A 57,671-nucleotide genomic window follows, 5' to 3' on the forward strand; every position below is an offset into this window, starting at 1 on the left:
ATTTGAATTGTTTTAGTGATTACGTTACTACTTGTTTTATTTGGTTCATCAGGCTGGTTACCTCCAACAGCAATTTCTACCTTTCCATTATATTGCTGATAGTTTCCTTCAGCAGTAACATACGAAAGATCTTCCGGCGAAAGTGTAAATGTTATTGTTTTGCTTTCTCCCGATTTTAGGCTGATTCGCTCAAATCCTTTTAAGGTTTTTAAAGGTGCTTTTATTGATAAGTCTTTATTCACAACATACAACTGTACAACTTCCTCACCGGAAACTTTACCGGTATTGGTTATTTTGACGGAAACAGGAACATTTTGACCTTTCACTACTGATGGTGCTATTTTTAAATTATCATATTTAAATGTAGTGTACGAAAGTCCATATCCAAATCCATAAAGAGGCGTTCCTTTAAAATAGCGATACGTCCTGTTATCCATTTTATAATCAACAAAAGGAGATAAATCCGTATCACTTTTATAAAAGGTAACAGGCAATCTTCCGGCAGGGTTATAATCACCAAAAAGAACATCAGCGACAGCGGCCCCGGCAGCCTGACCACCATACCAGGCATTTGCTATTGCCGGAATATTTTCTGCCTCCCACGGAATAGCTATGGCGCTGCCTGTCATCATTACAAAAACAATAGGCTTTCTGGTTGTTTTTAAAGCTTTCATTAGTTCAGTTTGAATTTCAGGGAGTAAAATTGAAGTACGGTCGCCACCTTTGAAACCGGGAAAGTTAACTTTCATTTCCTCACCTTCCAGCTGAGGGGATATTCCGCCAACGAAAACAAAAGCATCAGCATCTTTCATGCGATTAACCAGTGCATTAAAATCAGTTCTTTCATAATTTCCTGTATGTAAGGCTACATTGGCTTTTCCGTCTCCCTGCCAATATTCAATTACCAAATTATAAACGGCATCTTTTTTTGTTTTTAACTGATAGGTTTGACTTCCCCAACGATTTTTATTCCAGGCATTCAAAACTTCTTTTCCATCAACTAAAAAACGGTAACCATCATCTGCAGTAAGTTCAAATGTGAGAGAACCATCCTGTGAAGCTGTAAAATTTGTAGTATAGCGTGCCGAAAAGTTATTGGCTTTGATGTTTTTTGTAACCACTTCGCCTTCCTGCCATAAATTATTGATTTCAGATTCGGTTTGGGTAGTTTCTGGTGCCCCGGAAAGTTCTTTGTTGTTATAATATTCTGCTTTGAAACCTTGTTTCCCTTCAAAAGAGTATTGTTTTTTGACGTCAGAATAGACCAATAAAGTATCATTTGTAAAGTTTACGGCTTTCTCATAAACAACTTCTGTATTGGAGCCGGCTTTTTCTTTAATGCCCTGTAATACTGTGGTTAGTTTAGAAGGAGTACCATTGTAATTTCCTAAAATAGCGATATCATTATCTGCATTAGGCCCCAATACAACAATCTTTTTCAGCTTTTTACTTAAGGGTAAAGTTTTATTTTCATTTCGAAGTAAAACTATTGATTGCCTTGCCATTTTTAGGGCATGTGCCTTATGCTCATCATTTTCTAAAACAGAAGCAGGAGTCTGAGCATACTTTACCATTTCAACAGGATCAAACATCCCTAATCTGAACCGAATCATAAAAAGGCGTTTTACGGAAATGTCAATTTGTTTCTCGCTAATTTTTCCATCTTTAACAGCTTTTACCAAAGCTTTGTAGGCGTCAGTTCCGCAATCAATGTCAGTTCCGTGAAATACAGCATCAGCAGAAGCAGATTCCGCATCAGGATGTGTTTTATGATTTTTAAAGAAATCATCAATCGCCCAACAATCAGACGTTACATAACCATCAAACTTCCATTGATTTCTCAAAATATCAGTCATCAGGATATCACTGGCACAACAAGGCTGGGTTCTAAAAGCATTATAAGCGCACATAACGCCTGCAACTTTCGATTGGGTGACTAATTTTTGAAAAGCGGGAAGATAAGTATCCCAAAGTTCGTAAGGAGTTACATCTACATCAAATGTATGCCGCAGAGGTTCAGGCCCGCTATGAACGGCGTAATGTTTGGCACAGGCAGCTGCTTTAAGATACTTGGGATCATCTCCCTGTAAACCTTTTACAAATGAATCTCCTAAAACGCCGGTTAAATAAGGATCTTCACCATAAGTTTCCTGTCCGCGTCCCCAACGTGGATCACGAAAAATATTGATATTAGGTGTCCAATAGGTAAGGCCGAGATAACGTTCGTTTGTACGTCCTGATTCAACTGCCATATTATAAATGGCTCTCCCTTCAAGTGCTGAGTAATCTGCCATTTTAAAAAGTGAATTTTTATCAAAAGTTGCAGCCATTGCTATTGCCTGCGGATATACAGTTACTTTAAACGGAGTCCTTGCAACGCCGTGAAGCGTTTCATTCCACCAGTCATAAGCAGGAATGTCAAGCCTTGGAATAGCAGGGGATGAATTAAGCATTTGTGATACTTTTTCCTCAAGCGTCAGCCGGCTTACAAGATCATCAACTCTTTTTTCGAAACTTAAATCAGGATGCTGAAAAATAAATTCCTTCTGGTTTTTTTGTGCAGTCGAATGTATTGCTAAAAGTATAAATAGGAAAGTCTGAAAAACTAAGCGTATTGATTTCATATATTTTGACTTGTTTTATAAATGAGATTAGAATTTTTAAATTTAAAAATAAAAAACAACCGATTGCGAAAAAATGAATATTTTTTTTGCCTGAATAGTTTTTATCAAATCAACGATAACCTTTTTGAAGATTATCTTGTTGGAAAAATAGTTATATTTACTTCCTTATTATTTATTGATGGAAGAGAATAAACATGTAACAATATATGATATTGCCGAAAGATTAAATCTGGCGACTTCAACAATTTCGAGAGCTTTAAAAGATCATCATACCATTAGTGATAAAACGATCAAAAAGGTAAAAAAGACTGCCGAAGAAATGGGTTTTGTGCCAAATACTTTAGCGGCAGGCCTGAGAGGGAACAAAACCAAAACTATTGGTGTTTTGATACCAACGGTTACACAGCCCTTTTTATCATCTTTAATTAGCGGTATTGAAATAACGGCTCAGAAATCAGGCTATACCGTAATTATTATGCAATCGCATGATTCTTATGATGAAGAAGTTAATATGGCCAAATCATTGTATAGTAATCGCGTAAGCGGTGTAATTTGTTCGCTGGCAATGGAAACCAGGGATACCTCACATTTTCTGCAATTTTATAATAATAATATCCCTCTTGTTTTCGTTGACAGGGTTCCTAAGGATTTTAATACTTTCAGAGTAATCATCGACAATTATTCCGCAGGTTATAAAGCTACAAAACATCTTATTGAGCAGGGATGTAAGCGTATTGCTCATTTAACAGCGGGATCTGAATTTGGTAATTTATATAATGAAAGAAAAAGAGGTTATATCGAAGCGCTGAGAGATCATAATTTGCCTTTGGATGAAGAACTGATAGTAAATTTAAAATCGGTTACTTATGAAGAAGGGGTAAAGGCAAGTAATAAATTGTTTGATCTGAACCCAATTCCGGATGGTATTTTTGCTTCCGGAGATATTATTGCTGTCAGTGCTGTCCAAACGGCTAAAAAAAGAGGAATAAAAGTACCGGATGATGTTGCTGTTATTGGTTTTAATAATGACCCTATTTCTCAAATCATTGATCCTAATTTGTCTACGATAACCCATCCTGCAGAAAAAATGGGCAAGGCAGCTTCCGAAATTATTATTAAAAACCTAAAATCTTCTAAAAGAGATGAGGTAAAAGAAATTACTTTCTTAAATACTGAGGTTTTGGTACGTGAATCTTCGAACAGGAATAAATTATAAGCTTATTAATATTAACTTGTTGGTGGGTTAAATCTAACACATAGAAATATAGATTTATGTGTTGAAAAAAAGAATACAAAAAGAAATACTTCTTTCACATAGATAGCTTTGTGTATTTTAAATAAGTGAAATGCCTATTTTAAGTTTACAAAATCTATGTTTCCAGCCCGCACTGAGCGGAGTCGAAGTGTGTTAAAAATAATGACACATAATTGGTACAGTTAATTTTATTTCAATTTAGAATCAAATTGACTGATTTTGAAGTTTTTTGATTTAATTATTTTGCCCCCATCCGTAATTATTATACAGCTATAATCAGAGTATATATTAATTAAATCCATTCCGGCTTTTCTTCCCATAACCATTAAAGAAGTACTGAATCCATTGGCAATTTCAGCTTTTGGACCAAAAACGGTTACGCTGCAAAGCCCTGTTGCCGGGTATCCTGTTGCCGGATTGATAATGTGCGAATATCGTTTACCATTAAATTCAACAAATTTCTCATAACTGCCGGATGTTGTTACGGCACCTTCATTTAATGGAACTACAGCAAAAACTTCATCAGGACTAAAAGGATTTGTAATACCAATATTCCAGTCGGTACCATCAATTTGTTTTCCCCAGGTTGTCATATCTCCGGAAGCGTTGACTATTCCTGACTTTATTCCTTTAGCCTGCATGATACCCCGGCATCTGTCAGTTGCATATCCTTCTCCCAAAGCTCCAAAGCCAATTTTCATTCCTTTTAGTTTTAAGAAAATAGTAGACTGAACACTGTCTAAAATGATGTTTTTATAACCAACTTTCTCTACCGATTTTTTTATGGCTGCCGCCGAAGGCATCTCGGTCATGGAACCATCAAATTTCCAAATTTTATCCATTGCGGCAAAACTGATGTCGAAAGCTCCATTGGTTAGTTGTGATAATTTTATTGCTCTTTGAGTTAATTCAAAAACTTCACGATCAACTTTTATGGGTTTTATTCCGGCATTTTGATTCAATTCAGAAATCTGTGAATCCGGTTTCCAGTCTGAAATAAGATTTTCGATTCGGCTGATTTCTGCAATAACTTCGTTAATATTTTGTTCAGCAGTCAGGGAATCATTGGCGACGATGCTAATATCAAAACGCCCTCCCATTAGTAAAGTAGTTCTTTTGCGCAAAACCTGTGAGTGTCCTGAAATACTCAGGAAAAATATAAAAAGGAACAAAATTTTATAAGGAGACAGCTTCATTGGTATAAATTATTAATAGCAATCAGTTAATAATTGCCCGTTTTTCTTATAATCATAAAGATTTTTAATGCTGTTGACAAGACACAAATCGTTCAAAATTACTTCTACATCTTTTTGCATGGCAAGCGAACCGCAAATCATAATAACACCTCCCTGTTGTAATAAATCGACGAAAAAAACTGCATTCTGTTTTATCAAATCCATCACGTACATATGTTCCGCTTCGCGCGAAAGAGCCAGATGAAAACTTGTGAGTTTTTGTTTCTGAATCATTTCACCTGAAAACTTTTTATAACCGGAAACGGTTTCGGTTTCCATTCTAAAACCGCTGTACAAATGAGTTTCTGTTTTTTTATTATTTTGTTCAATCATTCCAAGAAAAGGAGCAATTCCGGTTCCGTTTGAAATTAGAGCCACTTTTGAAGCTTTGGCAGGAAAGTGAAAAGCCTTATTATTAATGATTCGGGCTTTAATGGTATTTCCTGCTTCAAGATTATTTAAAAATCCTGAGCCTAATCCATTGGGATGGAGTTTTACAACCAATTGTATGTTTCCCGAATGTTTTCCGATAGAGTAGAGGCGTTCCCGGGAATCGTTTGCGGGATAAATAGCCAGTAAATCGCCAGAAGCAAATTTCGTTCTCGCACTGGCTCGCAATGTTACTATAAAAGTATGTTCCGTTTCAGAAAGTGCAGTTTTATCTAAAACCATTAGTTTTTGTAAACCTTTAGGAACATGATTGTATAAAGATGGAGTAGTGGCTAATGGAATTCCGGTTTCAGCACTCCATAATTTTACCCAGTTTACAAATTCAACAGCCGATTTATCATTAACCGTTTGTAAATCTAAAAAGCGTTCTGCCCAGTTTTTATTTCCTAAAAGCTGATCAATTTCAATTGCAAATCCACAAAAAGAGGGATATGATTTTGAACCAAAACCTACTATCGAAAACTTGATTTTCTGTTGTTGCGTCTGATTTTGCAAAAGCACTTTAAATTTATTTCCGTTTGAAGGAGCATCCCCCAAACCGTGTGTCGATGAAAATACAATTATATGTTCTGCTTTCGGATAAACAGAAAAACGGTTTAATTCTGTTATAAAAGCTTTGTGTCCCTGATCAATTAATTGTTTAAGAATGGCATTGGCAAATCTAAAAGAGCTTCCGTTTTCAGAGCCTACTAAGAGAATTATACTGCTTTCATTGGCATTGAATTTATTTTTTATACGACTGGATCGTCGTTTTAAAGTCATAGCAAATCCTGAATAAATAAAGAAAAGGATATTGATACAAGCTAAAGCTAAAATTATAGCCCAGACTGGATGTATTCGTCCGGTATGAAGGTCAAGACTCAATGCAGCTAACTGAACGGTGAGGGGAGAACGTTTTTCTGAAATTACAATACCGCTAACCTGATTTACTTCGACTTCACGGTCTTTTAATTCGATAATGTAATATTCTTCAGGGTCATCCGTAAACGGGAATTCTATTTTTTTTACGTCAGAGAGAAGCGTATTTTTAAAGATTGAAGTTTTTTTATCTTCTGCAGAAAGTTCTGTTTTTACGGGCTTAGCTTTTTCCTCACCCATAAAAAAGTTAAATCTTTCGAGTGATAAATAAGTTCCTGTAAGCGCGATAATCAAAATCGGAATTAAGGCTAACCGTCCCAAAACAACATGGTAATACTGGGCAAAATATTCCTTGATTACTTTAGAGAAAAAGTTGCGGATTCCTCTTTGTCTTTTTAAAACAAGTACGAAGCCCGAAATCGAAATCAGAAGTAATAAAAATGAAATTATGCCAACAAAAAACCTTCCGGCTTCATGAAGAAACAAAGAGCGATGAAAACCCGTGATCCAATTAATAAACCCGCTTTTTTTGGAAGGGGTTCCTAAAGTTTTACCGGTTTTTGGATCAATATAAGCGTTGATATCATTTCCGTCCTCATCAATTGCCTGAAGTGTTATAAACTGATTATAATCGATACTCAATTCTGTGATTTCCGGATATGCTTTTTTTAATATTGGCAATGTTTCCCCTAAAGTTATTTTGTCAAAATTTGCTGCTTTGTACGGCAATGTTTTTTCCTGTGCGGCATCGATCGCCAGAATAATTCCGGTTACCGAAGCCAAAAGCAAAAATATTGAAGAGAACAGGGCCAAAGCCAGGTGTGCATAACGCCAGAAAGAAAGAGTCATTGAGTGTATTCTAGAAATGTAATTGTACTATATTTTATTCAGTCTTACATATCGAATGTAACCTTTGCCTTCTGTCTTTTCAGCGATTCCCTGAGTCGTAAGTGGAATTTCTAAATCATTGGCATAATATTTTTGATCTTCAACAGCAGTTTCAAATCGTAATTTATATCCTTTATTAATTTTCGAATCTTCAATTTCAATAGTAGTAATGCTGCGATCACCTCCGGTAACTGAAGCTCCGGTTTTGGCACTGATATTACTTGGTTTTTTAGAGTGAAAGGCATTCCATTCTTTCAGGCTGCTGTACCATTTTTTGTCATCTCCCATTACATAAAGCGTTTTTTCATATTCCCCTTTAGCATTCAGTAATGACACAACAATATAAGCGCCTTCCCCCATATAGTTGGACATTTGCAGCATACATTTATATTTGCTTGTTTGTGCAGTGGCCTGAAAAGATAAAAAGCAGATTAATAGTGTAGTCAGGCTTATTTTAAATATTGATTTCATGTGTAAATTCTATTTGTTTGTAATATGCTGATTTGTTAAGAATGGTGATTCTAGTGTAATATTATTTTAAAAAATCTAATGATACGTTGTTTTTAGCAAAAGACTCATTTTCTTTTGCCAAAGTATAAGCACTCTCATCAAACTCGGTGATAATTTCTTTTTTGGCACCAACAGATAAAAGATATTTCAGGATCGTATCATCTTTAGAAATCATAGCAGCTTTGTGTAAAGCGGTTAAACCATCTTTATTCTTAGCGTTGATATCGATGTTTAAATCGGCAATTTTTTTGAGTAAGGCTAAATCATTTTTGATAATACTTAAATGGTATAAGGTATTCCCGTCTTTTTGAGGAGCAGCTAAGTTTAATCCTTTTTCCTGCAATAATTTTATTTTAGCAGCAAAAGGATCTTGTTTTGCGTTAGCTCCTTCCGGACCACGTTCCATTTGTGGACGATATGATTGTATCAAATAAAAACCCGGATTGTTTCCTTCCTTGTCCAGAACTTTTACATCCGCACCTTTGTTTAAAAGAATTTCAAGAGCATTTGGGGTTCCGGATTTCACAGCAGCTGTCAATGCCGATTCTCCTTTCAGGTTTTGTGCATTGATGTTTTTTACAATTGGCAGTAATTGTTCCAGTGCAGCAGATGTTTCTCTGGAAGACGCTGCGATCATCAAAGGAGTATTTTCTTCATTATCTGCTTTGTTGACATCTGCACCTTTGGCTATAAAGTAATTGATAATTTCAGTTTGATTGGGTTTATTTACCAGAAAATGCAGGACAGTTTGTCCTTCTTTATTGGCTGCTGTCGGTTTCATTTTCAACTCTTCTGTCAGGTATTTATAAGTTCCGAGAGTATTTGTTTCCCTGCGTGATCCCTGGGCTGCAATTACAAGTGCATTATCAGTATATTTTACTCCTTTTTCTAATAGTGTTTTTAAAAGAGTAATATTACCGGTTCTGGCAGCATAATTAAAAGCCGTATTTCCATTATTATCTACATCTTTAAGCGATAATCCTTTTGTGATAAAATAATTGGATAAAGTAAGGTTTTTGTCATACGGTATTGCCATAAGCAATAGGTTTGCACCGTCTTTGTATTTTTTCTTAGGATCTATACCGGCCTTAAAAAAGGCTTCATAAATTTCCGTATTGCTTTGACCGCTGCCGGCAGCTGCTGTAATAGGGAATGCCCCGTGGCTGTCTTCTAAATTAATATCAGAACCTTTGGCTATAAGGTATTTTATGATTTCTACATTTCCTTTTCCTGCTGCCCAGTGAAGATAAATTCGGTTATCGTGAGTTGGTTTATTTACTTCATTACCCGGTTGCTCTAATAAAAATTTAATTGTTTCTGTGGGAGCATCATTATTAATAGCCAAAACGACCACATCAAAAGCATTTGCAGTAGAGGCAGACGGACTGTTGCCTTTAGCTATTTCTGCTTTAACGGTATTCACATCAGGAGTAGTTTTCCAAAAGGATTGTTCTAATAATGTATTTTTTTGCTGGGCATTTGCGAATAAGGAAGCCATTAAGGCAAAGGAAACAAAAAGGTTATTTTTCATAAATTTCATATAAATGTTTTGCCTGGTAGGGATAATGCGCTTGTTAGATGCTTTTGTCCTCAAAAGGTTTAATTTAGCTGTACTTTTTATTTAATTATTTAGAATAAATAAAAATAACGCAAATATAAAAATAAATGTTAGAATACCAATGCTTATTTAGGTTTTAAGGTTTGTAAAACTTATAATTTCTAAGTTAACTTTTAGATGAATTGTTGGCACATATCTTTTAGTACTTAATAATGTTGTTCTTTTAGACAGATACTTTGATAGTAATTATTATTAACCTGAATTTAATTATGTATCGGTTTTTTATTAAATATCTGGCTTTTCTTCCAAAGTCTTTTCTGTAGGCATTGGAGAGCACAAGGAGCGAATATCTCCAAGATTCCAAAATCTTGAGGAATTCAATCGTTTTTATAAATAAGAGTTTTTTTACTATGGATAAGCTAATTTACTGTTGCTACCGGATACCAAATAAACTCGCGCGGGTTTTTTTTCAAGTTTACCAATTCTTTGTTCTAAAGTTGCAACATGTGCCGGATTTAATATTTCAGGACAATTATGAAGTCCAATTGTAACTGTTACTTTAGCTTTAGGATATTTAGCAACTTTTGATGTAACAGTTCCTATTGATTGTTCGATTGCATCATGAATATTTGAGGTATCAACATTTTGTGCATCACCAACACCTTCTTCAGAGAAATAATCTGGTTTTTTTCCTGCATCAACATCTTTGTGATTTTCACCACCGGGAGTCAGCGCATATCTGCTGTTTAGAAATATTGTTTTAGCATCGAAAATTTCCTGAGTTGTATACCATATTTTTGGAGGCATTGTGGATAGATCCCTCTCTTCTCCTTTCTTACCGACTTGTTTGCTTTTCCATGCGGATTCCATTCTTTCACGGAGTTTTACTCTAGTAGCTTCAGAGTTTGATGAATGGATATTTTTTAAATTTTCAATTAATTCATTAATTGCTTCATTCCAGATTTTCAAATTCAGATTTCCATCTTTAGCAGCTCTGGTAACTTCACCATTGTTTAATAATTCAGCTTTTTTTTTATCGATTTCAGGCAACCATGATTTTATAAAATCTTGATTTTGCTTATTTTCTCTTTGCCTATTCACTTCATATCTTGCTTGTCTAATTGTTCTTCTTTCAAACAATCTTTTATTTTGATCTTTTTGCTTTTGATTCCAATTTGCTTTTTTGTTTCTTCTTTTTTGTTGAATGATTTTATCTGATTTTATATCTGAAAAATATGCATTATTTTTTTTGTTTTGTAAAATAGAAGCGGGACGGTTATCTTGTAGTTCTATTGCTTTATTTTGAATGACTGTATTATTCAAACTAGCCGGAATATATTTCGCCTTATTGTTATCTGATTTGTAATAGGAGTGTTCCATTTTTTAAAATTTAGTTATATGGTATAGACAGAAAAAGCTTTAATGCAGTTTTTTAGAATTTACGGTTACATTATACATTATAACCAGAACTATAGTGTACAGGAGAATGAATGTCTCTAAGAGGTGGAGAGAAATCAACTTCATCAATATCAGCATTATAACCTTTTTGATCAATTTTAGTTTCAAATCTTTTAAGAGTTTGTGGGCCTCTTTTTCTTCTTCGTTTTGCTTTATTTCGTTTCTTGGTATCTTTTGTACTATCAGAATCACTTGAATCGTCGCTACTTACCTCGGTAGTATTTGGATAATCTATCGAGTAATATATTTTAGCATTAGGAAACCATTCTCCAACACGTTCTGAGCAATTATGTACATCTGATCCGCATGGCTCCAGTTCTGTAAATAACCAATTGACCCTATATTCTGTGAAATTAGCTTCTAAACAGTCATATAAGTTTTTTTCTGAATGAGTACCAGAGGAGATTTCTGTATGTAGTTCTTTCGGACCCCATTTTTTTCCTTTCTTAACCTGATATTCAACCGTTGCAATATTTCTTCCGCCAACTCTAGTATTTCCACGTAATTTCCGAGCTTCTTTTGCATATTTACTTTTGAAATATGACACCATTTTTTTTTGCATTTGAATTACTACCAATTGGGATATTTCGGAAGTATTCTTTAATTTTTTCTGTAAATGGATAGATTTTTTTTCTATGTTTTTTGGTAATTGAAAAGCCTTCGCTCCCATAACATCAGCTTCTTTTTCCAACCCCTTATCATCATTCACATTAATGTTACCTTTCATTTGCAAAGTAGGTTTTACCCGTCCTTGTTTTTGTTGTACAACATGCCAGGCTTCATGCGGCAAATGTTTTTCTTGTCCCGAAGCAATATGAATATCAGATCCCTGAGCATAAGCATGAGCATTAAGTTGTGCAGGTTTATCAGAGTTATAATGAACCTTTACATCATCCATAGAATGACCGGAAAGATTTTCTATTCCCGATTTTAGATTATTGGGCAAGCCAGTATTGTTTGCTTTCCTCTGTAAGAGAGAAGCAGGGCGATTATCTTAAAGTTCTCTTGCCTTATTCTGAACGGTTTTCTTGTTCAAAGTATTGGCAATAGATTGCTTTTTGGCTTTTTCATAACTATTTTCCATATTGTATTAAAATATTAGGAACGCGTTATTAAATCTGTGAATTGGAGCTTTTTTCTTCTAGTGTTTTGTCTGTATTAGTTTTCTTCATTAAAGAGTCGAGCTTCTCAGCTAGAGATTCCAACTCTGTCATATATTTTTTTGCTCTCTCATATTCTATTTTAAGGGATTCGAGTTTCTGATTCAATGACAATACAAGTTTGGCCGTTGGCATTCCTGATATAAAACCTAGGAAGCCAAGTGGCATATTAAGGGCATCTTCTACTTTCTTTATGCTTTGAGGAATTCCTGTTTGTATTTGATTATGAGCATGAATACCTTCAGATTCTGCCATTGTCAGAAGTTGCTTAGCGGCTAACTTAGTATCTGGAGCATCGTGATTACTTTGCAAAAATTCACTGATAATTTCTATAAGACTTGGTAGATCTTTGGCTTTTTTGAAACCAGTATATTGAACAGGTAATGGAATAATTAAATGCTCTGTCCCACTATATGGATCTTTTATTTTCTGTACTCTATTCCACGCTTGTGCAGCTTCCATAAACCGTGGTGATGGAACACCCATGCTCTTCAAATTTATAGCTCCAGGGTGCAGTTGTGCCGATTTCCCTACCTCTGCTTCATATCCCCATTCTATTGAACCCAGATAAGTCTTTTGCATTGGACCATCCAGAATGATCGCCGCAGTTTCTGCAAGAAATTTTGAGGCTCCTTTTTTTAGGTGGGTTGGGGTATCTTCCAGTATTGCAGGTATTATCGTATTATTTTTTCTATAACCTGTTTGAGTTTTGTTTCCTTTATACCCATGAGACGGTAAGGTATCTTTTGGGTTGGGTGTATCGGAAAGTTTTTCTGGCAATGCTTCATGACCTGAATGATAGTTTGCGAATCCATATGCTACTGGACTAGTCGTTTGCAGAAATTTCTTTTTCCCATAACCGAGCACTCCTCCTGTTACTCCAAACGGAAGTTGATCTACTCTCCAGCCTTTGTTATCCCCTTCAAGAACCTGGCCTTTCATTAGCCCAAAGTCGCTGTCTTTTGTAGCATGCTCACCTTTATCTGTATAAAGGTCTCTTTTTACTGTTTGGACAAGACCTATTCGTCCCTCAACTTTTTCATTGGGTTCAAATTTCAACTCGATATGTGCCCCTGAGACAGGTGCCGTAGTTGGAATGGTTTGGTACGGATCAGCAATAAATTTTCCATAATCTGTAGTTTGCTCGCTTTTTAATTGTCTTACAGAGCTACTTCCATTATTATTTCCTCTCTTAAGCGTATTGGGTTGCTTAATTTCTTTTTTCAATTGGACTGCCTTCGCACCCATAACATCTGCTTCCTTTTCCAAACCAGTATCATCATTCACATTCACTTTGCCTTTCATTTGCACAGTAGGTTTTACCCGTCCTTGCTTTTGCTGTACAACATGCCACGCTTCGTGCGGCAAATGTTTTTCCTGTCCTGATGCAATATGAATCTCAGTTCCCTGAGCATACGCATGGGCGTTAAGCTGCGCAGGCTTATCAGAATTATAATGCACTTTTACATCATCCATGGCATGACCCGAAAGATTTTCAATTCCTGATTTTAAGTTATCGGGTAAACCGGTGTTATTTTTTTTCCTTTGAATAGAAGCAAAACCAGATTCCTGATTTATAGTTTTTTCAGAAAGTTTTTGCTGTATGGCAGAACTCTTACGATTATCTTTTAACTGCACAGCACTACTTTCCCGATTTGAATTCGCGGCAGTTACTTCTGTTTTATTTTGGGATATTTTATTGTGATGTTCTGTCATTTTCTATTTTTTAGATTAAAAAACACATGGTTTTAGTATTTTAACTCGACTGAATAAAGTTTGCAAAAACATTCACATCTCCGTTAAAAACATCATAATCATTAAGCTGCCCGTTAAGTTTGTAATTTTGTGTTTGTTGCCAGATTGTCCAGTTTTTCCAGACATTAGGTATTTTTAAGGTGCTGTTATAATTGGCAATCCATAAACTATAACCTGCAAAAGCAGGATCAGTTAAATAAGCATTTGCTGTATTATTATCGGTATAAATAAGCGGTTTTCGACCTGTTTTTTGTTCTAATAAAGTAAGGAATTGCAACAAATTGGGCTGAATACTGGCTTTATTAACACCAGCATCGATACTGCTTTCTTCAAAGTCAACAATAGGAGGAAAGTCTGATGCTAAAAACTGGCCCATAACGCCCAAATAATTGGCAACCTGTTTTGAAGGATTATCATTGCAATGATAAAAATGATACGCACCACGAACATATCCTCTTGCCTGAATTGCCGGCCAGTTGGTTTTAAAACTCGAGTCAGTATATGTTATTCCTTCCGTGGCTTTACAGATTATAAAAGATAGTTTATTAACCTGCTTGTTTAGAAAATTGATTTCATTACCCTGATATCTCGAAATATCAATACCAAATACTGTAAAATTGTCGGTTGCTGTTGTAGCCATTTTGATTTTGTTTAGTTAAATTATTTTTATTTGCTTATTTTTAAATTGATCTATAATTTTTTAGTCTTCTGGTAACATCACAACCACAGGTCCAATCGCACCCGAATAATCGATGGCTGAACAAAAGGGATGATTATGAATCAACAGTTTTAAATCTTCGAGTTTCCTGTCAAAATAGGGTAGTGTTACTTTTTTTCCTGTTATGAGTTGTACTAAATGTTCGTTTTTTAATGGATATAATTTTAATAATGGTTTTTTGATTTTATGAAATATACTTTCATCTTCAAAAATAAAATCAGCTTCATAAGTGTTATTTTGTATTTCTTTTTTATGCATTCGAAGTAAAAGGCTAATATGGCTTTCTATTTTATTTAGTATAATATCAAATGTTTTTTCATTTGTTTTTGCTATCAGATAAATGGTTTTGGCGGTGATTAAATATCCATTGATTATAAATTCCTTGTCTTTTGTACAATGATTTAAAGTCATTGCAATTATGGTATTTACATAATTTAAATCAAAATGTTTTTTCCAATTTTCTATCCTAAGTTCCACCTTATGATTGTATAATCGTTTTTTGGAAAGCAAGGATATGGGCTTCTCATCAATCTTTTTCATATCAATTCATTTGTGTAACATTCAGAGTTCGATTCTCCTTCTTAAATTCACGTCTTATACCTTCCAGTAAATCCAGATAACCTACAATAGTTTCATTTTTCTGAATTGCTTTCAAGGCACAATATCTCAGCACATTAATAATAGCTCCGCCGGCGATTTCGTACTGTTCTGCAATGTTTTCTATATCAATGGCAGGATCGAGCTGGCATTTTCCGGAGAAAGCATTTTCCCATAATTGCAGTCTTTCTTCTGCGGTTGGCATCGTAAAATGAATCATCGACTGAAATCTTCTCGAAAAAGCCTCATCCATATTTTCTTTTAAATTAGATGCCAGAATGACGACTCCCGGAAAATCTTCAATTCGTTGTAATAAATATCCCGTTTGCTGGTTTGCGTGTCTGTCATTTGATGATGATGCGCTGGTTCTTTTACCAAAAAGTGCATCGGCTTCATCAAAAAATAAAATCCAATCCTTATGCTGTGCAACATCAAATATTTTGGAAAGGTTTTTTTCTGTTTCACCAATATATTTTGACACAATCATCGAAAGGTCAACCCGATAAACTTCTCTATCTGTACTTTTTCCCAACAAAGTTGCAGTAAGTGTTTTTCCTGTTCCCGGCGGACCGTAAAAAAGTGTTCGGTATCCTGGTTTTATTTTATTTTCTAATCCCCATTCGTTCATTAAAGCAGATCCGTATTTTAGCCACGCATCAATTTCCATAACCTGGCCCATAACATGTTCTTCAAGAACCAGATCGGACCAGTTCATGTTGGTCGAAATTTGCTGTGCCGGAAACGAAACACTATGTTCTAAACGCGGTAACGTTCCTGTTAGAAAATAAGACAGCCATCTTTCATTAATCGAAATAGTATGATTTAAAACCGGCATATTAGACTCTGTTGCATCCAAAAACAAAACCTGTTCTTTCGATAAAATATTGGAAGGATGCAATACATGGAGCATTTCAAGTCGTAATTCAGGATTTACAGCCGTAATCAAAAAAGAAAAAGTTTGTCCCGTTGGTAAAAAACCACTGTGATTTTTATTTATTACACCTCCAAACTCCGTAAAGCCACGATCGTACATTGCATTTTTGCTAAAGAAAATATCCAGTACTTCGGGTTTTATCTGTGGCGCCATAATCAAAGCCAAACAAAGCCTTTCATAGAGATTTAAATCCCAATCTTTTAGCTTTTGATGATACGCACTTTCTTCTAAATCTATTTCAGAATCTAAGTCTAAATCATTTTCCGGTAACGGAATATCCTGCCAGCGATTTTCATGTCCTTCCTGAAGCAAATAACTGCAAATAACCTGATCGATTACCTTTTGCAGCCAGTCCATTTCCTGATTTAAAGCCGTTATGTTTGGGTTAGTTTCCATAATTTTCAAACAGTTTTTCGATATCATCCAAATTGGCATCTGCCCATTTAAAATAAAGCAAAGCCGTATTTGGGTTTAACTCACCGGATTGCAGCATATCCAGAAAATGTCCCTGCGCATTTTGAAATATCATTTGCGGATTATAATCCGAATTCGAATGAAAATTCGAATCAAAAAAATGATCAGCCCATTCGCCCGGATTATTGTTTTTACTGACAAAATCACTTATGAAATAAGATAACTTTTCGTCTTGTACAGCCAGTTTTTTAGCCTTAAAATAAGAGGGCTTTCTTTTAGTTTCCCGATGATAATAATCGATGTCTTTAGACTGAATTGTTTTTGTACTCTCATGTCCAAAAATGTCAACCAATCCGAAATTCTCTGCATCACTTACCAATTCAAGTTCCGCAGCTGCTTCGCCCGAAATAGCTAAGGTTGTGTTTGCCGCCGTACCGCTTTCTATAACCACATAAAGTTCTCTGAATGTGAATAATGTCTGCGTTAATTTGATGATTAATTGCTGCTGAATTTCGTTCCAGTTTTTAATTTTTACCGCTTCAGGTTCTTCGGCTTTAAAAATAAAACTGCCTTTATTAGCAAAAGCAAGTATTTGTTTGCTGAATTCAAATTCGCCATTAATTGCCCCATGACCGTGTCCTCTGCCCGAATAAGGTTTTGAAATCCCGTCGCTAAAACTCCAGTTTGATGCATTTTGTGCCAAAACATCGCTTACATGTATTTCATGTTCGTTAACAATCCTATTGCGAAATAAGTTTCCCAGCAGAATAATTTCCCCATTTTTTATCTGAAAATAATCACCTGGAAACATAGACTGATTTAAAGGTTTGGTGGGAATAAAACCGCCTGTTTTTAAGTAAAATTGCCTGTAAAAATTTTTATAACTACGATTCATAAACTTAAAAATTAGTGGATGTTTAAACTTTAGATTTCTAATGTTAGATTTTAGATTGTTGAAAATGAGATTTTTCAATTTATTCAACACCTGCAAGGCTGGGAAAAAAACCTTGCAGATAATGAAATATAAAACTGCTGTTCAATAATGTAATACAGATTACGAAGCCAAAGCAGCAGCATTTGCAGCCGCCAAAGCAGCTTGCAATGATTTAAGTTCAATCTGAGCCTTATTTAAATTAACAGTTGCCAGATTCAATTGTCTTGTCGTTTCGTCATTTGCTTTATTTGCTTCCTGATATGACGCTTTTGCTTCAATATCAGCCTTGTAAATTAAGGCTTGCGCCGAATGATTATCATCTAAAATCAAAGGTTCCTGCGGATTGTTTTTCCCCGTCAGGGTTAAATAAAGATTTAAAGCCTGTTTTTGTTCCAAAGCTGTTACAGCTTCAGATTCTAAACACAAGGATTGGGCGGCAAAAATGGATTTTAAAGCGATTAAAGTAAGCGCAATTGCATTGTTTGCATCTGTTCCGGAAGCGTTTATTTTAGTAATCAAATCATCAGAAATTAAAGGATTTAATGATTTGGTACGAATAACAAGGTTTGATAATTTATTGATTATTTCTACCGAATAAATCAGCTTGTTGATCAAAACTGTTACTTCTTTGGCAACTTCTTCTGTGTTTTCGTTTGCCAAAGTCATTTTCGAAAAAGCAATTTCAGAGTTTGAACTCAAATCTAAAGCGTTTTGCACAACCTGATCGATAAGTTGTTTGTTGCTTAACGATTGTGTTTTGCTACTTTCTGCATCAAGTAAATAACCCTGATACTTTAATGATTTTTGGCTTAGCGATGAAACAACGGTTGTTTGCTGCTGAACAACAGCCTGCGCATCTGCAACCATAGAAGTTAACAAATCGATATCTGATTTTTTCTTTTCTGTAATTCCGTATCTCTTTGGACCTGAATTTAATAATGTAGTTTCCATATTCTGCGATTTAGCTGGTTAGCATTATTTGTTATTAGTTATTGAAAAAGTAAAATGGTCTTCGTTTTCCCAATCTGATAAGTTGCTGATATACTGTTTTTTGTTAGTTTCAGCACCTCTGTAAATAGAGAGAATAACCGGGATATAAGGTTTAGAATCGATTAATGCATTACCAAAATTATCAGTAGTTGTTGGGTCAATTTTTACCTCATAAACCAACGGATCTTTTGTTTTAAGGGCAGTAGAATAATTACCTGAAGGAATATTTTCGGCCAGTTTTAAGTTGAAGAAAAAGGCATGCTTGTTTTTGATTTCAGGCAGTTTTTTCGTCAATATACTTTCTAAAGCCATATTCAGTTGATCCAGCTTGTTTTTTACGATACTTAGTCGCGAATTAGTTTCAACGATTACAGCATTATAATTACTTTCGATATTCCTGAATCTTGAAGTTTCGGCAGCAATTTTATCTTTATCTTTTACAGAATCAAGTTTAGCTATTTCGTCATTAAAAGCTTTTTTCAACTCGGCAGTTTTCTCATTTATAGAAACCAATTCTCTGTCATATTGATTCATTTCATTTTTCAGAGTCTCCTGTTCTTTTGTGACTACCGAAATCTCTATGCTTTCCTCCAGATTCTCAAGTTGATTATTGGTAAACGTATTTTCGTTATGAGAAAGAAATATACATCTGTATTCTGTAATGTCCGCATCATCTTTATCTACCGGAAAAGTAATCGCAAATGGTTTTAAAGTTGGCAAATCAGGATTTATATGATCTCTTCTTTCCGGATATTCCTGAACCGTAATATTTTTAACTGCTTTTAATGTTTTTTGTAAACTAAAAGTTTCAGATGGTGCTGATAAATAATCGTCATACGTATTGATTCCTTTTTTATATTCATCTGTAAATACGGTAAAAAGAAAGATTACATATTTTTCTCCCAAAATGATCATTTCATTGTCAGAATCCATTAAATCTAAAAGACCAATCGTGGCAAAACCTTCTCTTTTTAATTTATCAGATGCATCAGTTGCGTCTTCAACCGCTTTCGTATCAGTGGCTAGTTTCGTTTCGGCATTCGTTACTTCTGTTTTTGAGTTGGCAACATTTGAAGTCGCAATTTTTAAACTGTCTGCAGCTACTTTGACAGCATCAGTTACTTTAGTATCATTAAGTTTTGCGCTTTCAAGTTGCTGTTCTAATGCGTTTTGAAGTCTTACAGCATCAGCCGCCGCAGTTGCCAACGTCTGATTTTTAGGCTCTTTTTTGGCTTCTTCTCCCGCTTTTGTCGCTTTTTCCTTCGCCTCGACAAGCTCTTTTGTTAATTTTGTAATTTCAGCTTTAAGGCTGGCAACAGTATCATCTGCATCGGTTTTTCCTTTAGTAGCCAATGCCAGATCAGCATTTGCCAAACGCAGATTTTCTTTAGCCAGAGCCAGTTTTTCTTTTGATAATTTTTCGCTGATAACAGCTTCAAAATACGTGTTGTAGTTAGAAGTTATACTGTTGATTCCAGACAAATTAGCTTGTGAAGTACTGTTGGCCAGCGGAATAATTTGCACATGCTGAAGTACATTGCCCATTAACTCCTCAGCAGCAGAAGTCGAAAAGATTGATTTTTTACTGTCCTTTACCAGAAAAAGATTGTAGCTTTTTACCGGATTCTGTAATCCAAGTTCAGGCGTATTGGTACCTTTTTCATCTGTACTAAACGGAGCTCTGTAATAATCAAAAGCAACCTCATAAGAGCTGGCCGATTTTTTAGGAAGTCTCACTCTCAAATTATAATTAAGTCTTTTGTTGTTAAGGTTATAAGCCACTTTTGCAGCCTCAAGCTCTACTTTATTCGATTCAATAATACCTTGTGCCGCTTTTGTATTGACGCTTGCAGCAGCTTTTGCATCATTTTCTGTAGCAACAACTGCCGACATATTGGTAAAATCAGTTCCTGCAATTTTCAATAAATTATCGATCGAAGTATCAGTCGCTTTTGCTTTGTCTTCAACAGTAGACGAGGCTACTTCGGCAATACATGCAGAAGCTTCCATGGCATGTTGCGAAGCCACTTCGGCAAGATAAGCCGTTCTGTTCATCAAATTATAAGCCTCAACACTTTGCTGATAAATTTGAGTGCCATAATCGGCGGCATTAATAATACTAAAAATACTTCCCATATCGCTTGCCAGTCTTACGATAGCATTTGTAGCAATTTGGATATTTGATGCACTAACCGCTAGATTTGATACCGATTGCGAGGTATAACTATTTTGCTGTGCAGACGACATCACAATATTGGTAGAAATATTTTTAGTTTTTACGGCCTGTTCCTTAACCTTCTGTGATTTGTTGTATTTTTTTGTTGCAGAAGCAAGTTTGTCGTTGGCAATAATCTCTGCGCCTTCGGCATAATAAAGTGTAAACATGGAAGCATTCAATTGGGAATCCAATTTTTTCTTGTTCGTTTCCTGACTTTCTAATGAAGCCAATACACTGGAATGTAAATTTTCACTGTAGCTGTTCATAACTGTTTTTTTATTGATTAATTTTTATTTTAAAGGATCGCATTTATATTTTTGAGATTGTTAATAAGGCCAATTAACATGCAATGGCTTAGTCATCCAGGGATATTTTATAATAGAAAAAGCAAAGGGGGATTTGTTTATCAACACATCATAAGCTTTTTTATCTACCGTAAGTTCCCATCTGTCGTTTAATTCCAGCAGGATTCCGTCACGAACAAGCCAGTTACCCCTGAAGCCATTTACAGAACAATCACCAATTGCCTGCCAATAGGAGATGGCTGCTGTTATCAAACCATCTATTAATACTTTATTTTCTTCAGAAATTTCAATTTCATCAGGTACTGTATCCATTAGAGGTAAACCACACAACACTTTATTCAACGGTAAAAAATTTTCTTCTGTTTTATTTAAGCCCGTCACTACATATTGTAAATATTGCACGGCATTAATTTGACTTTCGTTATTGACAAATTCGTTATTGGCCACTAATTTAAGCCGCTCAAACAACATAACGACATAGCTGTTTAAGAGAATAATTCCGGCATTTCTAACTGTAATCCCTTGTTTTACTTGAGTTTTTGGCATTTGATTGATTTTAATTGTTTCAATTTTTGAAATTATGTCAACATTTTTCAGGGTTTGTGCGGTTAGTTTTTCAGCATTTATTACTTCTCTGAAACTAAGCTGTAAAGACAATGGAAATTGATAGATATGTTTTTCAACATCCGTAAGAAAATTTTTCTTTGCAATTCCTTTTTTGGTAATGACTTCCCAAATCAGTTCGTTCCAAATTTTATCAATTGAAATCAGTCTCCAATTATCGTTGATAACAGCTTTTAATAATTTTCTCAACACAAAGCTTTGTATTTCTTTTGAGGCAATTCCTCTGAAGGTAACATTGCCCAGCGTATGATAGAATTTTTCAAGAATTTTCAGGTAAGATTCCCTGTTTTTGTCTAACTCGCTAATGGCGGTGCATAAATTATTAAAATTTAGAGTTCGGCTCAGCCAATCCATTTGAGCTTCAGGGATAAACTCTTTCCTTATTATTTTCAAGAATGCTTTGGGATGCTTTTCTATAATTTCATTGATGAGGTCTTTAATCTCAAATGTATCTGAAACAAAAATATCAACAGGAATTTGCTTTTGGCAAACAATGATTGAAAAACAGTCATGTTTTTCTTTTTCGGATAGTTTTTGCCGTGTAAATAAAATGCTGGTTTGGGTTGTTTTTAAATTAATATTTGATATTGTTTTATCTAAAATCAAATCATCATTCTGCTCGCTGTCTATCTTTGGGGTTTCGATAAAAGATGGAGTGATTATAGCATTCTGAGCTATTTTATCAAAGGGTATTATTCCGTTAATGAACCGATTTTGTTTATTATTAGTACTGTTGTCCAAATAAACTGTAAAAGCTTTTTCGAGTAATTTCTGAAAGATAATTTCATTTCCTTTGTAATTTGAGTATCTTAAAATAGTTACCCAAAACAACTCATCCAGTTCCTCAATATGTTCATTTTCTGAAATTGAAACGGATTGTTTGGCTACTACCGCAATACTTTTTTTGATCCATTCATTTTTTAGCCGCATTCCATTCTTTAAAAAATAATGAATAATATTTTCACTCTGCTTTTTGTCCTGTTTTCTCAACAGAATAAATGTGGCATCATAAAATTTAGTTATCAATAAATTGGATAACTCGGATTGGGCATTTTGGGATGTACTTTGAATTAATAATGCGAGTTCTAAAACATCCATAGAATTATTGTTTCTTAATTGATTTAAAAATGTCTTTTTGATTTCAATTGCAAAAGATTTTATTTTTTTTGACTGCATTAATTTTATTATAAACTGAAAGTAATCTTTACGTTTAGTGTTAGTTACTTTTTTTGATAATTGCACAATAACAGTTTCAAAAAATAACGATATAGTATGTTCAGGATGCAGCAATATTTCCTGCATTCCTAATAATAGTAAGTCATCAGTAAGAAGTTCTTCAGGAAAATCGTAGTTTTCCTTTGCATTCAGGATTTCATAAACCATTTGTATGGTTTTCACCAGTTTTGTTTTTTTATAATTGGCTTTTTTTACAAGTAATTGCAGTAATTCACGGTTAAGAATGAATGGCAGCATTTTTTTTAATAACTCTTTATTGCCATATGAAAGCATAACTTCAAAAGCCATTTCGGGATGCAGCGAAATATTTTTGATGAGTGACGTCTGCAAGCTTTTAAAAAAATCACTTTTGGCAGGACTTTTTTGTAATTCTGCTTCTAATTTTGATAATAGGCTTTTGAAATGTATTTCAGGATAATTCGAACTATTGGTATCTATTTCGTCATGGTAAATGGAGTTTAAAGTGTTGTAAATTATTGCAGAGTTATTATTTTTTACAGATGCAGGGATTTCTGCACCAATAAAGGACCCTAATAATTGTTCATACGGCAGATTATTTTTTTTGCTTAATTCTTTTATGCAATACAATAGAAATGCAGTATGGCTGGCATTTTTATATTTTATTAAAAAAGCAATTCCGATTTTCCATAAAATTTTGCTGTTTGTCTTCAACTTAAGGCTCTTGCTTAACTTATTCAGATAAATTATGATGTCCTTGTTTAATGAAGATGAGGTAGTATTCAATGCAGAAAACAATATTTTAACTGATGTTTCATTTAAATCCTGTATTAATGAAATCAGGGAACTTTCAGCAGTATTTAAAACTCTATTAATTACAGCGTTGAATTTGATTGTATCCTGATTGTTCAGGACAACAATCAGCTCATTCAGATTATTCTTATCTGTTTTAGATTCTCTTTTATTTTTTAATAATTGTTCAAATATATTCCAGTAATCTATGCTCTTTTCAGATTGTTTATAATCTGTTTTTTGCTCTTCGTATTCCTGGGTAAGGATTTTTAGAGAAAGTATAAAATTGTTATTTTGAGTTGTTTTGTCAGATAGTTTTACAATTGTATTTTCAATTAATAAAATAAGATCAGAGTAGGCAATATTGTAATGGTTCGCCATTTGCAGTATGCTGCTTTTTAAGAAAGCAAGTTTATTGAAAAGGGTGCCGCGTTCTAATAACAAAAAGTTAAGTATAAAAAAATAAAGATTTTTTTTGAAACTGGCCGTACTAGTCTGAATAATTGTTTCTTTAACCTGTAAATTGGTCATAATTGAACTAAATTCGATTATTATATTACTATTATTAGGTTCAAGAGCAGCTATTATTGTGGTTATGTTCTTTTCGTCAAACTGCCAGGAAATTCGTTTTCTTACCTGCTCATGAGTTAATCCTGTTTTTTTAATAACAGCAATAATTTCAGGCAAGTTATTCTGAAGCAGTTCAGACATTAGATGATTAACGGATCCTTCCTTATTTTGATAATTCCAGGGAAGATACCCTTCCATCAAGAAAACAGTAAGATTTTCCAGGATTGATTTCTCTTTGTTGTAAACAGAAATCAGGTTTTGTTTTTGATAGATAATCAGTTCAGCTATTTTCTCTCTCAGCTTACTTCGTATTTTTGTACTCAGATCAAATTCAAGATCATTATAATCACAGGGACCAAGATCAAGTTCCAGAGATTGAATTCTCCAGCTTTGTTCCGGAGGGCAAAGTTCATTAAATACACTTGCAATTTCTCTTGGTAAAGAAGTTCTGCTCCAGGTACTCAAACGTTCCTGAAGTCTGTATCCTTCTTCTTTTTGATCAAAAGTAGTATTCCACGTTAAGTTTGATATAATATGGCTATTAATCTCTTCCATTTTTTGTTTCTAAAATTGAAGTTAAACTACTGATAAGATTCATTGCTGATTGAGCAGGATTTATTGATACTGCTTTCTCTGAATTGTTTGTTGACAGACTTTCATGGTCTGTTTTAATTGGTAATAATTCGTCTTTGTATCTCAGGCTTTCATACCAATAGATATAATCCGGAATGAATGTTTCTAATTCCCGGCTCTTTAAAAAAAGACATTCATAGCTCACATTGACCGGAAGATTAATTTTAAGAAACTGTTTTAATCGTTTTTTAAATTCAGGTGTTTGAAATAGCGGAATAAAATCCGGAAATACCAATAAGACATTTTTCCTGAAAACTTTTGAATCAAGAACTGCTTTTTCATTTCCTGTTGAACCTGTTATTCGAAAAAAATAATTTGAGACAGCCGTTTTATTATAATCGTTTTGGTTTTCTATTGTGACATTGTTTATTGTAAAAGAATATTTTGCATCAGAAAATAATAAATAACCTTGTTGAAGCTGAAGATCCAATGTAGGTTCATCAGTGGTGTTTAAAATATGATTAATTCTTGTAACTTTTTGAAAATCAATATTTTCAATAATATAAGAAGTATGGTTTACCTGATTTTGTTTTATGATTTCAATGTCAAATTTTAATTGCTTTAAAAAAAGTACCGTTTCAATAAATAGACTTCCATTTCTTTTTTCTGTAAACCATAATGCTTGCTGAATTATTTTACAAGTATTTCTATCTAATTGATTATCAGTAATATTTTTTTGATTATCTAATTGAACTGATATAAAATTTGAATATATATTTCTTAATCCGAACAGTAAATTCAGTTTTAACTCAATTCCCGAAAAATTATTAAAATCCTGTTGATATAATTTTTCCTTTTTATTGATTTGCTCTGCTCTGAATATAAAATCGGCAGTGTTTTCATTTATAGAGTGAAAATGTTTTTCTTTAATCTTCGGAAGACTTACATCAGGATTTCCGTTAATACTATCCGCTATTTTTGATGCACTTAGATAATCATATCCCTTTTGTCTGTTATATGATAATAGCCCAAGATTTTGCAGGTACAAACTTTTTAAGATTATCTGGTCTTTTTTGTTGTCACCGGTATAAACAGTGTCATCAATAATCGAATTAATAACTTTAGGTGATTCTCCGTGTCTGGCAAGCAGGTGATCCAGTAATTTGTTTCTTCTGTCCAAATTGATATTCTCCTCTTCCATAAGTTTCATCAAACCGAATATATATGGGTTATAAGGATCCTGCTGATATTCGAGCCAGCTTTTTTCTTTTAACTCAACTGGAGATTCATTACTATCACTGTAATCAAAAGTAGTACTGTCTTTTAATAAAGGCTGAATATATGGAATAGTATATAGCGATTGATAAAAATAACTTGGAGAAAACATTTTATAGGGAACAGGATATTCCAAATGTTTTTGTTGATATTTATCTTTTACGGCATAAAAAGTATCTTCATCAGAAGGTGCTCCGCAAAGCGAATTCTTAAAAGAAAATAATTTAGAAATATTGGCTAATTGCGAAAACTGATTGGCCAGTATTTGATCAAATAAGGTTAAATATCCTTTTAATTGGCGTGATTGCGCAATTTGAACAGGTTTTGAATGGTCTTCAATAGTATCAGATCCAATGCCATATTGTTGCGGAAACGTATTTTGAATGGAGTAATAGGTATTAATATCCCTAAAATTACTTTTCGGTAATTTTAATTTTTTTGTGTTATTTATAACCGCCGTTGTTTCTTCAAAATTATCTTTGGTTATCTGTAGTGGTCCAAAAGTATCAAAAGGCAAATCTTTTCCATTGCAGCTCAAGATCAGTTTTTTATTTTTATAAGAATCGGATATATCAATTGACAGTATTTGATTTACTGTTGATTCAAGCGTAGTTACGATTTTTTCTTCCTGATAAAGTTGTAGGCCTGATATTGAGACAACACCTTTTACGGATTCGATTACCGGAACTAAATCAATGGCTCGTATAGTGTCTTTTTTAGCAATTAAAGATTTGGTTATGATCCACCCATTTTTTAAATAAGGACCGTCATATATTTCAGCAGCATTGTAGCCGTTTTCTTTTAGGCTCTCATAACCCGCTTGTGTTATTTTTGAAAAAATGTAAGAGCGGATTTGATCTTGAAGTTCCAGTAAAACAGTATACTGATCAGCATCTTTTTGAAGTTCTAATTTTCCCCCAATCCAGCAATTTTCTGGCTGGAGGACAATAGGTTCATTAAATAGTTCTCCTATATTTCGGCTTTTATTGAGTAGGTAAAATGCAGATTTGCAGATGTTTGTATGTTTGTTGACGTCGGTAACTGAAGGACTTATATAAAGATAAACCTGATATACTTTATTAAAAGGAAAAATGTTCCGGGTATAAGAAAGTATAACCGCATTGTCAATATTTTCTATGCCATCAATTAGGTATTTTTTATAATCATTAATAGTATATGGGGCAGTAGTAAGGATTTCATAAGGCAAATAAAACTGATTGTCAATTTCAATATCTCCATTAGAATCCGTTAAAATATCCGGAATACTAAAATCCGTGCAATAACCCAATTCGGTAAGGGCATAACAAAACTGATCTAAAATTGTCATTCCGGGATCACTTGGATTAAAATTTGTCCATTCACTTCCAATATGGTTTTGGATATAACCAATCGCTTTCTCTTTCAGGAATTTAAAATCCTGATGCAGAGGAAGCTGTTTTTTTGATATGTGATTGATAGTATCCATAAATAAATTTAAAAAGTAATGTTGTGATCAGGTGCAGAAACTAAAAGTGTCGTTGGGCCATAAGCTTTAAGGAGTGTTTTGTTTTGTTTGCAGACAGTTTGCAATCCTGTTACGGAATTAATAAAATAACTGGAAAATGACACGTTTTCAACTGTAGAAACCCCTTCAATATTTTTAATGAAAGCACTGACTTTTGCATTGCTCAATGATTTGTCAATTTCTATCTGAGGAATATCGCCTGTAATCCAGGGAGACAGATATATTTTTAATGCACGGTTAACATTTTTCTGAATAAGTGTTTGCTGATACCCGCTTTCAATTTCTATTTGAGCAGTAATACTGACATATTCCATATTAAAATTCAAAACATTCAGGTTGACAAACGGAGAAGAATTCTTTTTTAAAAATTGTTCGATCCCCCTTTCAAAACAATTCGTTATCAAAGGAGCAAAGGCATTTGCAGCATTATCATCAGTTATTTTTTTAACGATATAGATATTACAGCTGTTATCAGATTTTTTATTTACCACTTTCAGATAATATACATCAGTAAAGTTTGCCGTTATTAAAGTATAATAATCGGCAGGGGTAATGGCTCTGTTTTTTGTTTTTATGGTATTGCTGATTCTTTGATTTTTATCAGTTTTGTTCTCTGCAGCTTTACCTCCAAACGAAGAAAAAGGCTGAGACAATGTTGCTATCTCCGGAACTGCAGTTTGCGGTTTGGTTATAACAGCACTGTTTATTTGCGGAATTTGTGTATCTGATAAAAAAGAAGTACCGGCTCGTTGTGCACTAAACCCGTTTGTTTGCAAAAAAGTAACTTCGGAATAAGATTCAATATTACCGGTAACAACTATTGAAAGCCAATTGTTTTTTCCGGGCATGAACATTTCATTGTTGTTACAATCATCCGGAATAGGCAGTTCTATTATACCCGAAGATTTAAATTGATTTGTCTCATCAGACAGGGTTTGTATTTCATTCCACCCTGAATTACTTAAATAGAAGTATTTAACGCTGTCTCCGGAAGTAATAGTCGTTGAATTTCTGATGAGTTCAAAATATAAATTTAAAGTGCTGTTGCAGATTAATTGATTAAGTTCAATAAATAAAGCTCCTGTATACTCAAAGGAGGGATAAAGAGGAAAGCCATTTTTAAGGTCTGTTTGAGACGAACCAACAATAGCTGTATTTACTGTTGTTGTATTAGGTTCGTTGGTATTATCAAATATCTGGTAATTATTAAATGGTGTATATATAAAATACTGCAAAGGATATTCTCCGGAAGTGCCATCAAGTTTATAAGTTACACTAGCCGTATAATTTGCTGAAATTGTTTTGATTTTTGGTGCAAATGGTAAGTTGGCAGATGCTACAAATTTGGAAACCGTACCACCTTTTGATGCATTAAAAAGATTACCATTTTGCAAGGCAATATTGGCAACAACATTCGGATATATTTCTGAACCAAAGCCGTATTCAGGTCCGGATAAAACCATTTGTATGAATCCTGAAGAACTGGCGTCAGTAAATTTTAGAGATTCATTCTGAATATTTGGATCTGGCTGAAAAGTTACAGAAGTCTTTTCCTGAGTGTTTAAAACAGCAGGAGTCTCAGGTTTATAATAGGTATAAAAACTGCTGTAATCACTGATAAATGGCACTTTCGGATCTCCGTTTTCAGGATTAAATAAATAAATAGGATTAGGACTATTGTCTATTGGAATAAACATTGGGTTAGTCACCGGATTTTCGATTTTAGTCATTTTGAAACCACTCCATGATTTTCCCTGTAGTATATTAAAATCGGCCATAAAGGCAGCATTATTAAACGGTTCGGTAACTACTGCGACTACTTGTTTTGCTTCAAAAAGCTTTGCCAAAGATCCTTTAGGTTTTGAAGGACCTGCTGAGTCCGGATTAGCCAAATAATTATTATATGTCTGATAATACGTCTGAAAATCTGAGGGGATTTTATCCCAGTCAATTTCTATAAGAAAACTGTCAAGAGGTTTACTCAATATCTCATTATTTCCAATCATAAAACTGGAATTTACCAACGGAATTGGTCCAAAAGGCGGGAAGGGATTCTTGGTATTTAATTCCCCGAAATCATTATATAATTGAAAAGATTTTACTTCGGATACTTTTACTTCTATAGTAATCGAAATTATTTTTGGAGTTATAGCAGGGTTTGAAACAGATTCAAATAAGATTTTAAGTATTGGCCAATCCGCCTTTAATCCGTCGGGATTAATAAGGAAAGGTTCAATTGCAGCTTCCGAAGCTTTAAGATCTATTTCTATGAGAACAATGTTGGTTGATGGAGCTATGCCTAATTTAAAATTTGCAGGATCTAATTCGAGTTTCAGCCAGTCTTTTTGTGTACTCAAAAAATAAGCTGCACCCTGTAATACTGTTAAGTCAATTGCTGAACTGAATTCCAGACTTAAAGTGATGTTTCGTTGTCCTTCTCTTAACAATAACATTGGGGACGCAAAAGCGATTCCTGTAGATAATGGGTTTATAGCTGGATCTGATATTCCAAAAGTTGGCCAGCTTATCACATTTCCATCTGAATCTCTTTGTACCTTTGTCGGATTACTTATTGATTGTAAATTATAAGACGGAACATCTGGTTTATTCTGATAACAAAGCGTATGTACACTCGTAATAATTGCCGGATTTAGATTTACGTTTTTTTGTGAAGCAAATAAAACCGGATTCTTTTGAGCATCAACTCCTGCATTAAATAAAGTACCGGATGGTAAATTAAAAACTAAATTATTTTTTGCAAGGGCTGCAAATAAGTATACATTATCTGCAACAGCAGGTAATTGGGTTTGTTTTAAAATATCAGTATAATAAAAATCAAGATGTTTTTGCGAAATACCATTTAACTGATCCTGTTGAACTTTTAAGATATTTACAAAAGAACGTAAAAGGGTAGTATCCGGAAACTTACTTTTCTTATGGCTTAATTTTTTAAATTCATTGGATGAATGATGTATAATTGTTTTTAAAAAATCAAATAATCGATCTCCGATTTTCGTCAAAATATCCAAACAGAAAGTACCCATTTTTTCTGTTGCATTCAGAATATTTTGCTCAGACTCAAATCCAAAAACTTCCCAAAATGGACTTTTATCCTTGTTTATGCTCCAAATATTGGTATCAAAAGAAATAAATTTGTACGGTATAGATGTAATTGATATTCCTTTAAGGGACAAATTGGACAAGTATTGTCTGAACGATTGAATTGCCCAAAAATCTATACTCAGTTTTGTTTTTACTTCGTTTAAAATATAATTTTTTAGGTCGTACACTTCATTTGTACTTTGCATGTACTTTGTCCAGCGTTCTATAATTTTATAAATAGAAGTAATGTGATCAAATAATCTATTCAAAGCGAAGGAACTCAAATTGGGATCACTCGCTGCTGTTTTTTGAATCTCAGTACAGATGTTTTTGTAAAGAGAGTGCAGGTTTTTGTAATTTGTTTTGGATATGGATGCCATTAAAAAAACTGGATCTTTTAGTAAAAAGGGATTCCAGTTTCCTTCAATTGTATTGGTATCATTATAAAAATTGATCAGCTTGCCAAATTCCGAAAGAAAGTACAACCAGTCTTGCTCTGTCCTTCCATCAATTAGATATGGATTAGGAACGAGTGACTCATTGAGTGATTTTATGGCGCTATTTTGATCAATTAAAATCATTATTTTAAAGCTAAATTGGTTCCTTCTTTCAAATGGAAAGGAAAAACATAATTGTGTCTGGTATTTGTCTGAGCATATATATAAATAATTAATACTTCTATAAAACCATTTATTAAATCAGTTTCTGCAACCCGCACTTCCTGTACCAGAATCCTGGGTTCATATCGCAATAAGGAAAACTGAATAGTTTCTATAATTTCTCCTTTTAAGGTATTGTCAATTTTTCTAAACATAAATTGTTGCAATCCCGAGCCAAAATTGGATTCCAGAGTGCGTTCTCCTTTACGGGTGTTCAGAATGATGTTAATAGATTCGTTGATATTTGTTTCATTGGCAGATATATTTACCTGATGATTGCCCACAGAAAAAGACACGGGAAATGCCCATCCTGAACCCAAAAAAACATTTTTATCTTCTGATTTATCCACCTATCATAACATTAAATGCTCCCAGGAGAATTGTTCCTCCGTGAGCGGTTTGATCTCCAATTCTTGCGGCGGGTACACCGCCTATCATTACTGTTGCCGATCCTTTTATTATGGAATCCGGCGGTCCTACACATACCAGCATATCGCCAACTCTGGCTGCCGGTAATCCTGCTATTAATACTGTTGGTTCTCCGGGCCCGGTAATTGGCCCTCCAACATGAGGTATCGGTGGTACTCCCGGAGTTATCATCGGACATTCGTGAAAGTCTGTAAGTCTTGCTGCTGGTGGCATATTTTATTTATTTAATTTATCATTACCATTGCGCCTTTCAGCGTTAATTCCATCCCTCCGGATACTTGTGCCATTTGTCCGCCCTGAGCGGAATATTGCATATCTGCGGATTCTTTTATATTCATTCCTTTAATGGCAACATCGCCACCGCTGGATTGAATTGTAACTCCTTGTGTCCCGCTGATAGAAACCTTTTCCTGAGCTGAAATCGTAATATTTTTTTGACTTGACATATCAATTCCGCTATCAGACATTACAATGGTATTTTGGTTTTGGTCCTGAATTGTAATTTTCTTCTCTTTATCGCTTATGATTACGGTATTTTTATTAGGAGTGGCAATAGTCCAAACTATATTTTCATCATCAAATTGAACTGAAATTCCCGATTTGGAAACAATACCTTTTATTGAATTTTTTTCATTGGGTGCTAAACCCGTAAATGGTTTTATTTTAGTACCGCTGTACAAGCTCCCCAAAATCACCGGATAACGAGGATCTTCATTTAAAAAACCAAGAATAACTTCATCTCCAACTTCGGGTAAAAAAAATGCTCCGGCACCACTGGTAGAATAAAAATTAGAAAGTCTTGCCCAAATTCCCGCTCCATTGGCATCAAACAAAGGGACATTTACTAAAATTCGAAATTGGGAATCCGGATCTTCATACATTTGTTTGACTGTTCCGTTAAACAAACCTCGCGCTCCGGGAATAAGCCCGGAAGCAGGCGGTGACATAATATCAGGTTCTTCGGTAAACCAAAGGGGCGAAAGCCCAAGTAAAACTTCAGAAATCCAGTTCCCTTGCGATAAGTCATGAACAACACCGGCAATAAGATAATCACCGTTGAATCGATCGCCAAGACCATTAAAAGTCATGTATTTTCCGGGGTCAATTAAATTTGTGCCTTGAAATTTAGCCTCTCCTGTTATTTTTGAATATTCACTTTTAATGATTTGAGCTTTTGACCAGGTATTTAAATCAGCTGTTTCTAAAGGGGCAGAGGTCTGCAATTGAAAAGCAGAGAGACCTATAACCTCAGATAGTTTTTTTGAAGATAGATTTCCCGATCCTGTTACATTTGGTGTTGCCTGACTATTTATGATTGCCTGATTTTTATAATCCCAGGTATTTGAAGTGACATTCCCTAATTGATTAGTTGCATTTAGTTTGGCATTAAATTCAAGTAAATTGTCTCCATACGTTACAGTGAGTACTGATGCCGTATTAGTGTCGGGAGTATTCACAGAAACTTTCCCGTTTATTGTAGTTACAATTAGTCCGTTAGTTTCAGCAAGAGCCAGAATATAATCCCAATCAGTTACATAATATTGTACCTGTTCAGGCCAGATTGTAGTGGTAGCGGTTACATCAGCAGTCAATCCTGAGTAGGTTCCGATAATTGATGAAATAATATCACTGTCTTTTTGATTAGAAAAAGTAAGGCTTTTTCTGCCTACGATCATCTTTACTGCTTCATCACGGCATTCAATTTCCAAAGTTGATCCTACTAAACTGTCAATACGAATTGACTGGCTCATGATCAACCCTTGAAAAATTACTTCATTTTTAGAATCATAACCTGCTTCAATACTAATGGATGCACCAGGAGCAAAAATAGTCGATGAACTCGCTTCAAACTGACCGGTATCGGCTTCTCCGTCCAAAATCACAATTTTTGCAACGGCGATTCGGTTTACCTTTTTTTCAATATGAACAGAAAACACACTCAGTTCATCAGGTATTGTGCTCCCGTTAATTTTGACTGAGAATGTCGCGGTTCCGCCGCTTGTTATTTCGTTTGAAGTACTCATTATTAAGATGGATTTACAGGAGGAAATATTAATTTACTGATACCATTCAGGTTTCTAAATTTATTCAGGTTATTAAATTCGGCTACCTGAATATAAAGCAAGTCATCATCCCAGGTTTGTAAACAGAGTTGTGGTAAAGACATTCCTTCAGAAACGTTGACAATATGCGTTAAGTCAGGCGACTGTGGTGCATCTGTCATTGTTACCGTTTTGGGAGAAATATATTGACTAAAAGCTAAGGTTATTTTTGCTCTCAAAGGGCTTCCGTCAGGTTTAAACAGCGTATAAGAAATGTCTATAGAATCAAGGACTCCATTAAAAGTAATATTTTGTCCCCATTGTACTTTTACAAAATTCGGACGATGGATTTTACCGTTGTAGGTGTAAATAATAGTTTCCAGGGCCTTTATTTCCTGAGCCATATCAACTCGTTTTGCATCTACAATACCGGTACAGTCTATTACTATTTCAAAATTCAGTTTATTACTGGGTGTGCTTTTGTATTTTTGTGAGGCTGAACTTGTTGCCGGTGCCTGCTGTTCATTGTACTCAATGGCTTTTTGTATTTTTATGGTGTCAGGATTAATCATAAAGGCATACGGATTTCCGGAGAATTTATTTTGAAATTCTTCGTCCGTATATCCTGTTATTTTCATTAATTCTAAACTTGCCATTTGTTTATCGTTTATAGCCGCTCTCCTGATTTTTTTCAGAAATTAACCTTTTGCATTCTTCCAGTACTTGTTTTCTCATAATGGATAATTCTTTTTCTTTTGCTAGAGAAGAATGCTTCGTATTAGTACTTATGATCTCTGTTTTTATAATTAGTTCTCTGATTTCGATTGGCATAATTATTTAAATAAAAAAGTTAGAAATAGTTGTAATTGGAGAAATATCAAAATAAGTATAGGCCAGTTCTATTGACTCTATAACAATTCCGCTTTCCTGAGAGTTTAAGTCAGAAACAGCATATTTTACAGGATATGCATTATGAAAAGTCCATGACATGCAGACAATTCCATTTGCATCCAGTAAACTCAATATTACGTTATGTGGCGTAATTGTGTTCGATAATCCCTGATCAATGCAGCTTGCACACCAATATACCAGTAGCGAGCCTATAGGCACAATGGCTCTTTTAAGAATTAAATTCTGACTGCTCGAAACAGTTGGGAGGCGGTATTTAAACCGATTTTCCCCTCCGCAAACAATTTCTTCCATGCTTAATTCTTTCGAAATACCTGATACCTCCTTAAAAGCCGCATCTACACCTGGAAATGAAAGTGTGAAATAAAAGCTTACAGGATAATCACTAGCCATTTGTGATGATTAGTTGTTCATGCGCAATTTCTATAGTATCCACAGCCACTTCATTTCCATCCGATTTCAAATCGGTACTTGTAATTTTGGTTGGCCAGGCATTATTAAGAGTCCATTGCATGGTTACATTTCCTTTTTCGTCTAACAATTTTATAAGAACAGTTCTTCTTTTAATAGTATTCATAACGACTTGCTGATGCCAGTCCCAAAAAGTATTATCGTTAACGAAGATGCCTCGTTTCATAGTAATATTTCCGTATTTGGTAATTCCCGGCATTTTTTCAACAGAAAAAAGCGGACTGTTACTTTTGCGATATTCTATGATTTGGTTTTCTACATCCATTCCGGTAACTTCCTGAAAAGCTACTTTTGTTAATTCTGTTCCAAGGTCTACTTCAAACCTAAACTTAGGCATGGGCCATGTTGCGCCTTCTATGCTTCCATCATCTGTTGCCATAATATTTTATTTTTAAATTAAATTTACTAAATGAGTTGATTATCGATTAACTGGAGGTTGCCATTTGTTGTTGGAATGTCAGAACGATGAATTCCGCAGGATGAACAACTGCTACTTTTACGGTAACATTCATAAAACCATTCAAAAGATCATCAGCGGTCATTGTTGAACCCAATCCGCAGGCTACCGAATAAGCATCAGCGGCACTGGCTCCTTGTAAACCCCCTTGTTTCCATATTGAATTAAGGAAACTCGAAATCATAGATTTTACAGCTTCCCAGGTATTTTTATCATTTGGTTGAAAAACATAAGCCTGAGCAGCAAGCTTGCAAGATTGTTCAAGAAAAATCATGGTTCTTCTTACCGGAATGTATCTCCAGTCCTGACTGTTTCCATCCAGAGTTCTTGATCCCCAGATTAAAATTCCAAGTCCGTTAAATAATCGAATTGCATTTATGGATTTACCCGAAATTGCATCTACATTTAAATTAGCCTGCTGACTTTCAGAAATGCAAATAGGCAGTGAAGCTGCTCCAACAATAGAGGTATTAGCCGGCGCCTGCCAGGGACCAACCGCATTGTCTGTTGTTGTAATAACTCCAGCCATGGCTCCGCTTGGAGGGAGGATATTAGCATCACTTAATACATGTTTTATAATTAGTGAATAAATTGGACTCGCAATTAAAAGTGCATTATTGTTTTGAGTAATTGTTAAACTGCTGTCGGGACTTTGAATATTAGCAATAATTGATGCAACAGCTGGGTTAGGAGCACTCGCCGGATTAAGAATAGGTTCTAATTGTTTTAGATCTCCACCAAATAAGTTGGTGTAATCAATATCCGTATTTTGCATTATTGTGGTTCCTATGAAAGGATAATAAGCCATTCCGTAGTTTAATCCAACGGAACCCGTATTCATTCTAAAATTACCAATGTCTTGTGTATATAAAATAGGATCAGGGTCATCGCCTCCAATAATATCAAATAAACACATTGCCGTTTGCATTTTTGTAGACTGAAGAAGCATTTCCTGCATAAGCGTACCATTATTCTGGACACTTAACAAAGTAGCTTCAGGGCATATGTACATAGTTGGTTCAGGTTCATTCAATAACAGGGCAAGACCTCCTAATAAGTCGTTTAACTGTACATTCGGGTTTACAACCGGAATACCTGGAGTTGCTGGTTTTTGTGATGCTGGTCCATAACTTCCAACAGATACGATGTAAGCGTCACTGCCACCATTTTCATAAAAAAGCCTCACGCTGTTGTACAGATAGTATACGGTATTAGGATCCGGTACTATCGAATAATACGATCCATTAATCAACATATAATCTCCTTTGACAGGTTGACTTTTTTGCTGAACTAAATAATATTCAGGACTGTATTGTTTTGCCGGGCTTGCTGGAGGAGAAGGATCCGGTAAACAAAAAAAGGCTTGAAAATCAGCAAACGATGTAATTCTTACCGGTACATTTGTGTACGATTTCCCTTCGTAAGAGGCTTGTGGTGTGTACCCAATAAATGCTGGAACTGCTGTAGCAACAGCTACAACTGAATTTGGAAAAGCATTTAATTCTTGAATGTAAACACCAGGAGTTTGGATGGTAGATAAATTCATTGATTTTAGTTTTTAATGTTCATTTAATTGTTTTTTTTATAGATAGATATACATGGGTGATGCAACTTGATTGTGATCACTATTTTCTATTATTCCGATTCGCGAAACATCCGGGACAGGCAATCCTTTAATTATTATTTTACCATTTGAATTCTTTTGACTGGTATTATTAGGCGCACTTCTATTTATTAAATCAAATTTATATTTAGGTGTTTCGCTAAGTGGGATATCAGTTTGATTTGATGTAAAAAGAAGTGCCTTTTCTCCTGTTTGAAGAACGACTTGTTTTGGTCCGTCAAATTGTATTGTTCCTTTTTCAATAATAACAGGATTGTTTAATGGAACTGCATTTTTATTGATGACATAATATTGCCATTGTGTTGCCCTGGCTTTAAAATCTATTTCAAAATTGAGCAGGGATTTATTGTTCAGGCTCTTTTTAATATCGTTAAAATAAATTCTTAACAGACCAAAAAATAAAATTGATTTTTTTGTTTCTAATGTTTCGTTAAGTAGTATAGAACCATTACTATTTTGGTTTTTACTGTCCTGGCTTGTGTATGTAATTTGTCCTGAAAAGTTAATTGGCAATGCTGTAAAAAGAATGAAATAAGGATTTGTGGATTTTATATTAAATTCAAAGTAATCGAGTGTAGTTGTAGCAGTGATATATTCTAACACATTAGTTATCGATGAGGTTCCATTAAAAAGAAGATCAAATCCATTAGAAAATTTATTCATTCTGAAACCAAATTTCCGGAATGCTTTTTCAGTATTATTGTTAGGGATAAAGTGCAGGCAATTGCATTTGCTGTTATCAAAAAAAGTATGATAAACCATGACACTAAATGCTTTTATGAAATTACTCTGACTCATGATATGATATTGTTTGATATGATATTGTTATTTGTATTTGTTACAGCCGGTATAATCTCTACTACTTCATTCGCCTGAACTTTTATCAATTTCATTTTATAAATTACAGAAGGCTGATATTTTGCTCCCATGGCGGTCCATAAACTGTGCATTTGATGATACGAAATCATCTCATATTCAAATTCCACTCTTTTGAGGCCTTCAGGTATAGAAGAGGAGGAGGAAGCATCTAAATAATTGTTAATTTGGAAAAAAGAAATAATAGCATCCAGAAACTTTAATGATTCATTATAATCATCAAAATTACTGCTGATTAAAATATCCAGATTATATCTTTCTGCGGGATTAAAACTGGAGTAATTTCCATTTTCGAGTTGTTTGTTTTTAATATAAAAAGGCTGATTCGTTTCTTTTTCTACATTAATTAATGAGAGAACCACTTTATTTTGATTTGCTTTTGGGAATATACCGTTTGTGTCAACAAGATAATTTAAGACATTTTTTTCTTCGTCCAGCCCAAAACGGTTTTTTAAGAATTGTCCCAGTAATTTACTCGTAAATTGAAGCGATTGATTTATCATAATAAATTGATTCTAAATTCGTTTAGATTGACCAAAGAAATTGATAGTCAGATTATATTTGTAAAAGTACTTTAGATTTGAATGGGGGTAATATTTTGAGAATGTACTTTTCGTATACATTAGTAATGTTTTTTGGGTATTTGTAGACAAAACATAGACAGTCTTTTTAGCCTTTTAGGATACACTTCTTAAATAGGAGATTATGTCTTGTTCTTTTTCAAGTGTTAATTTCTTTTTTAAGCGGTATTTATGAGTTCGAACGCTTTCCTGGTTAATACCCAGAAGATTGGTAATATCATTATTACTCATATTCATTTTGATGTAGCAGCAATATTTTAAGTCTTTAGGGCTTAAAGAAGGATGTTTTTTGGCAAGGGTCAATAAAAAATCAGGATTAGACTGTTCAAAATAAATTTTAAAGTCATCCCAAAGTTTTGTGTCATTTGCAACTGTTTTTATAGAATTAGCAATAGACATTAATTCTTTTCGTATGGCATCATCTACATTAGGATAAAGATAAGAAATGCGTTCTTTTACTTTTCGCAGCACTTCTACCTTTTGATCAAGTTCCATAACATAATGACTCAGTTCCCTGCCACTGTCTTTTTTTTGTAAAGCTGTCTGCGCAAATGAAGTATGTTTGTTATTTGGCTCTGTTTTTTTTAAGAGAAATATAGATTTGATCCTGTAAACTAAAAAATCAACATTATTAATATGTTTATAAGGATGAGTAAAAATAATGCAATTTTTAGACCAGCACATCGATTCACATTCATAATTTTGAGTCAGGCACAGAATCGGAATGTCTATTTTATTGGAATTGAAATTTAGATCATTTATTACTGGCTGGTTTCTTTTAAAGCCCAAAATAATTAAGTCAGGATTTAATGATTTTGCAGTACTGTATAAATCAATGGTTTTTGAAACGGAGACGGTAGAAAAAGTAAAATCAGATATTATGGATAACGTATTTAGTACCCGGGTTAAAACTAAAGTATCATCACATCCAATTAATATTATTTTTTTTTCAGGCATTTTTGAAGACTGTCTTGATTGTTTTTATTTTCTAAACCTAAATTTTTGATGTTTAAATTTAAATAATGGGCAAACAAGGAATTGATTAAATGTCATAGAATCGGTTTTTCTTGTCATGAAATTGCTTTTAATTAATAAATTGTTCAGCTTTCATATAAAACAAAAAACAGTAAAACATATAATTGTATAAGGACAGGGATGAATTATATAATTTTTTCTGATCTTAATTTTAGAAATTTGAAGTGCTAAATAAGATTACAATTTTATTAAATGTATTATTGTCTTAATTTTAGGACATAAATAATTAAGAAAATTTATATAAATATTTAATTTTAAATGAAAGAATAGATGAGAAATACAAACTATATTACGGTTTTATCGGTTATATTACTTGCTTTGTTTAGCAGTTGTTCTAATGATAATAATTCTGATCCTGATCCCGGGACGGTTACTGATCCGGTAGAAAATAATCCACCCAATGCGACTTATAGCCCTGCATTTAAAGGGCAAACTCGTATCAACGGTTTAGAAACCGATACAGATTTTGAGTCAAAAATCATCACCAGTTCACTGGTTAATCCATGGGGAGTAAAAATGCTTCCGGATGGCAGACTGCTAATTACAGAAAAAGCCGGAAATATGCGCATTGTAAAAGTGACAGGAGAAGTAAGTGCTGCAATTACCGGCATTCCTACTGTTAATCCTGCAGGTCAGGGAGGTTTATTAGGTTTATGCCTTGATCCGGACTTTACCTCAAACCGTATGATTTACTGGGTTTTTTCTGAAGCTGTAACCGGCGGAAATCTTACCGCAGTTGCCAAAGGTAAATTATCAGCTGATGAGAAAAAAATAGAGGGGGCAACGGTAATTTTTCGTGCCAATCCTGCTAATCCAAGTGATCTGCATTATGGAGGGCGTATTCTTTTTGATAAAACCGGAAGCCTTATTGTAAGTACAGGAGAACGTTCCGTATTAGAAACAAGACCATTGGCACAGTCACTTACAGGAAGTCTTGGAAAAGTTATCAGAATAACCAAAGAAGGACAAGCGGCGGCGGGCAATCCTGTTTTTAGCCAGGCTGGGGCTTTACCGGAAATATATTCGTATGGGCATAGAAACCCACAGGGACTTGCGCTTCATCCTGTTACCGGCGAAGTTTGGTTAAGCGAACATGGCCCGCGTGGAGGTGATGAGATAAATCGTATAAAAGCGGGTGCTAATTATGGATGGCCAATCATTACCTATGGGATAGAATATACTGGACAGCCTATTGGTGACGCTATCCAGAAAAAAGAAGGTATGGAACAGCCAATTTACTATTGGGATCCGGTGGTATCACCAAGCGGTATGACTTTCTATAGTGGTCATCGTGTACCCGAATGGGAAAATAATCTATTTATAGGAGCATTAAGCGGTATGCATATCGTGCGTTTGGCTATAAATAATAATCGTGTTATAGGGGAAGAAAGACTTCTTGCTCAGGAAAATCAACGATTTAGAGATATTACACAAGGAAACGATGGGGCTTTGTATGCAATTACAGATCAGGGCAGACTTTATAAGATTGATAAAAAATAACTTCAAAAAAATAGAATTATAAGGCAGGGTATAAAAAATACTCTGCCTTTTTTTATGTGAAAATCAGAATTAATAATTTAATATTTAGAGAAAAAAAGAAATAGTTTTTTAATGATTATTGATATGTTTATTTTAAAATAATTCATACATAATCCTTGTTTCATGTAGTAGTTGTTTTATTAATACAAAATTTATTTACAGAGACAAAAATAAATGCACTTTTTGTATTGCTATTTGTGTAATTATATTCAAATTTGATTTATAATTGTGCATTCTCCATTAAATCAAATAAATTAATTTTAAAAACATATTTTTCTTGAAGAATTTTCTTGAACACCTTATATTATTATTAGCTTTTTCCTTAACAGGTTATTCGCAAGAATACCCGGTTAAATTTCTGGATATTTCTGATGGATTGTCTAATAATTCGGTGACAACAATCTATCAGGATAGTGATGGCTATATGTGGTTTGGAACTTACGATGGACTAAACAGGTATGATGGTTATAATTTTAAAGTTTATCGAAATAGAATCAACGATAAAAAATCATTGTTATTTAATACAATTTATAATATTGAGGGCGATTCTAAAAAAAATATCTGGATTGGAGGATCTAACGGAATATGTATTTATGACAAAACCAATGCAACATTTCACCCTGTTGAATATGTGTTCTCGAACAATAAGCCAAAAATATTAAAAGACATTATTCATCAAACGAGTTCTGTTTCTGATAATCTGGTATTGGTAGCTTCTCAGAATTTGGGTTTAATAGCTTTTGAAGAAGGATCATTTACAGGAAAACATGTTCCGCTTAAAGTTTCGGGTAAGAAAAGTATAGATAATTATGATGCTATAGCCATACAGAAAGATAAGAAAAAGGACTATTATTGGATCTATGTTCGAAATATTGGTATTTGCAGTTACAGTTATAAGTCCAGAAGTTTAAAGGTTGTTTTTCCACTTTCGACAGGAGTTAAGGCAATGGAACTTTCTGCAGATGGAAATCTATGGTTTGGATCTGATGAAGGCCTTTTTTTGTTTAACGTAAAGACCGGTGTACTTTCAGAAAATTATTTTTCCAATAAATGCAGCGTTTCAGATATTCTTCTGGATAAGAAAAAAGAACTTTGGATAACGACAGATGGCTGTGGAATTTATAAAGTTACCGGAACAAATAAAAATGCAGTTCCGTACAACACTTTAAAAAATAATCTGCTTGTAAAAAGTAATTCGGTTTGGAGTTTATATGAAGATAAATCCGGAAACAAATGGTTTGGGACTTTGCGTGGCGGAATAAGCATGCTGAGTAATACGCCTAAGTATTTTAAAAGTATCCGATATAATGCAAATGATCCTGCCGAAAACTTTATTTTATCTTTTTGTGAAGATGAAAAAAATAATTTATGGGTAGGAACCGATGGTGCAGGATTAAAATATTGGGACAGAAAAAACAATAAATATATCACGTATAGCAATTCGGGGAATGCGAGCAATAAGCTTACAAGTAATTTTATTACAGGTATCATACGGGATAGTAATAATGAAATCTGGCTGTCTACCTGGGCAGGAGGTGTAAACCGAATTAACCCAAAAAACAATACAGTAAGTTATTTTTCCTGTTATAATCCATTTACCAGACAAGTCGAAAAAAACATATGGTTTGTTTATAAAGATTCAAAAAATATTATATGGGCGAGTGCAACCAATGAAGGTTCCCTGTATCTTTTTGACAGAAAGAAAAATAGTTTTATACTCTTTGATCCATCCATTAATAATTTGCAATGCCTTACTGAAACCAGTGATGGAAAATTGTTAGGCGGGAATTATAACAGCTTGTTTATTATTGAAAAAACAACCAGAAAAATTGTTAAAATAAATATAGATAATCAAATAAGGTGTATATACGAAGACAAGGATAAAAACCTGTGGTTAGGAACACAGGAGGGCGGCTTGTTGTTATTTGACAGAAAAACAAATACATTTAAAAGACTTACTGCAGATGACGGTCTTCCTTCAAATACCATTTTAAGAATTCTTGAAGACAAAGAAGGTAATTTATGGATGAGTACTTATAACGGAATCTGCAGATTTGATAAAAAAAGAAAAACTTTCAGGAATTTTTCTGTAAATGACGGGCTTCAAAGTAATCAGTTTAGTTTTAATGCCGGAATTAAATTATCAACAGGAGAATTTTTGTTTGGAGGAATAAATGGCTTTAATATCTTTTTTCCTGAAGCTATAAAAGGTTTTAATCAGGAAAATAATTTATTGTTAACGGATTTCTACGTAAATAACCAGCCAATCGAAGATACGAATGCGGAAGTAGTAAATAATTTGGATTCCGATAAAATAAAAAAAGTAAGCCTGTCATATGATCAAACCACTCTATCATTAGAATTTGTAGCACTGGATTATAACAATGCCGATAAAATAAATTATGCCTATTATTTAGATGGCTGGGATGAGCAATGGAATTATGTAGGTCAGGCGCGGAAAGCAAATTATTCGAGATTACCGGAAGGAAAATATACTTTTAAAGTAAAAACAACCAATTTTAAAGGCGGCTGGAACAAAGAAGAAAGTCTTATCAATATAACTGTTTTACCGCCGTGGTACAGAACATGGTGGGCATATGCCTTATACATATTGGCAGGTGTAGCCAGTATTTTTGCCTATATAAAATATAACAAGAATAAAGAAGAACTAAAGTATAAGGTAAAAATTGCCGAATTAGAAAGCAAGAAAGAAAAAGAAGTTGCCGAGAAACAATCGTCTATGTTTACCTATATATCGCATGAGTTTAGGACACCACTTTCACTTATTATAAATCCGTTAAAAAAAGCGGTTCAGAAAGAAAGTGTTCAAAATGGTTCTTCAGGAAGTGATTTGGCAATTGCGCACAGAAATGCCAGAAGACTTTTGAGTCTGGTAGATCAGTTATTGCTTTTCCGTAAAGCTGAAAATGATGCCGATTCGCTTAGATTATCTGCCATTAATGTAAATAGTCTTTGCAATGAAGTATATCAGTGTTTTGTAAATCAGGCAAAAGATAAAAACATCAATTATAGTTTTAATATTCCCGATCATAACATTGAAATAATTGGAGACTATGAAAAAATAGAAATTTCCTTATTCAATTTAATGTCAAATGCCTTTAAATATACTCCGGATGGAGGAAAAATTAATCTTAATCTTGAGGAGAATGATACTGAAGTGATATTAGAAATTTCAGATAGTGGTGATGGTATAGAAAAGAAAGATATTGAAGTAATTTTCGAAAAATTCAAACAGATAAATTCAAAAGTATCTGTTGGAACCGGTTTTGGAATCGGACTTTATATCGTAAAATATTTTGTAGATAAACATAAAGGAGCAGTAAGCTGCAGCAGTGAAGTTGGAAAAGGAAGTGTGTTTAAATTGACTTTCTTAAAAGGAAACAGTCATTTTGAAAATATTGAAATTACGGATGTAGTCGCAAAAAGGAGTCAGTTATTTGATGAACTTATAATAGATGACTCAGAAGAAAATAATCAATTGATAAATAATACAGTTTCAGAAAGTGATTTTCAGAAAATAATGCTGACAGACAAGCGTACAGTCCTTATTGTTGATGATAATGCAGAAATAAGAGGATATCTGATAAAATTATTTTCAAAAACGTATGTCGTTTTTAGTGCAGAAAATGGAGAAGAAGGCTTAAAACAAACCAAGAAACACATGCCCGATCTGGTCATTAGTGATATCACTATGGAAAACATGGATGGTCTTGAATTGTGTAGAAAAATAAAAGAAAATGATGTTTTATCGCATATTCCTGTAATATTATTAACGGCAACAAAAAATCCTGAAACACACCTTCAGGGAATAAATGACGGAGCCGATGATTATATTACAAAACCATTTGATGATGATATTTTGGTAGCACGTGTGGAATCGTTATTAAAAAACCGCAGTACCTTACGCAAATATTTCCTGGACAGTATAACGCTTAAAGAAAATACACAGAAAGTCCCTGTAGAATATCAGGAAATCTTAAAGAAATGTATCGATATTGTAGAAGCAAATATTCATAAAAGAGATTTTACAATAAAAAACTTTGCTCTTGAAATGGGAATGAGCCATAGAACACTTTACACTAAAATAAAAATCATTTCAGGGCAGACTTTAAATGCTTTTATTCGCTCTGTGAGAATAAGAAGAGCTGCCATGCTTATGTTAACCGAAGAGATGAATATTGCTCAGGCAAGTGCTGAGGTAGGTTTTGAAGATCCTAAATATTTTAGACAGCAGTTTGTAAAATTATTTGGTATGACACCTTCAGAGTATATCAAAAAATATAAAAACTCTTTTAATGCAGATTTGAATATTATAAAATAACTTCGTTGGAGTAATTGATTGAATTCTTATTTGATATAGAAATAAAATAGATCAAAAGCATAAATTCAAGTAAATCTTTATACGTCTGAAAACCATTGTCATCCTGAGCGTAGTCGAAGGCTTTTTGCTTCGAAAGGCTTCTTTAATTAAGTTTATTTGAGCGAAGTGGAATAGGATCAGTCTAATACCTTTTGAACTACGCCCAATTGGTCATAAAAACAAGCATTTCAATCAAATTTTATTTTTCCTATTTAACATAAAACACCTCATTGAAACAAAAATGTTCATTGTAGGCGAATTGCATATAAGTAATGTGTAATTGTGTTTTGTGTAAAAAAAAGCTAGTATTTTTTAATACTTCTTAATTTTTACCTTAAAATAACTTGTGATTACGAATTTGACCTCCTTTTTTTTCCATTTTACCCCTCATCAAAATTTTAAACTAGACATTACTTTGCACTTATTAGTAATAAGTTAGTTGTATTACTGTGTATATTATAAGTGTTTTTTTTACGATAAGTTTTTTTATCTCTTTAAAGAATTGAGCCTTCTTTAAAATAAGATAGTAAGAGTTGGTTTTACGTATTACTTATCACATACCCGCAGTTTAAAACTGCGGGTTTAAAAAATAAATACAATTAGATGTAAATTAAGTTAAGAATAAAGAAATATTATAAGTACCAAAAAGAAAACAAATAAATACCAAACCTTAAAAACATGACAAAAAACAAACCCTAATTTTTATTGCTTTTTCTAATATTAAAAAGAAAAAACAATTTCAGACCACTTTCAAGAATGAACTTATTCATTTTTAGAATATCAACTTAGAACAAAAAACTAACTAACTCTAACCTTAAAATTAAAGAAATGAAAAAAAATGTATTTTTATTTTTTCTTGCCCTTTTTGCGATTCTGATTACAGGATGCCAAAATAATGAAGCTGATTTTCCAAGTTCAGAAAATCCAACGGTTGTTGTTGCTACCACTGAAATTTACGGTGCACCAACCAGAAAATTTGAAATCAAGGCCGCCCTGGCTGATGATTTAGGATTAAAAAGTGTACGCATTCAAATTCCGGAACTATCCTTAGACAAAATGATCACTTTTGCTACAGACCCGTTACTTAAATCATATGATTTGAGCTATTTTTTTGAGGTTCCTGCGGACAGAGGTACATCTGAAGCTTTTAAAATCAAATTGACAATAACAGATGTTTCTGGTAATGCTGTTGATAAAGATATTGACTTACGCTTAGACGGAGAGTTTGCTGCTCCTGCAATAAGTATGCTTACCCCAAATGACGGAGCCGTTATTTTATTGTCAACGAGTAATGTAATGCCAGTAAATTTTGTAGTTAATGATGATTCAGGTATCGATTATGTTCAGGTTCAGTGTGCTGCTCTTGGTATTAATGAAACAGTTCAGTTACAGGGTGCCCCACAATCTTATACATTCAGTAAAGAATATACTTTACCTGTTACTGCTGCTAACTATGTATTGACAATTACCGCTAAAGATAAATTTGCTATTCCTAATACAGGAAGCTTAAATGTAAATATTATAGCTACAAATGAATATCCTGCAATTTATTTATGTGATCAGCCAAAAGGAACTAATCTTAAAACTGATGCAGCTGGTGTTCCAATGTATTTCCATGTGAAAAACGGACAGGATTTTGAATTTAAATATTATGCTGATAAGGATAATAAAGAAATTTATTTCTTAGGACAGGAATCTGACTTTACTCCACACTGTTTTGGATTAGATGGCTCAGGAAATATTGTTGATAATGCTGCTTCAGCACCAATTATTTTGCCTACCAAAGGATATTACAACATAAAAATAAATCCAAATACAATGGCTTATACAGCTACTAAGTATACGCCATCAAGTAAAGTCTGGGCAGATATTGCCAACGGATCATGGAATGATGATGAAGCGCTAAGAAAAACTTTTGTGAGTGTTTGTGGTGAAGGTGTTAAAGACGCTAACTGGGATACTTGGAATGCATGGGTTACAGGAAGCTTACACTTGGTTAATAACCCGGATAATCCATATCAATTACTTGGAGAGATTACACTTACAGGATCAACTGTGAAAATTACTTTCACAGGTCAGTGGTGGAATCCACAATGGAGATTGATTAATAATGGTATTGCCACTATGTCACCAGGTGAAAACGGTAACGGTGCATACACAGCAGCTGCAGGTGTTTACAAAGTTATTGTTGATACTGAGTTGGAAAGAGCCTTTATAACAAAAAAATAGTTTGTTATACTTTGTTATAACATTTAATAAATAAAATATCTAAATATGAAATATAGATTTATATGGTTATTTATTGCCGTGTTGTGCAGTGCTGCAACATTTGGGCAAATAACAATCAAAGGTACTGTTAAGGATAAAGGCGCCATACCGGTTCCCGGAGTTAACATAACAGTAAAAGGAACTTCACAATCGACTGTATCTAATTTTGATGGTAATTACTCGATTAGTGTCCCTAACAGAAACTCCCAGATCGAATTTTCTTTCATCGGTTTTTCAAATAAAACAGTACAAGTAGGTGAAAAAAACACCATTGATGTGGTTATGGAAGAATTAAACCAGACTTTAGATGAGATTGTTGTGGTTGGTTATGCTGCGGTTAAAAAGAGTGATGTTACCAGTTCGATTTCTTCAGTAAAAGGAAAGGAACTTCAGACTATGACCGTTGGGAACGTTGCAGAATCTTTGCAGGGAAAAGTTGCAGGGGTTCAGATTACTGGTGCAGGAGGTCCCGGAGCCCAACCAAGAATATTGATTCGTGGTATCTCTACAGTGAATCTTAATACAGATCCGCTTTATGTAGTAGATGGTATTCCGATGGGAACAAGTATCAACTTCCTGAGTAATAATGAAATTGAATCGATGGAGGTTTTAAAAGATGCTTCGGCAAGTGCTATTTACGGTTCCCGAGCTTCAAATGGAGTTATTCTTATTACCACCAAAAAAGGTAAAGCAGGAAAGACAAGATTCAATTTTGATTTGAGTACAGGGATGCAAATAATGAATAATCCTTATAATATGGCGAATGCTGAAAACTACGCTACTATTTTGAATACAGCATATAACAATTCAGGTTATGCAGATTATTTGATAAACCCATCTCAATACAGAGGTAAAACTACTGACTGGTGGAACGCCGGAATTAGAAAAGGTACTCCTGTAACAAATGCTTCAATAGGAGCTTCCGGAGGTTCAGATAAACATACATATGCTTTAAGTTTAAATTATTATAACTCAGAATCCATGTACGGAATTGGAGGATGGGAAAGAATTACAATGAGAATAGCAAATGATTTTAAATTCTCTGATAAATTTTCTGTCGGAATTACAGTAAACCCACGTTATGAAACCTGGGGATCTCCTGGAAACTGGGCTGATTTTGATAGAATTGATCCGATTACACCAATTTATAAACCGGCAGAGCAATTAAACGGAACAGAAAATGAGTACAGCATTTATGCACGTTCTCCTTCATATGTATGGAACCCGGTTGCGGCTGTAAAAAGATATGATGATTATACAGATCAGTATAACCTAAATACAAATGGATACCTACAATATACACCAATCAAAGGTTTGGTAATCCGTACTCAGGCATCTGTTGAGGTTGGTGATAATGTATGGAATAAATTTAGCCCTGATTTTGAAATTGATGCTGCCCATGAAAAAGCTGAAATCAATAGCATTGAAAGAAAAAATACGACTACTCTTAATTGGTCATGGCAGAATACTGCAACCTATTCCAGAAAATTTGCAGAAAAACACAATGCTACTTTCATGATCGGTAATACGATGGAGGAGTATAACGGATCTGATGTTTGGGGTTATGGAGAAGGAGTTCCTAACAACTCTGATTCAATGAGAGAATTAAACGCAGCAACTAAAAATCGTAATAGCAGCGGTAACAGCTGGTCAAGTTCTTTGATGTCTTATATTTCCCGTCTTTCTTATAACTACGACAGTAAATATTATTTCACAAGTACTTTTAGACGTGACGGTTCTTCTAAATTCATGGCAAATAACAAATGGGCAAATTTCCCTTCTGCCTCTCTTTCCTGGAGAATTTCGAATGAAGGTTTTATGGACAATACAAAATCTGTAGTAAATGATCTTAGATTAAGAGCAGGTTGGGGTAAAGTAGGTAACCAGAATTTACCTGGTGCTGTTTATCAGTCAAATATCGGACAAGGATTTTACCCAATTGGTAATGATATTGCAGATACTTCTTATCCGTCTTCAATGGCGAATAAAGATATTAAATGGGAAACAGTAGAAGATATTAGCTTTGGACTTGATTTTGCATTGTGGAATAATAAAATTTCCGGATCATTAGAATACTATCAGAAAAAGACAAATGATATGTTGTTCTTAAAACAGTTTCCAACATATAGTGGTTTTCCCGGATATTCTACAATCTGGACAAATGTAGGTTCAATGCAATCAAGCGGTATCGATTTATTGCTATCTTATAAAAATAAAAAAGGAGATTTCTCTTATGGTGCAGATCTGACTTTTACTACTGTAAATGTTGAGATGCTAAATTTATCAGCTAAAGGAGAAAAACTTTACGGTTCAAGTAATAGAACTTTGACTGTTGAAGGTGAAGTGCCGGGATATTTTTACGGTTATGTAGCTGATGGATTGTTTCAAAACCAAACAGATTTGAACTCACATACAGATGAACACGGTACTAAATTACAGCCGTATGCAAAAGCCGGTGATATTCGTTTCAAAGACGTTAATGGAGATGGAAAATTAGACGATAAAGACAGAACAAAAATTGGTTCTCCATGGGCTGATTATAATATTGGATTAAATTTGAATTTTGCATACAAACAATTTGATTTAGTTGCTAATTTCTATTCAAGTATAGGAAATGACCTTGTAAACCAAAATATTTCAGATTTATACAATGGTACAAGTCTTTCAAACAAAGTAAGCGGATTAGACCAAATGGCGTGGCATGGAGAAGGGACTTCTAATTATGTTCCTCGTTTATCGAAAGATGATAACAACGAAAATTTTACAAAATTCTCTTCTTTTTATGTTGAAGATGGTTCTTACGTACGTATGAAAAACATTCAGTTAGGATATACTTTCATGAATCAATTCGGATTAGAGAAATTGAGATTGTCAGTGTCAGGTCAAAACTTATGGACTTGGACTAACTACACAGGAGTAGATCCTGAAGTAGGGGGAGGAGTTTTAGGATCAGGTTTTGGAGGATGGAATTATCCAATTCAGCCAACAATTTTAATGGGTCTTAATGTAGCATTTTAATAAAAAACGAACATGAAAAAAATAATATTATCAATAATAGCTTTTTCGGTAATTGCAGTTTCCTGTAGTGATTTTATCGAAAAAGAGGAAAGAGGAACTCAAACCTTAGAAAACTATTTTCAAACAGCCCAGGAATGTGAGAACTATGTGAATGAATTGACACATAGAGTATTGTTGTCTAATGATTGGTATACATTACTTGCCCCAAGATTAATTAACGAAACTGCGACTGATGATGCCTGGATGGGTAATACCGGTCAGGACAATGGTGCTTTCAGACCTGGTTCGCAATATATTATCACCCCTTCGTTAATGGGAGGTTTGAATAGTATTTATACGGCACATTATTATACGATCCAATCGGCTAATATAGGTTTAGCGAGAATGGCAACATCACCAATTTCTGATTCTCAAAAAAATCAGTATATGGGGGAATCCTTATTTATTCGTGCCTATTGCTATTATGAATTGGTAAACCTTTATGGAGGCGTTCCGTTATATACAACTCCGCTTGGAACTGCTGATTTGAAATTACAACGCAGTTCAGCTGCCGAAGTTTATGCACAAATTGAAGCTGACCTTAAAGAATCTGCTGCAAAATTGGAAAACATTCCGGTAAATAGAAGCGGAAGAGTTAACAAATGGGCAGCTTATGCTTTATTGGCTCGCGTATCCTTATTTCAGGAAAAATGGGCCGAAGCAAAACAATATTCAAACAAAGTAATTACAGAAGGACCTTTTGCCCTTGAAGCTGATTTCTTAAACATTTGGAATGTAAACAACCATAACGGAGTAGAATCAATTTTTGAAGCACAATCTTCATCTGTACAGGATAAAAATTTAGGATCTATGCTGCCTACTTTCTCAGGAGCAAGGGGTGAAGACAAGAAAAACTTTCCAAGTAATGATGCTCAGGATGTTATTGATGGCTGGGGATGGTGTATGCCAACCAGTGATCTGGAAAACGCCTATCTTTCTGAGAATGATGTAATTCGTCGTAAAAGTACCATTACAAAATGGGGTGAGCCGGCTTATGGAGATGAGCTTTTAAACCCAACTCATAAATTCAGTTTAAATGATAATAAATCAGGACGTATTTGTCGTAAATATTATATCCCTATAGCTACGCGTCGTGCATTAGATAAAAAAGACGGACACTTACCATTGAATGTTCCTTTGATTCGTCTTGGTGAAATGTATCTTATAAGAGCAGAAGCAAATTATTATACAGGCGGAGATGCTTTGTCAGATATTAACATTATCAGAGCACGTGTACAATTGGCTCCTAAAGTTGGTATTTCAGGACCGACACTTTTAAGACAAATCTACAAAGAACGCCGATTAGAATTAGCTTTTGAAGGATTGCGTTTATTTGATATCCGTCGTGAAAAAGATCCAAATACAGGAAAACGAGTTATTGAGTCTTTGATGGGACCAAACGGGACTTTTGTTCAATACAACTTAAGTTCAACTGATCCTTACGAAACAACAAATACAAGAGAATCACAGGACAAAGGAATCAATTTTGATCCTGCTAAGAACTTGTTGTGGCCAATACCGCAGATAGAAATAGATTTAAGTGGAGGTCTAATTACTCAAAACCCTAACTACTAATATGAAATTTATAAATAATAATAAAGTAAGTCTGCTATGTGCAGGCTTGCTTTTCGCTAACTCTTTACTGGTAAGCTGTGATTCTGAGAACTCAGACAATTCAAATCCGGAAACTGCGACAACTACTACTTTGAATGTGAATTTGGATATGCCTCTTCAAACCATGGAAAGCTTTGGTGCTTCTGATGCGTGGCAATGTAATTTCATTGGAAAAAACTGGCCTTCAGATAAAAGAAATAAAATTGCCGATTTATTATTCAGTAACGAATTGGATGCTGAGGGAAATCCAAAAGGAATCGGATTATCCTTATGGCGTTTCAATCTTGGTGCAGGAAGTACAGAACAGGGTAATGCAAGTGATATTAGTGATGAATGGAGACGTACCGAGTGTTTTACTACAGACGGAGTGTCTTATGACATGACTAAACAAGCAGGTCAGGTTTGGTTTATGAAAGCTGCCAAAGAACGTGGTGTTGCCAAATTACTGGCTTTTACAAATAGCGCTCCTGTTTATTTAACACAAAACGGAAAAGCGCATGCTTCTATCAAAGAATTTTATAATTTGAAAGATGGAAAAATGCCGGATCTTGCTGATTTCTGGGTAAATTCATTAGATAAATTAAAAACAGAGCACGGTTTAACAATCGATTATGTGAGTCCTTTTAATGAGCCGCAATACAATTGGGATGGTTCAGCACAGGAAGGTTCTCCGGCAACAAATGCTAATATTTACAGCTTTGTTAATGTTTTATCGCCAAAATTACAGGCAAAAGGACTTGGAGCTAAAATTGTAGTTGGAGAAGCAGGAGCTTACGAACCATTATACAAAACAGTTCCGGGAATAGAAAGCAGATCAAATCAAATTGATTATTTCTTTGGAGCTAATTCAGCTAAGAATATTGCAGGATTAAGTAATGTAAAGAAAACAATATCAGGACACAGCTACTGGCAGGCATGGCCTTTGAACGAAATGATTTCTTCAAGACAATCTGCTGCTTCAAGAGTACAGTCAATTGGAGGACTTAGTTTATGGTCTTCAGAATATTGTGTATTGGAATCTCCTGGAACTTCAGAATTGCCTGGTGGAGCAGGTCCGGGAAGAGATTTAGGAATTCAGCTTGCACTTTGGACAGCTCGTATTGTCAGTACAGATATTGCTATTGGTGGTGTTACTTCATGGCAATGGTGGACAGCGATTAGCCGTGGTGACTACAAAGACGGTTTAATTCACGTAGATGATGGCGCAAGCAATGGAGCAGGAAATACGGATTATTGCAAAAATGACGGATTCATCAGAGATTCAAAAACACTTTGGGCATTAGGGAACTTTTCATTTTTCGTAAAACCGGGAATGGTAAGAGTTTTAATCCCTGAGTTGGATAATGCAGCAGCTACTACAAATGTTATGCTTACAGCTTACAAAGATACAGCAACCAAAAAATTGGTGATTGTAGCGGTTAACATTAGCAAATCGGCTAAAACATACAAATTGAATCTTGCAGGTGGTGCTTTGACAGATAATAAATTTACACCTTACACAACTTCTGAAACTTTAAGTTTGAAAAAAGGTGCAGCCGTTGATGCCACAAATTTTGAAATTCCTGCAAAATCAATTGTAACTTACGTAGGGACTTATAAATAATAAGAAATTATAACATAGAGACATAGGATAGATAAGTTTGTAGATTTTCAAATAGCAATTGAGGCAGCTATAAAAAGTGAACAAACTTCTAATTACAAAAAACTATGTTTCTATGTTTTTAAAAGTAAACCAAAGGGTAAATAAGGGTTCTTTTTAAGAAAGAAGTTTAATGAAATACTATTTTTGAGATTTTCAGCATTATTCAAAATCAAAAAATAGAAAGAATATAAAAAAATGAGAAAGGTATACCTCTCGCTTTTATTGTTGATGGGTTCGTTGTCTTTTGCACAGCGAACCGTCATCATTAGCATAGATAATGTTGTACAAACCATGGATGGTTTTGGAGGCTCTGATGCCTGGAGAATGCAGTTCGTTGGGAAAAATTGGCCGGAGCAGAAAAAGAATGCGATTGCTGATTTGCTTTTTAGTAAAGAAATAGATGCAGAAGGAAACCCAAAAGGAATCGGGCTTTCGATCTGGAGATTTAATCTGGGTGCAGGAAGTACAGAACAAGGAGAAAAAAGCAAAGTTTCCGATGAATGGAGAAGGAGCGAATGTTTTTTAAATGCCGACGGAACATATGATTTTTCTAAACAGGAGGGACAAAGATGGTTTTTACAGGCAGCTAAAAAACGCGGTGTCGAAAAATTTCTGATTTTTACCAATAGCCCGCCGGTTTATATGACAAACAACGGATTATCTTTTGCAACTCAAAAGAATAAACTGAATCTAAAAGATGGAGCAATTCCAAAATTTGCCGATTTTTTAGTTCAAAGTATTCAGGGATTAGAGAAAAAAGAAGGAATTAAATTCGATTATGTGAGTCCTATAAATGAGCCGCAATGGGAATGGATGCCTAAAAGCGGTGATCAGAACAGTCAGGAAGGAACGCCGGCAACCAATCAGGAAATTTACGATTTGACCAAATCACTTTCAGAAAAACTCAAAGCTAAAAAAATGAGTACAGAAATTGTGATTGCAGAAGCGGCACAAATCAATTATTTATATGAAAATGTAAATGGTGAAAATCGCGACAATCAAATTGATTATTTTTTCGGAAAAACCAAAACCAATATTTCTAAACTTCCTAATGTAAAAAATGTCATTTTAGGACACAGTTATTTTACAACGTGGCCAGTAGATAAACAGGTTTTAAGCAGAAAATTAATCGCTGCAGAGGTAAAGCAAAAACCAGGTTTAAAATATTGGCAGTCTGAATACTGTATATTAGAGAATCCCGGAGAAGCCGAAATCCCCGGAGGTTCTGGCGGAGGAAGAGATCTGGGAATGCAGACCGCATTATTTGTTGCACGTTTGATACACAATGATATTGCAGTTGCGAACGCTGCTTCATGGCAATGGTGGACATCAATTACACGAGTAGACTATAAGGATGGATTGATTTATCTGGATGACGGAAAAAGCAAAGGAGGAACCACACCGGACTATGTAAGAAATGATGGGGAGTTTCATGATTCAAAATTGCTTTGGGCTTTAGGAAATTATTCTCTGTTTGTACGTCCGGGAATGCTGAGAGTTGATGTTCCGAATCAGGATGAATTAGGATCAGCAAACGATGTAATGCTTACTGCTTACAAGGATACAGCAAACAAAAAACTGATCGTTGTAGCTGTAAATTGTGGAAATTCTGCTCAGAAATATAAGTTTGATTTATCGAAAGGGGCATTAAAAAACAATGAACTGACACCGTATGTTACGGCTGAAAATTCAAATCTAAAAAGAAGCGGAGCTCAAAAAATTGATAATCTGGAAATCCCTGCAAAATCAATTGTCACTTTTGTGGGAGAATTGCAATAGCAGAACCTTATTTAAAAAGCAATTAAAATACTTGAATTAATTAACAAAAAACTATACATAGTGATCACTAAAAAAATCTTATTACCCATTTTTATTTTCTCTTGCCTGTCAGCTTTTAGCCAGATATCGTTTGGAGATTCAAAAAAGATCAATGATAACTGGAAGTTTAACCTTCAGGATACTCCGGAAGCTCAAACCGCCACCTATGACGACAGCAAGTGGCAGTCGGTAAATGTACCGCATGACTGGAGCGTAAAAGGACAGTTAAGCCCAACATTAGCGAGTTGTACAGGTTATTTGCCCGGTGGAATTGCATGGTACAGAAAATCAATTAATGTTCCTCAAAGCAAAAGCGGTGAAAAAGTATATTTATATTTTGAAGGAGTTTATAACAGAAGTGAAGTTTTTATCAATGGGCATTCATTAGGAAAACGTCCAAACGGATATATTTCTTTTGCTTATGATGCAACACCATACGTGAAATACGGAGGAGAAAATACCATTTCAGTTCGTGTAGATCACAGTCAGAGTGCTGATTCAAGATGGTACTCAGGTTCAGGAATTTACAGAAATGTCTGGTTAGTTTATGCAAACCCGGTTCATATTGCACAATGGGGAGTTTATGCTTATCCGGAAATGAATAAAGGCAACGGAACTTTAAATGTTGAAGTTGATGTAGAAAATGGTTCCGCAGCAAAAACAAGTCTTACCGTTGTAAATGAATTAATTGCAAAAGACGGAAAATCAGTTGCAAAATCGACCAGCAAAATTGATGTTGCGGCGAATCAAAGCGGAAAAATTTCGGTTAAAATGAATGTGAGTAATCCTAAATTATGGGATTTAGACAATCCAAACTTATACCAGCTTAAAACAACTGTTTTAAAAAGCGGAAAAGAAATCGATAAAACAGTTACACAGACCGGTTTCAGAAATTTCACATTTGACCCGAATAATGGTTTTGCCCTTAACGGAAAATGGATGAAAATGAAAGGGGTTTGTTTACATCACGATGCAGGGGTTTTAGGTTCTGCCGTACCACGCGAAGTTTGGAAGACAAGATTAAAAACACTTAAAGAAATTGGAGTAAACGCAATCCGTACAAGTCATAATCCACAGGCTCCGGACTTTTATGAGCTTTGCGACGAATTAGGATTATTGGTATTGAATGAGGCTTATGACGAATGGGAATTTCCTAAACGTAAATGGTTAGAAGGTTGGAATTACGGAACTCCGGGATTTGAAGGATCATTTGATATTTTTGCAAATTGGGGAGAAAAAGATCTGGAAGATTTTGTACGCCGTGACAGAAACCACCTTTCCGTATTCGGATGGAGTATTGGTAACGAAGTAGATTACCCAAATGATCCATATTCTCACCCTGTTTTAGACAAAGGAAAAGAAGGTTTTGGACAAGCTGCTTACGGAGGCTACAAAAAAGATGCACCGGATGCTATGCGTCTTGGAGCGATTGCAAAACGTTTGGTTGCAGCAGTTAAAAAATATGATAAATCCCGTCCGACTACCGCTGGTTTAGCCGGAGTTGCAATGTCTAACGAAACAGAATATCCGGGAGCTTTAGATATTACAGGATACAATTATACAGAAAGCAAATACAAATCAGATCACGAAAAATACCCAAACAGAGTAATTTTTGGAAGTGAAAATGTTCATGATATGGAACCTTGGCTAGCTGTAAAAAACAACAAGCATATTTTTGGACAGTTTTTATGGACAGGGATTGATTATCTGGGAGAATCAGGAAGATGGCCTTCAAGAGGATTTTATTCAGGATTAGTTGATTTTGCCGGAGTAA

At 34.4% G+C, this 57,671-nt stretch carries 37 protein-coding genes (2 of these 37 running past the window's edge); 9 read left to right on the forward strand and 28 right to left on the reverse strand.

The genetic code is table 11. The features are described from left to right. On the reverse strand, nt 1-2,624 hold the 5' portion of the coding sequence (locus tag ACEN92_RS02325) for a glycoside hydrolase family 3 C-terminal domain-containing protein (RefSeq protein WP_495640758.1). The gene continues 7 nt to the left of window position 1, outside the view; only the first 2,624 of its 2,631 coding nucleotides appear in the window; the start codon lies at nt 2,622-2,624; its stop codon lies off the left edge, out of view. Between the two features lie 178 nt (nt 2,625-2,802). Here ACEN92_RS02325 and ACEN92_RS02330 point away from each other — a divergent pair, with 178 nt between their 5' ends. Beyond that, nucleotides 2,803-3,840: a LacI family DNA-binding transcriptional regulator gene (locus ACEN92_RS02330; RefSeq protein WP_495640759.1), complete on the forward strand. Its 1,038-nt coding sequence runs from the start codon at nt 2,803-2,805 to the stop codon at nt 3,838-3,840. Between the two features lie 227 nt (nt 3,841-4,067). On the opposite strand, the gene ACEN92_RS02335 is transcribed toward ACEN92_RS02330, so the two are convergent. The 27 genes from ACEN92_RS02335 to ACEN92_RS02465 all read right to left on the reverse strand — a co-directional run bounded on the left by ACEN92_RS02335 (nt 4,068) and on the right by ACEN92_RS02465 (nt 39,500). Beyond that, nucleotides 4,068-5,075: an FAD:protein FMN transferase gene (locus ACEN92_RS02335; protein ID WP_495640760.1), complete on the reverse strand. Its 1,008-nt coding sequence runs from the start codon at nt 5,073-5,075 to the stop codon at nt 4,068-4,070. Between the two features lie 12 nt (nt 5,076-5,087). Then, nucleotides 5,088-7,271 carry a PepSY domain-containing protein gene (locus ACEN92_RS02340; RefSeq protein WP_495640761.1) on the reverse strand — a complete coding sequence of 728 codons (2,184 nt, stop codon included), beginning with the start codon at nt 7,269-7,271 and terminating at the stop codon, nt 5,088-5,090. A gap of 27 nt (nt 7,272-7,298) precedes the next feature. Further along, entirely contained in the window at nt 7,299-7,781 is a 483-nt protein-coding gene (locus ACEN92_RS02345; protein WP_495640762.1) for a DUF2271 domain-containing protein, read from the reverse strand. 61 nt (nt 7,782-7,842) lie between these two features. Beyond that, a complete protein-coding gene (locus ACEN92_RS02350) occupies nt 7,843-9,351 on the reverse strand; it encodes an ankyrin repeat domain-containing protein (protein WP_495640763.1) in 1,509 nt (502 codons plus the stop codon). Between the two features lie 435 nt (nt 9,352-9,786). Further along, the gene (locus tag ACEN92_RS02355; RefSeq protein WP_495640764.1) at nt 9,787-10,758 is read right to left on the reverse strand and encodes a hypothetical protein; all 972 of its coding nucleotides are present in this window, start codon (nt 10,756-10,758) and stop codon (nt 9,787-9,789) included. Nucleotides 10,759-10,828: 70 nt separating this feature from the next. Further along, on the reverse strand, nt 10,829-11,782 hold the full coding sequence (locus ACEN92_RS02360) for a nucleic acid/nucleotide deaminase domain-containing protein (protein ID WP_495640765.1): 954 nt from the start codon (nt 11,780-11,782) through the stop codon (nt 10,829-10,831). A gap of 166 nt (nt 11,783-11,948) precedes the next feature. Further along, nucleotides 11,949-13,712 (reverse strand): eCIS core domain-containing protein, encoded by a 1,764-nt coding sequence (locus ACEN92_RS02365; protein WP_495640766.1) that lies wholly within the window; start codon nt 13,710-13,712, stop codon nt 11,949-11,951. A 40-nt stretch (nt 13,713-13,752) separates the two neighbouring features. Next, a complete protein-coding gene (locus tag ACEN92_RS02370; protein ID WP_495640767.1) occupies nt 13,753-14,391 on the reverse strand; it encodes a GH25 family lysozyme in 639 nt (212 codons plus the stop codon). Between the two features lie 60 nt (nt 14,392-14,451). Next, the gene (locus ACEN92_RS02375) at nt 14,452-15,009 is read right to left on the reverse strand and encodes a hypothetical protein (RefSeq protein WP_495640768.1); all 558 of its coding nucleotides are present in this window, start codon (nt 15,007-15,009) and stop codon (nt 14,452-14,454) included. Nucleotide 15,010: 1 nt separating this feature from the next. Further along, nucleotides 15,011-16,396, reverse strand: a complete 1,386-nt coding sequence (locus ACEN92_RS02380) for an ATP-binding protein (RefSeq protein ID WP_495640769.1) — start codon at nt 16,394-16,396, stop codon at nt 15,011-15,013. Further along, nucleotides 16,386-17,309: a hypothetical protein gene (locus ACEN92_RS02385; RefSeq protein ID WP_495640770.1), complete on the reverse strand. Its 924-nt coding sequence runs from the start codon at nt 17,307-17,309 to the stop codon at nt 16,386-16,388. The genes ACEN92_RS02380 and ACEN92_RS02385 overlap by 11 nt, the downstream gene beginning before the upstream one ends. Before the next feature lie 159 nt (nt 17,310-17,468). After that, nucleotides 17,469-18,299 (reverse strand): hypothetical protein, encoded by an 831-nt coding sequence (locus ACEN92_RS02390; protein WP_495640771.1) that lies wholly within the window; start codon nt 18,297-18,299, stop codon nt 17,469-17,471. 24 nt (nt 18,300-18,323) lie between these two features. Further along, nucleotides 18,324-20,822 carry a hypothetical protein gene (locus ACEN92_RS02395; RefSeq protein WP_495640772.1) on the reverse strand — a complete coding sequence of 833 codons (2,499 nt, stop codon included), beginning with the start codon at nt 20,820-20,822 and terminating at the stop codon, nt 18,324-18,326. Between the two features lie 60 nt (nt 20,823-20,882). After that, complete coding sequence (locus ACEN92_RS02400; protein ID WP_495640773.1) at nt 20,883-24,596, reverse strand: contractile injection system tape measure protein; 3,714 nt, start codon at nt 24,594-24,596, stop codon at nt 20,883-20,885. Further along, nucleotides 24,583-27,354, reverse strand: a complete 2,772-nt coding sequence (locus tag ACEN92_RS02405; protein ID WP_495640774.1) for a baseplate wedge protein — start codon at nt 27,352-27,354, stop codon at nt 24,583-24,585. The genes ACEN92_RS02400 and ACEN92_RS02405 overlap by 14 nt, the downstream gene beginning before the upstream one ends. Nucleotides 27,355-27,362: 8 nt before the next feature. Next, nucleotides 27,363-31,076: a baseplate J/gp47 family protein gene (locus ACEN92_RS02410; protein WP_495640775.1), complete on the reverse strand. Its 3,714-nt coding sequence runs from the start codon at nt 31,074-31,076 to the stop codon at nt 27,363-27,365. After that, complete coding sequence (locus ACEN92_RS02415) at nt 31,076-31,504, reverse strand: GPW/gp25 family protein (protein WP_495640776.1); 429 nt, start codon at nt 31,502-31,504, stop codon at nt 31,076-31,078. Before ACEN92_RS02415 ends, ACEN92_RS02410 begins: the two co-directional genes overlap by 1 nt. Continuing rightward, nucleotides 31,497-31,796, reverse strand: a complete 300-nt coding sequence (locus ACEN92_RS02420) for a PAAR domain-containing protein (RefSeq protein ID WP_495640777.1) — start codon at nt 31,794-31,796, stop codon at nt 31,497-31,499. The genes ACEN92_RS02415 and ACEN92_RS02420 overlap by 8 nt, the downstream gene beginning before the upstream one ends. Before the next feature lie 11 nt (nt 31,797-31,807). Next, on the reverse strand, nt 31,808-33,607 hold the full coding sequence (vgrG, locus tag ACEN92_RS02425; RefSeq protein ID WP_495640778.1) for a type VI secretion system tip protein VgrG: 1,800 nt from the start codon (nt 33,605-33,607) through the stop codon (nt 31,808-31,810). Between the two features lie 2 nt (nt 33,608-33,609). Beyond that, nucleotides 33,610-34,281: a CIS tube protein gene (locus tag ACEN92_RS02430; RefSeq protein WP_495640779.1), complete on the reverse strand. Its 672-nt coding sequence runs from the start codon at nt 34,279-34,281 to the stop codon at nt 33,610-33,612. Between the two features lie 4 nt (nt 34,282-34,285). Further along, nucleotides 34,286-34,456, reverse strand: coding sequence for a DUF5908 family protein (locus tag ACEN92_RS02435; RefSeq protein WP_495640780.1), 171 nt, complete (start codon nt 34,454-34,456; stop codon nt 34,286-34,288). A gap of 6 nt (nt 34,457-34,462) precedes the next feature. Continuing rightward, nucleotides 34,463-34,927 carry a phage tail protein gene (locus ACEN92_RS02440; RefSeq protein WP_495640781.1) on the reverse strand — a complete coding sequence of 155 codons (465 nt, stop codon included), beginning with the start codon at nt 34,925-34,927 and terminating at the stop codon, nt 34,463-34,465. Then, a complete protein-coding gene (locus ACEN92_RS02445) occupies nt 34,920-35,384 on the reverse strand; it encodes a phage tail protein (RefSeq protein WP_495640782.1) in 465 nt (154 codons plus the stop codon). Before ACEN92_RS02445 ends, ACEN92_RS02440 begins: the two co-directional genes overlap by 8 nt. A 46-nt stretch (nt 35,385-35,430) precedes the next feature. Continuing rightward, nucleotides 35,431-37,008: a phage tail sheath family protein gene (locus ACEN92_RS02450; protein WP_495640783.1), complete on the reverse strand. Its 1,578-nt coding sequence runs from the start codon at nt 37,006-37,008 to the stop codon at nt 35,431-35,433. Between the two features lie 36 nt (nt 37,009-37,044). Next, complete coding sequence (locus ACEN92_RS02455; RefSeq protein WP_495640784.1) at nt 37,045-37,884, reverse strand: hypothetical protein; 840 nt, start codon at nt 37,882-37,884, stop codon at nt 37,045-37,047. After that, nucleotides 37,881-38,465, reverse strand: coding sequence for a Pvc16 family protein (locus tag ACEN92_RS02460; protein WP_495640785.1), 585 nt, complete (start codon nt 38,463-38,465; stop codon nt 37,881-37,883). Before ACEN92_RS02460 ends, ACEN92_RS02455 begins: the two co-directional genes overlap by 4 nt. A gap of 174 nt (nt 38,466-38,639) precedes the next feature. After that, nucleotides 38,640-39,500, reverse strand: coding sequence for a helix-turn-helix transcriptional regulator (locus ACEN92_RS02465; protein ID WP_495640786.1), 861 nt, complete (start codon nt 39,498-39,500; stop codon nt 38,640-38,642). 348 nt (nt 39,501-39,848) lie between these two features. Here ACEN92_RS02465 and ACEN92_RS02470 point away from each other — a divergent pair, with 348 nt between their 5' ends. The 8 genes from ACEN92_RS02470 to ACEN92_RS02505 form a co-directional block, all read left to right on the forward strand. Beyond that, nucleotides 39,849-41,078, forward strand: a complete 1,230-nt coding sequence (locus tag ACEN92_RS02470) for a PQQ-dependent sugar dehydrogenase (protein ID WP_495640787.1) — start codon at nt 39,849-39,851, stop codon at nt 41,076-41,078. A 316-nt stretch (nt 41,079-41,394) separates the two neighbouring features. Then, nucleotides 41,395-45,459 (forward strand): hybrid sensor histidine kinase/response regulator transcription factor, encoded by a 4,065-nt coding sequence (locus tag ACEN92_RS02475; protein ID WP_495640788.1) that lies wholly within the window; start codon nt 41,395-41,397, stop codon nt 45,457-45,459. A gap of 867 nt (nt 45,460-46,326) precedes the next feature. After that, a complete protein-coding gene (locus ACEN92_RS02480; RefSeq protein ID WP_495640789.1) occupies nt 46,327-47,727 on the forward strand; it encodes a cadherin repeat domain-containing protein in 1,401 nt (466 codons plus the stop codon). A 45-nt stretch (nt 47,728-47,772) separates the two neighbouring features. Then, on the forward strand, nt 47,773-50,784 hold the full coding sequence (locus tag ACEN92_RS02485) for a SusC/RagA family TonB-linked outer membrane protein (RefSeq protein WP_495640790.1): 3,012 nt from the start codon (nt 47,773-47,775) through the stop codon (nt 50,782-50,784). A gap of 12 nt (nt 50,785-50,796) precedes the next feature. Next, complete coding sequence (locus tag ACEN92_RS02490) at nt 50,797-52,398, forward strand: RagB/SusD family nutrient uptake outer membrane protein (RefSeq protein WP_495640791.1); 1,602 nt, start codon at nt 50,797-50,799, stop codon at nt 52,396-52,398. 1 nt (nt 52,399) lies between these two features. Further along, a complete protein-coding gene (locus ACEN92_RS02495; RefSeq protein WP_495640792.1) occupies nt 52,400-54,040 on the forward strand; it encodes a glycoside hydrolase in 1,641 nt (546 codons plus the stop codon). 234 nt (nt 54,041-54,274) lie between these two features. Then, the gene (locus tag ACEN92_RS02500) at nt 54,275-55,858 is read left to right on the forward strand and encodes a glycoside hydrolase (protein WP_495640793.1); all 1,584 of its coding nucleotides are present in this window, start codon (nt 54,275-54,277) and stop codon (nt 55,856-55,858) included. A gap of 60 nt (nt 55,859-55,918) precedes the next feature. Then, nucleotides 55,919-57,671 carry the 5' portion of a glycoside hydrolase family 2 TIM barrel-domain containing protein gene (locus ACEN92_RS02505; protein WP_495640794.1) on the forward strand. Its footprint extends 671 nt past the window's final position, so 1,753 of the gene's 2,424 nt are visible here — the first part of the coding sequence; it begins with the start codon at nt 55,919-55,921; its stop codon lies beyond the right edge, outside the window.

The sequence above is a fragment of the Flavobacterium sp. Flavsp81 genome (assembly GCF_059491325.1).

Excerpts from the sequence above, each read along its gene's own strand:
- ACEN92_RS02355 (WP_495640764.1), bottom strand. The coding sequence starts at position 10,758 with ATGGAACACTCCTATTACAAATCAGATAACAATAAGGCGAAATATATT.
- ACEN92_RS02495 (WP_495640792.1), top strand. The coding sequence starts at position 52,400 with ATGAAATTTATAAATAATAATAAAGTAAGTCTGCTATGTGCAGGCTTG.
- ACEN92_RS02400 (WP_495640773.1), bottom strand. The coding sequence starts at position 24,596 with ATGGAAGAGATTAATAGCCATATTATATCAAACTTAACGTGGAATACT.
- ACEN92_RS02365 (WP_495640766.1), bottom strand. The coding sequence starts at position 13,712 with ATGACAGAACATCACAATAAAATATCCCAAAATAAAACAGAAGTAACT.
- ACEN92_RS02405 (WP_495640774.1), bottom strand. The coding sequence starts at position 27,354 with ATGGATACTATCAATCACATATCAAAAAAACAGCTTCCTCTGCATCAG.
- ACEN92_RS02440 (WP_495640781.1), bottom strand. The coding sequence starts at position 34,927 with ATGGCTAGTGATTATCCTGTAAGCTTTTATTTCACACTTTCATTTCCA.
- ACEN92_RS02500 (WP_495640793.1), top strand. The coding sequence starts at position 54,275 with ATGAGAAAGGTATACCTCTCGCTTTTATTGTTGATGGGTTCGTTGTCT.
- ACEN92_RS02465 (WP_495640786.1), bottom strand. The coding sequence starts at position 39,500 with ATGCCTGAAAAAAAAATAATATTAATTGGATGTGATGATACTTTAGTT.
- ACEN92_RS02430 (WP_495640779.1), bottom strand. The coding sequence starts at position 34,281 with ATGGCAAGTTTAGAATTAATGAAAATAACAGGATATACGGACGAAGAA.
- ACEN92_RS02420 (WP_495640777.1), bottom strand. The coding sequence starts at position 31,796 with ATGCCACCAGCAGCAAGACTTACAGACTTTCACGAATGTCCGATGATA.
- ACEN92_RS02490 (WP_495640791.1), top strand. The coding sequence starts at position 50,797 with ATGAAAAAAATAATATTATCAATAATAGCTTTTTCGGTAATTGCAGTT.
- ACEN92_RS02485 (WP_495640790.1), top strand. The coding sequence starts at position 47,773 with ATGAAATATAGATTTATATGGTTATTTATTGCCGTGTTGTGCAGTGCT.
- ACEN92_RS02380 (WP_495640769.1), bottom strand. The coding sequence starts at position 16,396 with ATGGAAACTAACCCAAACATAACGGCTTTAAATCAGGAAATGGACTGG.
- ACEN92_RS02335 (WP_495640760.1), bottom strand. The coding sequence starts at position 5,075 with ATGAAGCTGTCTCCTTATAAAATTTTGTTCCTTTTTATATTTTTCCTG.
- ACEN92_RS02435 (WP_495640780.1), bottom strand. The coding sequence starts at position 34,456 with ATGCCAATCGAAATCAGAGAACTAATTATAAAAACAGAGATCATAAGT.
- ACEN92_RS02445 (WP_495640782.1), bottom strand. The coding sequence starts at position 35,384 with ATGGCAACAGATGATGGAAGCATAGAAGGCGCAACATGGCCCATGCCT.
- ACEN92_RS02470 (WP_495640787.1), top strand. The coding sequence starts at position 39,849 with ATGAGAAATACAAACTATATTACGGTTTTATCGGTTATATTACTTGCT.
- ACEN92_RS02450 (WP_495640783.1), bottom strand. The coding sequence starts at position 37,008 with ATGAATTTATCTACCATCCAAACTCCTGGTGTTTACATTCAAGAATTA.
- ACEN92_RS02385 (WP_495640770.1), bottom strand. The coding sequence starts at position 17,309 with ATGAATCGTAGTTATAAAAATTTTTACAGGCAATTTTACTTAAAAACA.
- ACEN92_RS02375 (WP_495640768.1), bottom strand. The coding sequence starts at position 15,009 with ATGAAAAAGATTGATGAGAAGCCCATATCCTTGCTTTCCAAAAAACGA.
- ACEN92_RS02410 (WP_495640775.1), bottom strand. The coding sequence starts at position 31,076 with ATGATTTTAATTGATCAAAATAGCGCCATAAAATCACTCAATGAGTCA.
- ACEN92_RS02455 (WP_495640784.1), bottom strand. The coding sequence starts at position 37,884 with ATGAGTCAGAGTAATTTCATAAAAGCATTTAGTGTCATGGTTTATCAT.
- vgrG (WP_495640778.1), bottom strand. The coding sequence starts at position 33,607 with ATGAGTACTTCAAACGAAATAACAAGCGGCGGAACCGCGACATTCTCA.
- ACEN92_RS02370 (WP_495640767.1), bottom strand. The coding sequence starts at position 14,391 with ATGGCTACAACAGCAACCGACAATTTTACAGTATTTGGTATTGATATT.
- ACEN92_RS02480 (WP_495640789.1), top strand. The coding sequence starts at position 46,327 with ATGAAAAAAAATGTATTTTTATTTTTTCTTGCCCTTTTTGCGATTCTG.
- ACEN92_RS02395 (WP_495640772.1), bottom strand. The coding sequence starts at position 20,822 with ATGAACAGCTACAGTGAAAATTTACATTCCAGTGTATTGGCTTCATTA.
- ACEN92_RS02345 (WP_495640762.1), bottom strand. The coding sequence starts at position 7,781 with ATGAAATCAATATTTAAAATAAGCCTGACTACACTATTAATCTGCTTT.
- ACEN92_RS02460 (WP_495640785.1), bottom strand. The coding sequence starts at position 38,465 with ATGATAAATCAATCGCTTCAATTTACGAGTAAATTACTGGGACAATTC.
- ACEN92_RS02330 (WP_495640759.1), top strand. The coding sequence starts at position 2,803 with ATGGAAGAGAATAAACATGTAACAATATATGATATTGCCGAAAGATTA.
- ACEN92_RS02390 (WP_495640771.1), bottom strand. The coding sequence starts at position 18,299 with ATGGAAACTACATTATTAAATTCAGGTCCAAAGAGATACGGAATTACA.
- ACEN92_RS02340 (WP_495640761.1), bottom strand. The coding sequence starts at position 7,271 with ATGACTCTTTCTTTCTGGCGTTATGCACACCTGGCTTTGGCCCTGTTC.
- ACEN92_RS02350 (WP_495640763.1), bottom strand. The coding sequence starts at position 9,351 with ATGAAAAATAACCTTTTTGTTTCCTTTGCCTTAATGGCTTCCTTATTC.